The sequence below is a fragment of the Caldithrix sp. genome (genome assembly GCF_056497305.1).
Map to the genome: position 1 here is coordinate 1 of NZ_JBSMDE010000197.1, position 46,697 is coordinate 46,697.

Annotated in this window: 38 protein-coding genes; 26 read left to right on the top strand and 12 right to left on the bottom strand. The window is 43.8% G+C overall.

Annotated features, from left to right (window positions below; translation table 11 throughout):
• Positions 1-399: 399 nt before the first annotated feature.
• A complete protein-coding gene (gene uvrA, locus ACWB0I_RS16210; RefSeq protein WP_479389126.1) occupies positions 400-3,231 on the bottom strand; it encodes an excinuclease ABC subunit UvrA in 2,832 nt (943 codons plus the stop codon).
• A 308-nt stretch (positions 3,232-3,539) separates the two neighbouring features.
• The gene (locus tag ACWB0I_RS16215; RefSeq protein ID WP_479389127.1) at positions 3,540-4,442 is read right to left on the bottom strand and encodes a universal stress protein; all 903 of its coding nucleotides are present in this window, start codon (positions 4,440-4,442) and stop codon (positions 3,540-3,542) included.
• Between the two features lie 241 nt (positions 4,443-4,683).
• On the opposite strand from ACWB0I_RS16215, the gene ACWB0I_RS16220 reads away from it, so the two are divergent.
• The 4 genes from ACWB0I_RS16220 (at position 4,684) to ACWB0I_RS16235 (ending at position 9,943) form a co-directional block, all read left to right on the top strand.
• Complete coding sequence (locus ACWB0I_RS16220; protein WP_479389128.1) at positions 4,684-5,064, top strand: response regulator; 381 nt, start codon at positions 4,684-4,686, stop codon at positions 5,062-5,064.
• A 546-nt stretch (positions 5,065-5,610) separates the two neighbouring features.
• Positions 5,611-7,011, top strand: coding sequence for a chromosomal replication initiator protein DnaA (gene dnaA, locus ACWB0I_RS16225; protein ID WP_479389129.1), 1,401 nt, complete (start codon positions 5,611-5,613; stop codon positions 7,009-7,011).
• An 820-nt stretch (positions 7,012-7,831) separates the two neighbouring features.
• On the top strand, positions 7,832-8,596 hold the full coding sequence (locus tag ACWB0I_RS16230; RefSeq protein WP_479389130.1) for a PocR ligand-binding domain-containing protein: 765 nt from the start codon (positions 7,832-7,834) through the stop codon (positions 8,594-8,596).
• A 33-nt stretch (positions 8,597-8,629) separates the two neighbouring features.
• On the top strand, positions 8,630-9,943 hold the full coding sequence (locus ACWB0I_RS16235; protein WP_479389131.1) for an OmpP1/FadL family transporter: 1,314 nt from the start codon (positions 8,630-8,632) through the stop codon (positions 9,941-9,943).
• 63 nt (positions 9,944-10,006) lie between these two features.
• On the opposite strand, the gene ACWB0I_RS16240 is transcribed toward ACWB0I_RS16235, so the two are convergent.
• From ACWB0I_RS16240 to ACWB0I_RS16265, 6 genes are all read right to left on the bottom strand, one after another.
• Complete coding sequence (locus tag ACWB0I_RS16240; RefSeq protein ID WP_479389132.1) at positions 10,007-11,221, bottom strand: hypothetical protein; 1,215 nt, start codon at positions 11,219-11,221, stop codon at positions 10,007-10,009.
• Between the two features lie 36 nt (positions 11,222-11,257).
• Positions 11,258-11,962, bottom strand: a complete 705-nt coding sequence (locus tag ACWB0I_RS16245) for an ABC transporter ATP-binding protein (RefSeq protein WP_479389133.1) — start codon at positions 11,960-11,962, stop codon at positions 11,258-11,260.
• A gap of 25 nt (positions 11,963-11,987) precedes the next feature.
• Complete coding sequence (locus ACWB0I_RS16250; protein WP_479389134.1) at positions 11,988-13,199, bottom strand: ABC transporter permease; 1,212 nt, start codon at positions 13,197-13,199, stop codon at positions 11,988-11,990.
• A 12-nt stretch (positions 13,200-13,211) separates the two neighbouring features.
• A complete protein-coding gene (locus tag ACWB0I_RS16255; RefSeq protein ID WP_479389135.1) occupies positions 13,212-14,426 on the bottom strand; it encodes an ABC transporter permease in 1,215 nt (404 codons plus the stop codon).
• Positions 14,427-14,561: 135 nt separating this feature from the next.
• Positions 14,562-15,311, bottom strand: coding sequence for an outer membrane lipoprotein-sorting protein (locus tag ACWB0I_RS16260; protein ID WP_479389136.1), 750 nt, complete (start codon positions 15,309-15,311; stop codon positions 14,562-14,564).
• Between the two features lie 4 nt (positions 15,312-15,315).
• Entirely contained in the window at positions 15,316-15,927 is a 612-nt protein-coding gene (locus tag ACWB0I_RS16265; protein ID WP_479389137.1) for a TetR/AcrR family transcriptional regulator, read from the bottom strand.
• Positions 15,928-16,388: 461 nt separating this feature from the next.
• On the opposite strand from ACWB0I_RS16265, the gene ACWB0I_RS16270 reads away from it, so the two are divergent.
• The 10 genes from ACWB0I_RS16270 (at position 16,389) to ACWB0I_RS16315 (ending at position 26,029) form a co-directional block, all read left to right on the top strand.
• Positions 16,389-16,874, top strand: a complete 486-nt coding sequence (locus tag ACWB0I_RS16270) for an RrF2 family transcriptional regulator (RefSeq protein WP_479389138.1) — start codon at positions 16,389-16,391, stop codon at positions 16,872-16,874.
• Positions 16,875-16,906: 32 nt separating this feature from the next.
• Positions 16,907-18,349 carry a Fe-S cluster assembly protein SufB gene (gene sufB, locus ACWB0I_RS16275; protein ID WP_479389139.1) on the top strand — a complete coding sequence of 481 codons (1,443 nt, stop codon included), beginning with the start codon at positions 16,907-16,909 and terminating at the stop codon, positions 18,347-18,349.
• Between the two features lie 25 nt (positions 18,350-18,374).
• The gene (gene sufC, locus ACWB0I_RS16280; protein WP_479389140.1) at positions 18,375-19,112 is read left to right on the top strand and encodes a Fe-S cluster assembly ATPase SufC; all 738 of its coding nucleotides are present in this window, start codon (positions 18,375-18,377) and stop codon (positions 19,110-19,112) included.
• Positions 19,113-19,124: 12 nt separating this feature from the next.
• Positions 19,125-20,450, top strand: coding sequence for a Fe-S cluster assembly protein SufD (sufD, locus tag ACWB0I_RS16285; protein WP_479389141.1), 1,326 nt, complete (start codon positions 19,125-19,127; stop codon positions 20,448-20,450).
• Positions 20,451-20,468: 18 nt separating this feature from the next.
• Entirely contained in the window at positions 20,469-20,936 is a 468-nt protein-coding gene (gene sufU, locus ACWB0I_RS16290; protein WP_479389142.1) for a Fe-S cluster assembly sulfur transfer protein SufU, read from the top strand.
• The gene (locus ACWB0I_RS16295) at positions 20,933-21,247 is read left to right on the top strand and encodes an SUF system Fe-S cluster assembly protein (RefSeq protein WP_479389143.1); all 315 of its coding nucleotides are present in this window, start codon (positions 20,933-20,935) and stop codon (positions 21,245-21,247) included. The genes sufU and ACWB0I_RS16295 overlap by 4 nt, the downstream gene beginning before the upstream one ends.
• Before the next feature lie 155 nt (positions 21,248-21,402).
• A complete protein-coding gene (locus tag ACWB0I_RS16300) occupies positions 21,403-22,623 on the top strand; it encodes a cysteine desulfurase (protein WP_479389163.1) in 1,221 nt (406 codons plus the stop codon).
• A gap of 190 nt (positions 22,624-22,813) precedes the next feature.
• A complete protein-coding gene (locus ACWB0I_RS16305; protein ID WP_479389144.1) occupies positions 22,814-23,986 on the top strand; it encodes a Mur ligase family protein in 1,173 nt (390 codons plus the stop codon).
• 10 nt (positions 23,987-23,996) lie between these two features.
• The gene (locus tag ACWB0I_RS16310) at positions 23,997-25,406 is read left to right on the top strand and encodes an OmpA family protein (protein WP_479389145.1); all 1,410 of its coding nucleotides are present in this window, start codon (positions 23,997-23,999) and stop codon (positions 25,404-25,406) included.
• Between the two features lie 209 nt (positions 25,407-25,615).
• On the top strand, positions 25,616-26,029 hold the full coding sequence (locus ACWB0I_RS16315) for a hypothetical protein (RefSeq protein WP_479389146.1): 414 nt from the start codon (positions 25,616-25,618) through the stop codon (positions 26,027-26,029).
• Between the two features lie 45 nt (positions 26,030-26,074).
• On the opposite strand, the gene ACWB0I_RS16320 is transcribed toward ACWB0I_RS16315, so the two are convergent.
• Positions 26,075-28,777, bottom strand: coding sequence for a serine hydrolase (locus ACWB0I_RS16320; RefSeq protein WP_479389147.1), 2,703 nt, complete (start codon positions 28,775-28,777; stop codon positions 26,075-26,077).
• Positions 28,778-29,228: 451 nt separating this feature from the next.
• Between ACWB0I_RS16320 and glnA the strand changes: the two genes are divergently transcribed.
• The 6 genes from glnA (at position 29,229) to ACWB0I_RS16350 (ending at position 37,127) form a co-directional block, all read left to right on the top strand.
• Positions 29,229-30,605, top strand: a complete 1,377-nt coding sequence (glnA, locus tag ACWB0I_RS16325) for a type I glutamate--ammonia ligase (protein ID WP_479389148.1) — start codon at positions 29,229-29,231, stop codon at positions 30,603-30,605.
• Between the two features lie 107 nt (positions 30,606-30,712).
• Entirely contained in the window at positions 30,713-31,837 is a 1,125-nt protein-coding gene (locus ACWB0I_RS16330) for a tetratricopeptide repeat protein (protein WP_479389149.1), read from the top strand.
• A gap of 1,139 nt (positions 31,838-32,976) precedes the next feature.
• A complete protein-coding gene (locus ACWB0I_RS16335; protein ID WP_479389150.1) occupies positions 32,977-33,933 on the top strand; it encodes a malate dehydrogenase in 957 nt (318 codons plus the stop codon).
• Between the two features lie 75 nt (positions 33,934-34,008).
• On the top strand, positions 34,009-34,686 hold the full coding sequence (locus ACWB0I_RS16340; RefSeq protein WP_479389151.1) for a metal-dependent hydrolase: 678 nt from the start codon (positions 34,009-34,011) through the stop codon (positions 34,684-34,686).
• A gap of 258 nt (positions 34,687-34,944) precedes the next feature.
• Positions 34,945-36,222, top strand: a complete 1,278-nt coding sequence (locus tag ACWB0I_RS16345) for a tetratricopeptide repeat protein (RefSeq protein ID WP_479389152.1) — start codon at positions 34,945-34,947, stop codon at positions 36,220-36,222.
• 11 nt (positions 36,223-36,233) lie between these two features.
• Positions 36,234-37,127, top strand: a complete 894-nt coding sequence (locus tag ACWB0I_RS16350) for a TlpA family protein disulfide reductase (protein WP_479389153.1) — start codon at positions 36,234-36,236, stop codon at positions 37,125-37,127.
• Between the two features lie 12 nt (positions 37,128-37,139).
• On the opposite strand, the gene ACWB0I_RS16355 is transcribed toward ACWB0I_RS16350, so the two are convergent.
• Positions 37,140-37,403 (bottom strand): hypothetical protein, encoded by a 264-nt coding sequence (locus tag ACWB0I_RS16355; RefSeq protein WP_479389154.1) that lies wholly within the window; start codon positions 37,401-37,403, stop codon positions 37,140-37,142.
• Positions 37,390-37,983, bottom strand: coding sequence for an RNA polymerase sigma factor (locus ACWB0I_RS16360; protein ID WP_479389155.1), 594 nt, complete (start codon positions 37,981-37,983; stop codon positions 37,390-37,392). Before ACWB0I_RS16360 ends, ACWB0I_RS16355 begins: the two co-directional genes overlap by 14 nt.
• A gap of 694 nt (positions 37,984-38,677) precedes the next feature.
• Between ACWB0I_RS16360 and trxB the strand changes: the two genes are divergently transcribed.
• The 3 genes from trxB to ACWB0I_RS16375 all read left to right on the top strand — a co-directional run bounded on the left by trxB (position 38,678) and on the right by ACWB0I_RS16375 (position 41,011).
• Positions 38,678-39,610 (top strand): thioredoxin-disulfide reductase, encoded by a 933-nt coding sequence (gene trxB / locus ACWB0I_RS16365; RefSeq protein ID WP_479389156.1) that lies wholly within the window; start codon positions 38,678-38,680, stop codon positions 39,608-39,610.
• Between the two features lie 153 nt (positions 39,611-39,763).
• Positions 39,764-40,498, top strand: a complete 735-nt coding sequence (locus ACWB0I_RS16370) for a peptide arginase family protein (RefSeq protein WP_479389157.1) — start codon at positions 39,764-39,766, stop codon at positions 40,496-40,498.
• Positions 40,499-40,567: 69 nt separating this feature from the next.
• Positions 40,568-41,011 carry a DUF2147 domain-containing protein gene (locus ACWB0I_RS16375; RefSeq protein WP_479389158.1) on the top strand — a complete coding sequence of 148 codons (444 nt, stop codon included), beginning with the start codon at positions 40,568-40,570 and terminating at the stop codon, positions 41,009-41,011.
• Between the two features lie 548 nt (positions 41,012-41,559).
• On the opposite strand, the gene ACWB0I_RS16380 is transcribed toward ACWB0I_RS16375, so the two are convergent.
• Entirely contained in the window at positions 41,560-43,326 is a 1,767-nt protein-coding gene (locus tag ACWB0I_RS16380) for a putative bifunctional diguanylate cyclase/phosphodiesterase (RefSeq protein WP_479389159.1), read from the bottom strand.
• A 310-nt stretch (positions 43,327-43,636) separates the two neighbouring features.
• Between ACWB0I_RS16380 and ACWB0I_RS16385 the strand changes: the two genes are divergently transcribed.
• Genes ACWB0I_RS16385 through ACWB0I_RS16395 form a run of 3 tightly spaced genes read left to right on the top strand, consistent with a single transcriptional unit; the run spans position 43,637 to position 46,469 of the window.
• Positions 43,637-44,824: a serine hydrolase domain-containing protein gene (locus tag ACWB0I_RS16385; RefSeq protein WP_479389160.1), complete on the top strand. Its 1,188-nt coding sequence runs from the start codon at positions 43,637-43,639 to the stop codon at positions 44,822-44,824.
• A 13-nt stretch (positions 44,825-44,837) separates the two neighbouring features.
• Complete coding sequence (locus tag ACWB0I_RS16390; RefSeq protein ID WP_479389161.1) at positions 44,838-45,179, top strand: arsenate reductase family protein; 342 nt, start codon at positions 44,838-44,840, stop codon at positions 45,177-45,179.
• 15 nt (positions 45,180-45,194) lie between these two features.
• Positions 45,195-46,469 (top strand): glucose-1-phosphate adenylyltransferase, encoded by a 1,275-nt coding sequence (locus ACWB0I_RS16395; protein ID WP_479389162.1) that lies wholly within the window; start codon positions 45,195-45,197, stop codon positions 46,467-46,469.
• Positions 46,470-46,697: the final 228 nt, after the last annotated feature.

A 46,697-nucleotide genomic window follows, 5' to 3' on the forward strand; every position in this document is an offset into this window, starting at 1 on the left:
GGGCAACTTATGCCCAGGCGGTGAGGAACCGTGCCGGCATGTCATTCTGATCCCGCTTCAGCGGGAGAAGAATCCCCTCCACTGGAACACACGCAAACGCAACGTAACACGAGCTTCAGCTCGAGACTTTGTAAGGGCTAAGCATTTATGGCGAGCTTTTATTTTAAAACCCATCCCCCGCCCCCCTTCCCTTTAAAAAAAGGGAAGGGGGCCGGGGGGTTAGGATCTTCAGCTTAAAAATTTTCGCATCCCGCTAAGCGGGATTATAAGTTTTAAGGGAAGTGAGCTACAAACATTTCGTCCCTGCGGGACTTTAAATTTAAATTGTCAGCTAGGGCCGGAATTCGACAATCCCCCTGCTCGTTCAAAATGACAGCCAGGGAAAATAGGCTTTTCGTTTTACAGACTACCGTTCAATTCTCTTTTTAAAAACTGACCTGTGTAGGATTTTTTTACTCGAATGATCTCTTCAGGCGTACCTTCGGCAATTATGTAGCCGCCTTTTTCACCGCCTTCCGGTCCCAGGTCAATAATCCAGTCCGCCGTTTTAATCACATCCATATTGTGTTCAATAACTACCACAGTATTACCCTTATCCACCAGCCGGTTTAAAACATTCAGCAACATGCGGATGTCTTCAAAATGCAGGCCGGTGGTAGGCTCATCCAGGATGTAAAGGGTGTTGCCAGTTCCTACTTTACTCAGTTCCGTTGCCAGTTTTACACGCTGGGCCTCTCCGCCGGACAGCGTGGTAGCCGGCTGGCCCAATTTAATGTATCCCAATCCCACATCGTACAGGGTTTGTAAGCGTCGCCTGACAGGCGGAATGTTTTTCAAAAAGTCCAGCGCTTCTTCCACGGTCATATCCAGCACATCGGCAATGGATTTACCTTTGTATTTAATTTGCAAGGTTTCGCGATTGTAGCGTTTGCCTTTGCACACCTCGCATTGAACATACACGTCAGGTAAAAAATGCATTTCAATTTTTTTTATCCCGTCGCCTTCGCAATGTTCGCAGCGCCCGCCTTTCACATTAAAACTAAAGCGGCCGGGTTTGTAACCCCGAATTTTAGATTCGGGTAATTGGCTGAACAGGTCGCGAATGGGGGTAAAGAGTCCGGTGTAGGTAGCAGGATTGGAACGCGGCGTACGTCCAATTGGCGACTGATCCAGATCGATCACTTTGTCGATGTGTTCCAGGCCGTCGATGCCCTGATGGGCCAGAGGCGTTTTCTTCGCTTTGTAAAAATGGCGGGCCAGGGCCGCGTAAAGGGTTTCGTTAACCAGGGTGCTCTTTCCGGAGCCGGAAACTCCGGTTACGCAGATCAATTTTCCCAGAGGAAAACGGACATCGATCTTTTTTAAATTATTGCCCTGCGCTCCCCGCACCGTTAAAAATTTTCCGTTGCCTGGCCGACGTTCAGCCGGTATTTCAATCGTCTTCTGGTGCGAAAGATACAGGCCAGTTAAGCTCTTTTTGTTTCTGGCAATCTGTTCGGGTCGGCCGGTGGCCACTACAGCTCCGCCATGCAAACCGGCCCGCGGTCCCAGATCGATCACAAAATCCGCTTCTTCTATGGTTTCGCGATCGTGCTCCACCACTAGCACGGTGTTCCCCAGATTGCGCAATTCTTTTAAGGTATGGATTAATTTTTTGTTGTCTCGCTGATGCAGCCCAATGCTCGGTTCGTCTAAAATGTACAAAACACCAACCAGTTGCGAACCGATTTGCGTGGCCAGGCGAATGCGTTGCGCCTCTCCCCCGGAGAGCGTGCCTGCCGTACGGCTCAGCGTAAGGTAATCTAACCCAACGTTGATTAAAAACTGCAGCCGTTGCTGGATCTCCTTTAATATCTGATGGGCGATTTGCCTTTCCTGGTTAGTCAAGCGCAAATGAGAGAAAAATGCTTTGGCCTCGCTGATGGACATCTCCGTAACCTGATGGATATTCTTGCCATTAATGGTCACCGCCAGCGCTTCCTTGCGCAATCTTGTGCCCTGGCATTCATCGCAAATTAAATTATTCATAAAACCTTCGATCCAGCGCCGGACATGAGACGATGCGGTTTGCTTGTAACGGCGTAGAAGATTGTTTACGATGCCTTCGTAATTGGAATACCACTCCACATAGGCTTTGTCGCGTTTGTAAACAAATTTTACCTGCTCATCGCCCGTGCCGTACAGGATAATGTTGCGAATTTCTTGCGGTAAATCTTTCCAGGGCGTATCCAGACTAAAACCCAACTTGCGCGCTAAGCTGGCAATCATCTCGTACAACCAGCCTTCATGGCGCCCGCTAAGCACCGTAATGGCGCCCTGATTGATGGAAAGCGACTCATCCGGTACGATCAAGTTCGGATCGATTTGAGTCAGCACGCCCAGGCCGTCACATTTAGGGCAGGCCCCGTAGGGACTGTTAAAAGAGAAGGTACGTGGGGCTGGCTCTTCGAAAGACAGCTGGCAATGGGGACAGGCAAATTGCTCACTGAAAAGTACATCCTGATCTTCATCCGGCTTATTAATGTAAACCAGGCCCCCGCTCTGTTTGATGGCCAATTCCACGGAATCGGTTAACCGTTTCTGAATATCGCCGTTAATCACCAGGCGATCAACCACCAGTTCAATATTGTGTTTCTTATTCTTCTCCAGGCTGATCTCTTCATCCAGGAAGCGGATTTGTCCATCCACTCTTACGCGCACAAAGCCATCTTTGCGGAATTGATTAAAAACCTCCTTGTACTCCCCTTTTCTTCCCCGAACCACAGGCGCCAGCACCTGAAAGCGCGTGCCCTCAGGCCAGCTCAAAATCGTGTCAACGATTTGCTGTACCGTTTGTCTTTCCACCGGTCGACCACACTGGTAACAGTGCAATTTACCAATGCGGGCAAACAGCAAACGCAGATAGTCGTAAATCTCGGTGACCGTACCCACCGTGGAGCGGGGATTGCGACTGGTGGATTTTTGTTCAATGGAAATGGCAGGTGACAAGCCTTCGATGTAATCCACATCAGGCTTTTCCATCAACCCTAAAAACTGCCGGGCATAGGCGCTTAACGATTCTACATAGCGGCGCTGCCCTTCGGCATAGATGGTGTCAAAGGCCAAACTGGATTTTCCCGAACCCGATAGTCCGGTGATGACCACAAATTTGTCGCGTGGTATTTTGACATCTATGTTCTTAAGATTATGTTCTCTGGCCCCTTTAACCAATAAATAATTCTTCTTGCTCATCGTTACCTTTGTTCATGCATTGATCTTTAATGGATAAGTACCTGAAAAATAATAATATAAAATGACAAGGGCAACTCATACCCCATTGTTTTTTAAAAGAAACTTGTGCGCAAAATGGACGCCCACACCACCTGCATTTTTAAAACATGGGTTTTAATATTTTAATCGCAGAAAGTTCCGTTAAAAAGGCTCGTCCTGATTCAGGTCAATCTTCCAATCCCAATGCCCAGAGCAATTTGCCAATTAAAAAGAATAAAACGGCCACTTCCGGATTTGGACGGTCCACTCCGCCCTTACGGACTTTTTATTTAAATAAGACTCTTATGCTTAACGGTAAGAACAGGCACCTTAACAGCGCGGATAACGCGTTCTGTCGTACTACCCAACAAAAGGCGATCGAGTCCCACCATGCCATGGGTTCCAATGATGATTAGATCCAGTTTCTGTTCTTCAACATATCTGGCGATCGCTTTGTGCGGTTTTCCTTCTGTAACCACTTTGGTTATTTTCACTTTTTTTAGTTCAGGAATGTTGCCAATGGCTTCATCCATCCGCTTTTCCACTTTCTGTTTAATATCCGGAATCATATCCAGTACTGATTTCATGCCCCAGGCATACAGCGCGGGATGGACTTCCTGTTCCACAGCATACAATAGATGCAATTCACATTGCGCATCCTCCATCCAGGCTGCCGCTGTTTTCAGAGCTTCCATGGAGGGCTCGCTAAAATCCATGGGCACCAGTATCTTGGAAAACTTCTCTTTAACAAAATACGCGGTACGCACCGTTAACACAGGACAACGGGCATAACGCACGACTTTTTCGGCGACACTGCCAATTAAAAAATGCTCCAGCCCGGAACGGCCATGCGTCCCGATGACCACCAGATCAAAACTATTTTTATTGATGTAACCCAAAATAGCCGAAGGGGCAGAATAGCCACGAATGACCTCATGCCTGATCCTTAAGTGCTTGTGGTGTTGCGTCTTTTTACGCATCTTGTCTAAAAGTAATTGTTCTATTTCGTGCTCTTCTGCTTCAACCTCTTTTAATTTTTCTTCCATCTCAAGCGGATCATCTTCAAAAAGCAGTCTGGCATGCAATACGGTTAGCTCCGCATCAAATCTGGAAGTTAGAATAAGAGCCTGATCCAGAGCGGCTCTGGCTGTATCAGAGAAATCGGTTGGTACAAGGATTTTTTTTATTTCCATAACGCTCTCCTCATCTTATCGAACGAGTGCAATTTAAGCATTGAATTAAAATGAAACAAAAGTTAACGGTTAATAATTTCGCCGTCAATCCATTTGCTTTTCCAATTTCAAATGTATTGAAAGGATGCGCCTTTTAATTTTTCATTTACAATTTAAAAAATTTGAACGAATATAAATTGTGGAATCTGGTAGAACATTTGCTTAAATTATTTATCATGAATGAGGAGCATTGGAAAACGATATGAAAAAGATATTGATCGTAGACGATGATAACTTGATCCGTGATTTGTTGTTTGAAATCTTTGCTGATAAAGGATACAAAGTGTTTGAAGCAGAAAACGGCAATCGTGCGCTTCAGTTATTGAAGGGCGAATCCTTTGATTTAATCATTACAGATATCATCATGCCTGACAAAGAAGGCATTGAGACCATCATAGAGATCAAGAAAAAATTACCTGCTGCCAAAATCATTGCCATGTCCGGTGGAGGGCAATTAGACGCCAACAGCTATCTTTCGATTGCCAAAAAATTAGGGGTTCAACATACCATAAACAAACCATTTGATCCACAGGAATTAATAAGGATCGTAGAGCAAATGCTGGAGTCCGGATCACCAGCCTGATTGATGTTTTTCGTGAAACATGAATGGGCTCAGCTAAAAAGCACCGAATCATACGAAATGTAACAACTTCTTACGCTTGTCAACCGGATTTATTGTTGAAGTTGGGCGTATTGTGTTTTCAAGGTGGATACTTACATTTTGCTAATTTTTTTAATATTACAAAAAAAACGGTCAAGTAAATTTGTTTTTACTGGAATTAGTGAATGCGGTGCCGCGGGAGCATTCCTTTTACATATTTTTTCAAGCAATTCAGTCATCATTTTTTTAATAATTCGCTTGATTTTTATTGGTAAAATATTAAAATGTAAAAGGGCGACTGAGTGGTTGTGAATAAAATGTGGGTAACTTTCACTTTTCAACAACCCAAGAGTCTTTGACCGATAAAAACAAAAACAAAATTTTGCCTGGAATTTCTAAATTTTTGTTTTTTAACGGATTAGAGTTTTTACATTTATTATTTAAATATAAACAACAAAAGAAAATTTTTGTGAGTTTTATTATTTAGAAAACTTAAGTTGTGGATAACTATAAGGATAAGGGAAGGAAATGGAGTCAGATTTAGCACAGAAATTGAATCCTGCCGAGAGTGTATGGAAGCACATCCAACAAATTCTGCGTGAATACATTAATATTCGTAGTTACAACACCTGGTTTGCCCCTATTGAGGCTGTGGAATTGAATGACCAGTTCCTCGAATTGCGCGTACCCAATCGTTTTTTTTGTGAGTGGATTGACAATCACTACCGCAAAGTTTTAAACAATGCCATTGTTCAGGTTCTGGGGGAGCACAGAAAAGTTAAATATCACATCAAAAACACCACTCTGCCTGATTCGCCATATGTAGCGACAGATATTCAACCCACGCCATCGGAGTTGAACAAGGTTTCTTTAACGCCCTCGGTGGTAGATTCCCCTTTTTACACGCGCATTAATGAGCGCTACACCTTTGAAAATTTCGTAGTAGGCGATGGTAATAATTTTGCTTACGCTGCGGCCAGGGCCGTTGCCGATTCACCTGGGAGAACCAATTACAACCCTCTTATTGTTTACGGCGGTACGGGACTGGGCAAAACGCATTTAATTCAGGCCATCGGAAACTATGCCCTGTTTAAATATCCATCGACCAAAGTCTTTTACACATCCAGTGAGACATTTACTTCGCATTTTATCAACGCCATTCAGCAGAATCGAGTCTCTGAATTTTCCGCTTACTATCGTTCCTGTGATATTTTGCTTCTGGATGATATTCACTTTTTTAGCAACAAAGGCAAAACCCAGGAAGAATTTTTTCACACCTTCAACGATTTGCATCAGAATGGCAAGCAAATTGTTCTGACTTCGGACCGGCCAATTAATGAATTGATGGACCTGGAAGAGCGTTTGATCTCCCGTTTTAAATGGGGCTTGATTGTGGATGTTCAACCACCGGATTTTGAGACGAGACTGGCCATTTTGCGCAAAAAGTGCGATGAGAGCAATCTGGATATTCCCGGAGACGTACTGGAATATCTGGCAGCCAATTTGGTGGAAAATGTTCGCGAATTGGAAGGCGCTTTAACCAAGATCATGGCTCAGGTTACCTTTACAGCAGCTGAACCTACTCTGGACCTGGCCCGGCAGATCGTCAATGAAATTGCACCGCCGGATAAAAAGGTTTTGACCATCGAATCCATCGTGGAATACACAGCCAAAGTTTTTAATTTGTCATCCGATCATTTGCGCGCTAAAACCCGCAAAAAAGATATTGTACGCGCCAGACAGATCGCCATGTACCTGGCCAAACAGATGACCAACCACTCCTTAATCACCATTGGCCTACATTTTGGCGGGCGCGACCATTCAACCGTTATTCATGCCATCAACACCATTGAATCTTTGATTAAAAAAGACAGCAATCTGAAAAATCAGATTGAGGCCATGAAGAAACATCTGGTTTACCAAAAATAAGCGGGAAATGGACGACTAAGACCGGTAACTTTAACTTCTAAGGCAACAGAGCCGCAACCAAAATACATTTACACAGGAATTTAAGTAACCACATAGTGCACAGATAAGCATTTTTAAATTAAAAATTTAAAATTACGAATTACGAATTAATTTGCGAAGGGGCAACTTATGCCCAGGCGGTGAGGAACCGTGCCGGCATGTCATTCTGAGAATCCCTTACATTGGCAGACCATTCGAAAGAACAATGTAACTCGTGTTTCAATCCGCCACTTTGTGAGGGCGAAGCATTTATGGCCAGCTTTTGTTTTAAAACCCATCCCCCGCCCCCCTTCCCTTTATTAAAAGAAGGGAAGGGGGCCGGGGGGTTAGGATCTTCAGCATAAAAATTTTCGCATCCCGCTAAGCGGGATTATAAGTTTTGAAGGAAGTATTCTAAGCCAGCAGACCGTGAGCCAAAACAATTTAAGTAACCTCAGAGGGCACCCGTCTTGCAGACGCAGCCGGTTGGAGTCAAGCGGAAATCTCGATCTTCGGGGACAGGCAAAGAAGTAATTTTTAATTAAAACCGCCTTTTTGTGCATACGCGACTTTGCTGGCTTCGCTGTGGTCGATTTCTGATTGTAGCACTTTGTCTAGACAAATCCGCAAAATTTACATACATCCTGTTATGAGGTAAGCTCCGATTTACACAAATACTGCTTTGTATAGCCCCACTCGTACAAAAAGTAAAACGGAGACTTTGAGAAAAATTTCTTGACAGAATATCAGAAAATAGCTATTTTACTATTGCAAATTATAGCAAATGATAGCAAAGAATGGCATGGATGATCTTCTGACAGCCAGACAGGTACAGGAGCTATTAAAAGTTGATCGCACAACCGTTTACCGCATGTTGAAAGATGGGCGGTTAAGCGGCGTGAAAATTGGCAAAAACTGGCGTTTTCCGCGTAAAAATATTGAAGCTCTTCTGCAGAACAAATCCATTGACAGAAAAACCGCACATGACCAGACGATTATTTTCCCCAAACATTGTATTCAAGGTTTACAGGACATCTTTAGCGACGTGGCCGGGGTTAGCTGTGTGACGGTAGATGCCCGTGTGCAGTTCTTAACGGATGTGAGTAATCCCACTCCCTTCTGCCAGGCCGTCCAGAGTACGCCTCAAGGACTGGCCCTGTGTCGCCAAAGCTGGCAGGAAAGCATTGCCAACAGAAAACATCCGGATCAATTTCAGACCTGTCACGCCGGACTCAGTTATACCGTGGCCTGTATTCGTTCAAAAGATTTATTCGAGGCCTATATTCTTTGCGGACAATTCTGCCGAAATGCTAAACAGAAGGAACGCATCAAACAATCAATACCAGAACTGGCTAAACGAGTGCAAGTTTCAGAACAAGAATTGAAGCGCTCAGCCCAAGAAATTCAGGTTCTGAGCCCCAGAGTCAATGCCAGATTAAAGGAATGGCTGGAAAAGCTGGCGCAATCGCTGATCGATCTGACCAGCGAGCGTAACAATTTGATACAAAAATTACAGCAGATCAATCAGTTGAGCGCTGTTCAGGAAAAATCTCTCACAAACCAATAAATTACTCATATTTCACCAATCAAAGGAGTTGTTATGAAACGATTTAGTCTGGTTACGGTATTGATCGTGCTGTTACTGATGCCCCTGGCTGTTTGGTCCAATGGCTTAAGCCTGAATAGCATTGGGCCCAAGTCTCTGGGAATGGGCGGCGCTTTTGTGGGGCTGGCCGACGATTACACAGCCCTTTACTGGAATCCTGCGGGATTAATCCATTTACAGGGGGCATATGTGGGCCTTTTTGTCACAGATGTTGTTCCCATGGCCACCTACAAGTACGACATGGCTCAAATTGACACCAAGGCCAAAACCAATCACTATCTTTCTCCCAATTTAATGGCTTACTGGACCTGTAAATTAACCGACAAATTAAAAATGGGGTTTGGCGCTTATGTTCCAGCCGGTTTGGGCGTTGAATGGGAAGGCAAGGATTTGATTCCTTTTACCATGCTGGATAGCAATGGCGATGGTGTTCCTGACACGCCGATGGGGCCGTATGAATGGATGTCTAAAATTGGCGTGTTTAATTTCTCTCCTGCGGTTTCTTTTAAAGCCAATGATCAGCTCTCTTTCGGCCTGGCCGTGAATATTTTTTATGGTATGTTTGATATGAAACGCCCGGCAACCTTAAGAGATCCGATGACTGGAGCAGTGGCTGGATATGCTCAGTATTCCGAGAGTTCCAGTGGACTGGGCTATGGCGTTACGCTGGGCATGTTGTACAAATTTTCCGAACGATTCAGCTTTGGTTTAAGCTTTAGAACCAAAACCAATGTAACCATGAGTGGCGAGGCAAAAAATCCGGGTATGGCAGCAGCCGGCTATGCCACCAAAAGCGATTTTGATCGTGATGTGGCCTGGCCTTTGTGGCTTGCCGGTGGTTTGGCCTTTAAACCAACCGAGCAGTTAACGTTAACGGCCGATTTACAATGGAGTCAGTGGAAAGAGAGCGAAAAAAACTTTACCACTAAATTTAAAGATGCGGCCTGGAAAGCAGGCAGTGAAGCCACAGGTGAAAATATTTTCCATCTATACTGGGAAAATGCCTTACAAATTCGAGTAGGTGCAGAGTACAAATTGAACGAAGCCATGGCCCTGCGCGGCGGCTGGTACTACGATCCGGCTCCGGCTCCGGACAAAACCTACAATATTCTTTTCCCAAGCATTACCTACAATGGGGTAACCGTTGGCGGTTCCTACTCATTGGGCGCGTTGCGTTTCGATGGCGGTCTGGAGTATCTGTTTGGCAAAGAACGTGTAATCACCTCACCTGGCGCTTACGGCGCTGTACCCGGTACGCACAATATGAATATTTTTGCCTTTAGCGTTGGCGTAGGGTATCAGTTCTAAGGTAAGTTTTCTTAAATTCACTTTTTTTGATCATCCGGGAGGAGGACTCTTCTCCCGGATGTTTTAAAATGAATACTTCAATCTGCAGAACAATGCTTTGCCAATCCCGCCAAATTCTGACAAAGCACCTCCGTTACTGATAAAAGCGATGATGTAAACATCTACGTTGGTTAAAACCGACCAGGCAATCGAAGGGGCAATAACATGCGAATGATCATCCGGATTGATCAGGGCGAAAACGTCTGCTCGTACCAGGGGATGTACATCGTAAGCCAATTCCTGAAATAAGGACCAGCGAGAAACCGTTAATAGCCCGATTTTCTGGGCCTGTAGCTGATAGAGGCCGGCGTTTTGTGTCAGCCCGGTACGATTGTAAAGCGCTTCGCTGTGGATGTAGAAGGAATTGGGAAAAGCGTAATCGGCCGAAAGAACCATTTGCAGATTGTTCTTTTTGTTGTCGCTTAATGAAGGAAAAAAGGGGGCGGGGGAGGGCAGCTTACCACTTTTGTAAAGAGGTTCGCTCCAGCGTAATTCTCCGCGAAAGCCGGCATCCTTAATATACCCCGACCAGGCCAACCCCAGAGCTTTCCGCCTGTGATGGCTAGCGACCAAAAAATAAATATCATATTCCCCTGAGTGTGTGGCCCACAAAAAGGCCATGGTCTGCTTTTGCGCTGAGCGAGCGGGTTGGTAGGCCAGTTCCAGATGGGACAAGGTTCCGGTAAAATATTGAACGCGAATGGCATCCGAACCGGGGCGCTCTTCGTAATCGAAATCAAGAATGGAAAGCGGATTAAACAGATCGATGATGTTCCAGACCAGGCTGGTGCCCCAGGCGATTCGCTGGCGGCCTGCCGTAACCTGCCACTTTTCTGCCATAAAATCCAGGTAAAGCCGATCGAGTTCAATGTAGCTGAACCATTGATTGGAATCGATCAGTTTGCGGCCAAGGTCGATTAGAGGATAATGATGAATGATCTGTTTGCTAAAGTCTGGATATTTTTGCACAGTCTGACCGTAATAAGTTCTCCAGCGTGTTTCAGCGTAAACGGTTAACCGGGACGTCATGAAAAATTGGCTATTCAATCGACCGTGAATCAGGTGATCGTTCAATCGGCCATGGATTTGCGGCAGTTTTGAGTTGGAATAGAGATATTTGACGTAACCAGACAGTGCGTAGTCGAAGGGGAACGCGACGTCTGGCTTTAAAAAAGCGCTGAGCATCAGGAATACCATGCCCCAGAGACGGTTACGGTACACTTTGCAATCTGGCATCATAAAGTCCATTATTAATGTTTGAGCAAAGAATGTCGGTTACGTTTGTGTTTCCACATTCTCTTTTCCCGTGTCTTGTTCAATCCTTCCATCGTGAAGGGTAATGACCCTGCGGGCCCGGCGAATGACGCGTGCGTCATGGGTGGAAAAGATGAACGTCATGTTAAACGCTTTGTTCAATTGTTCCATTAAGTCCAGTAAATCGTCAGCGGATTGGGAATCCAGATTGGCCGTTGGTTCATCGGCTAAAACGAATTGCGGTCGGGAGGCCAGCGCCCTGGCTACCGCCACGCGTTGCTGCTGCCCACCGGAAAGCTGACCTGGCCGGTTGTGCATACGATCGGCCAGGCCCACAGCCTGCAGCAATTCCTTTGCCCGACGCTGACGTTCTTCTTTAGGCACGCCCTGTAAAAGCATGATGAATTCAACATTTTCCAGAGCCGTAAAAACAGGGATCAGATTGTAAGCCTGGAACACAAATCCAATGTGGTGCAGCCGGTACTCTACCAGTTTACTGCCTTTTAACTCGTTCAGCTTTATGCCATCCACCGTTATCTGGCCAGCGCTGGGTCGATCTAAACCGCCGATCATATTCAAAAAAGTGGTTTTGCCGGAACCGCTGGGCCCCACAATGGCCGTGAATTCGCCTTTTTCAAATTCAATGGTCACCTTGTTTAAGGCTTGCACCGGAACAGCCGTGGTGTTGTACACTTTACTCAGATTTTCTACTTTAATCAATGCCATGGTCATCTTCTCCTTGTTCCTCATTTTAAAGTGTGCGAATGGCTCTGGCCGGTTCCAGACGAATGGCCTTAATGGCCGGCATCACGGCCGCTGCGCTGGCGGTGAAAATGATCAGAACCGTCAGAAAGGCGTACAATTCGGCCGGCAATGTAGGGTAGAGAATAGAACCGGTGCCGTACAATTCAAGACTGGCCTGAAATATCGATAGATTAATGCCCGAGTGATTGGTCAGGTAAATGGTCAGTCCTCCGATGATGACGCCCACAATCCCACCGGTAATGGAGAGCATGATGCTTTCCAGCAGGATCATGGTAAAAACACGTATTCTCTTCATGCCGATGGCCATCAGCATGCCCAGTTCACGGATGCGATCCACCACCGACATGAGCATGGTGTTGGTGATGCCAAACAGCACGGCAAAGAGAATAAAGACCAGAAAGAAATAGGTGTAAAGAATCATCAGATCAGCAATGAAAGCGGTTTCTGGAGAACGCTCTTTCCATGATTCTACCAGGAGCCCGGGAAACCAGCTTTTGAGCATGCTTGTCTTCTCCTTCAATTGACTGGCATCGCTTAAACGGATGGCGATCTCATGAACGACCGGGCGCCCGATATTGTCCGCCAAAAATGATTGTTTCAAAAAGACCGTTCGTTCGTCAAAGGGGGAAGATTCTGTTTTGAATATGCCCACGACGCGGCAAGCGATATTGACCAGCTCGCCGTTCAGCCCTTCAAAACCGAGCACCAGTTTGGAGTGAAGGCGCAAATTTAAACGTCGGGCCAGCTTTTGACCGATGACAATGGAATTTTCTCTGGGAGAATTAAAATAGCCGCCCTGCACGATTCTCTGGTTAATGGTCGTTACCTGCGCTTCATCGTTGGGATTAATGCCGAAAATTTCCACCGGGTAGGAGGAGGTGGCAGAGGAAGCCATGCCCAGGAACCGGGTACGGGCCGAAATACCCGTTAGCCCTTCGCTTGATTTTAATTTTTGAATGATTTCATTGGAGTTGGGAATGAAGCGTCGCACGCTCTTATTTTCATCGAATTTGGGATGGTGAATTTGAATGTGCGCCAGATCGCGATCAATGGCCGATTTGACCATCGAATCGCCCATGGCGACCATCAATCCCCCGGAAAATAGGCCGCCCCATAGTCCAAAGGCGATGGCCAGGATGACAATTAAACTGCGGGTTTTATTGCGCCAGACGTTTTTCCAGGCCAGGGCCAGTAACATAGTCACCTCCTCTCAGGCATGTAATGCATTGTGTGGTTCCAGTCGTTTAATGAAAAAGAGCGGATAAATGAAGGTGGCAAGGGCCAGTAAAAAGACCACCAGGGCCTGGTTGAAAAAGATGGTCGGATCGGAACTGAAGCTGAAGATCGGTTCCACGCCGAACAATTCAAACGATTTGGCCGCTTCACCTGTAAAGTGGATGGGATGATGGGTGTAGTACAAAACGATGGGAAAGGCTCCTGCAATGCCGCTTAAAGCCCCGGCTAAAGAGATAAAGATGATTTCTCCCAGGGTGACCAGCAATAGTCGGCTCTGTTTCATGCCCACGGCGATCAAAATGCCAAATTCCCTTCTCCGTTCATTAATCATCATTACAATCGTGCCAAAGAGGCCAAAAGCAATGACCACGTACAAAATGGCCAACATCAACATGCCAGAAATATTGTCTAACTGAATGCTCTGGTACAATTCGGGTAGCATGGTTTGCCAATCCAGCAAGCGGTAATGAGGGGGAATGTGTTTTAAAAGCTGACTTTTAGCCTGACTCAAATGGCGGTTTCCTTCTAACAGGATGGCCACTGAGGTCAGACGCCCGGGCATTAAAAAGATGTCCTGCGCTGCCTTGAGCGGGAGATAAACCATGGTGTTGTTCAATTCTCTGACCGGGTATTTGATAATGCCTTTTACCGGTAAAAGAGCGGCAGCAATTTGTCCATGATAAGCCTGACCATAAAGCACCAGACTGTCGCCAGGGGAAAGACCGAGCATCCGGGCCAGCCCCTTACTGATCAGTACCGCATAGTCATCTTCCTGTAAAAAGGCGCCCTCCACCAATCGCGTTTGCAGGCCCGTGGTCTGGTTTTCGCGTTGAGGATCGATGCCAATCACCTGGCCTACACGCGTGGTTGTTCCAAACGAGAGTAGGGCAAAGGCCTCCAGACGCGGGGCAACGCCCGTTACGTGAGGAAGATTGGCTAAGCGGTCGAAATCGAGGCTGTCCTGGAGCAAAGCGTTTTCCAGAGAGCGTTTTTCCCAATAGAGTGGATTCTGGATCTGCAGATATCCGGAGTAAAAGCGGGCCGTAGAGTGGATCATGTAGTCATACGAACCCAATTGCATGGAGCGCGTGTTGATGGCGGTAATGACGGCAAAGAACACAGAAGCCACGGCAATCAGGGTTCTCCGCTTATTACGCCAGATATTTCGCCAGCTTAGGTGAATGTACATGATTACCTTTCTAACAGTAATTTGTTTTTAAACCATTTATGGTTGAAGGCAGTTTGAAGTGAACGCTCCCAACATGCTGCCCCGGGATTTGTAAAGATTTCCTGTATCATTCCATTATTCACTTCCTCATCCTTTTTAGCGTACGCGTTTCATGTTTTGCTGCGAAAAGAATGAAGGATCAATTTTGATGTCAAAGTCTATTTTGTGATATTCCAGAATTGTTTTTTGGCCCGGTTTATTATTGGGAATCAATTCAAGGTAGGTGGGGATAATCCGGTCGTCCATCTTTTTGATTTTGCTGGCCAACATGGTTTTGACCAGCGGTCCATCTTCATCATAGTATTCCGATTTTAAAAAGAGATAATCTTTTTTGGAAATCCAGGAGATGATTTTTCCCCAGACTACGTTGGCCTGCGGTTTGGGATGCGATTGGATGAGGTAACAGTCGTAACCGGCAAATGATTCCTGACGAATGATTTTATGAAAATAATCCTCAACCACAGAAGATTCGCGAACCAGGTCGTCGTTGGTAAAATCGGACCCCATCCAGGATTGCATCATCATGGAGGGCGGGATTTTAATCATGCGTCGAATCGAAGGAATCCAGTTCCAGACCTCGCGTTTCCGTTTCAGAGTAACCGTCCCTTTGTCGCGGGCCGGACTGGTGATTAAGATCAGGGCATAGTCTGGTTCCAGGGCCCAGATTTTCATGGAAAGGGCACGGGACCACTTTGGTTTCACAACCGTTAAGGTGGCCTCGGCGTAAGAGGTCTTACCTCTGAATTTGTCATTGGCCTTTTTAACGATCGCCCTGGCCTGATCGTCCGCGTAAAGCGTAAAGGTTGACAGTAAAATTAAAATCAAGCTGATGTGCAGAATTTTCATCGTATCATTCCTTACTGTTTAATTTCAGGCTTGTTAAAAACATATCTTCAATGCTTGCTGCCATGGCTTGCAGATCAAAAACCTGGTTGTCCAGAAAGAGTTGCAGAAACAGGCCATCCAGCAAGGCTAAAAGCATGGCCGCGTAATGTTCGGTATTGTGAGCCCGAAAAATCTGTTTATCAATTCCTTCCCCTAAGATGGCGCCAATCTGATGGCGATAATTACGATACAGAGCCAGAAGACTGAAATTTTGCGTCTGGTTGTTGCGAGCGCTGGCCATCCAGTAGTCCATCATGATTTGCATGAAATCAAAATTGTTCTGGCTGAATTCAACGAAATAGGTTTGCACAAGCAACCTGATTTTTTCAACCGGATCGCTGATAAGTTCTAATCTCTGCTGAAAGGTTTTATCGTATTGCTCAAACAGATAAAAAAATGTTTTAAAGAAGATATCTTCTTTGCTGGAAAAGTATTCGTAAAGCGTGCCTTTGCCGATGCCGGCTTTGCGGGCAATGTCGTTCATCCGTGTGGCAGAAAAGCCTTTTTGGGCAAAGACGCTGAGCGCAGCTTGCAGAATTTGTTCCTGCTTTTGTTGTTTGTCGATTCGCCTGGGCATCAGATTCCCTGATTTTTATTTGACCGACCGGTCGGTCAAATATAATAAGGCAATCAAAGCGATGCAAATGGAAATTTTTGTTCTGCCTGAGGAAGAAAAACCGTTGAATTGTTGATTTGTTGAATGGTTGAATGAGCATCGGGCTGACATTCGGAATTCCCATTGATCGTGAATGGGGCCATGAAAGAAAATCTTCAACACAGGTGGTAAGCCTTCCCCCTCTCCCAGATTTTCATTCTGGGAGAGGGGGATCGAGGGGGTGAGGGCTAATAATTTCTTTGCGCCCTTTGCGGTTTTTTAAAGGTTGCGACTGTGCTGCCTCAGTTTGTTTTTAAAAGAAAAAGCCATCCTGAAATAAAATTTGACAGGGAATAATCGCTGTGTTAAATTTCGTTTTTCTAAATGCGACAAAAAAAGTCGCATTTTTTGAAAAGTTAAATCAGACTGAAAAAGTCGTATTTATGATGAAGTTTAGCAAAAGAGTGGAATATGCGTTGATCGCCATGGTTGAGATGGCCCAGCACAAAGAGCTGGATCATCTGGTAACGGCCAGACGGCTGTCCCGTGAATATCGCATTCCACAGGAAATTTTGAGCAAGGTTTTGCAAAAACTAACCAGGATCGGGTTGCTGCAGTCGGTGCAGGGCGTGAAGGGCGGGTACACCTTAGCGCGCAAGATAGAGCAGATCAATATGCTGGAGGTGGTGGAATCAATCGATGGGCCTATCCGCCTGGTTTCCTGTCATACCGGTCGGCCCTGCGACTGTGATCAGTTTTTGTTTTGCAATATTCAAACGCCCATGCAGTACGTGCAGGAGGAGTTTGTGCAATTGTTAAAAAATATCAGCTTAAAAGATTTATTAACACGCATGAAAGGCGATTTTTCGTGGATTTACCGCAATCAGGCTGAGCAGGAACAAATCCAATTGGTAAAGCAAAAAATTTAAAAGAGTTTTAAATTAATAAATAGAGGTGAACAATGAGTGATGAGAAAAAACGTATTGAAGAGATCACCAGGAAAGAATATAAATATGGCTTTGTAACCGAGATTGAAGCCGATGAACTACCATTAGGCTTAAACGAGGATATCATTCGCGCCATTTCTCAAAAGAAAAATGAGCCGCCGTTTATGACCGAGTGGCGCCTAAAGGCCTATCGTCATTGGTTAAAAATGGAAGAGCCGCATTGGCCCAAGGTAAAATATTCTCCCATCGATTATCAGGCCATTCGCTACTATTCTGCACCCAAAAATACGCCCAAATACAAAAGTCTGGATGAGGTGGATCCCGAACTACTGAAGACCTATGAGAAACTGGGCATTCCGCTGGAAGAGCAGAAAATGTTGGCCGGTGTGGCCGTAGATGCCGTGTTCGACAGCGTTTCGGTGGCTACCACGTTCAAAGAAAAATTGAACGAGATGGGCATCATCTTCTGCTCCATGTCCGAAGCCATTCAAGAACATCCGCATCTGGTTCAAAAGTATCTGGGTTCTGTTGTACCCTACACGGACAACTTTTTTGCTGCCCTGAATTCTGCTGTTTTCAGCGACGGTTCATTTGTCTATGTGCCCAAAGGCGTGCGTTGTCCCATGGAGCTTTCCACCTATTTCCGCATCAACGCAGCTCAGACCGGCCAGTTTGAGCGTACGCTGATTGTAGCCGACGAGGGAGCCTATGTCAGTTATCTGGAAGGCTGTACGGCGCCCATGCGCGATGAAAATCAATTGCACGCTGCGGTTGTGGAACTGGTAGCGTTAAAGGATGCCGAAATAAAATATTCTACGGTGCAAAACTGGTACCCGGGGGATGAAGAGGGCAAAGGCGGTATCTACAATTTTGTCACCAAACGCGGTATTTGTTACAATAATGCCAAAATTTCCTGGACACAGGTCGAGACGGGATCGGCCATCACCTGGAAATATCCCAGTGTCATTTTAAAGGGCGATCATTCGATTGGCGAATTTTACTCCGTGGCTTTAACTAACAATTACCAGCAGGCCGACACCGGTACAAAGATGATTCATCTGGGTAAGAACACCAGAAGCACTATTGTATCCAAGGGTATTTCTGCCGGTAAAAGCGACAATTCCTACCGCGGTCTGGTGAAGGTGGGCAGAAAAGCCACCAATGCCCGTAATTTTTCACAGTGCGATTCCCTGTTGATCGGAGACAAGTGCGGGGCGCACACCTTTCCATACATCGAAGTGCAAAATACCACGGCCAAGGTAGAGCACGAGGCCACCACTTCAAAAATTGGCGAGGACCAGATTTTTTACCTCAATCAGCGCGGCATTTCCACAGAAGACGCCATTTCGATGATCGTTAATGGCTATTGCCGCGAGGTGTTTAAGGAGTTGCCCATGGAATTTGCGGTTGAAGCGCAGAACCTGTTGAGCATCAGCTTAGAAGGTAGTGTAGGATAAAATTTTTAGAAAGGAAATGATAGAAATGTTAGAGATTCGCAATCTGCATGCCAATGTAGAAGGAAAAGAGATTTTAAAAGGAATAGATTTGACCGTTCATGCCGGTGAAATTCACGCCATTATGGGGCCCAACGGATCCGGCAAAAGTACGCTGGCCAATGTTCTGGCCGGACGCGATTTGTACGAGGTGACCGAAGGTGAAGTTTTGTTTGAAGGAAAAAATCTGCTGGAGATGGCTCCCGAAGAACGGGCGCGCGAAGGAATTTTTCTGGCCTTTCAGTACCCGGTGGAGATCCCGGGTGTGAGCAATACCTATTTTTTAAAAACGGCCCTGAACGAAAAACGTAAGCATTTAGGTTTGCCGGAAATTGATGCCGCCGATTTTCTGGCCATTGTCAAGGAGAAAATGAACATTGTAGAGATGGATCAGAGTTTATTGAACCGACCGGTCAATGAGGGCTTTTCTGGCGGCGAGAAAAAGCGCAACGAAATTTTTCAGATGGCGGTGCTGGAACCCAGGCTGGCCATTCTGGACGAAACCGATTCCGGTCTGGATATTGATGCCTTACGCGCTGTTGCCGATGGCGTGAATCGTTTGCGTAACGAGCAAAACGCTTTTCTGGTCATTACTCATTACCAACGTTTGCTACAGTACATTGTGCCTGATTTTGTGCACGTTCTGTACAATGGAAAAATCGTAAAATCTGGTGGCCGCGAGCTGGCCCTGGAACTGGAAGAAAAAGGCTACGACTGGTTAAAATAAAAGGAAGAGATAATGTTAACCATAGATTTAATAAAGAAACAGTTTGAACAATTGGAAGCGCGATTGAATGGCCAGAAGGAACACCCTCTGCATCAGGTACGTAGGTCGGCTTTGCACTATGTGAGCAAGAGCGGATTGCCTACCGCCCGTGATGAAGAATGGCGTTTTACCAATCCGGCACCGCTATTCGAAAGCGAATTCCATCTGGCTGAAAAACCATCGGAGATTTCCTGGTCGATGGAGCAGGTTCGTCCTTTTTTGTACAAAAACTTTGAGGGCATTAACCTGGTTTTTGTCAATGGCTATTTTATGCCCCATCTCTCCAGTAAAATAGAATCCGATGGTAAAGTGTTGATCAATTCTCTTAATCATCAGCTCCAGCAAAAAGAGGACGTGCTTTCGGAATTAAAAGAGCAAAGCGTTAATGAATTCAATATTTTCAGCGCTTTAAATGCCGCCTTTTTCAGCGATGGCATCGTTATTGAAGTGCCTGCACACACGGTGTTGCAAACTCCGGTAAATGTGGTGAACATTGCCGTAGGACATGGAAAAAGAGTCAACAATGTGCTGCGCAATATCATTAAGGTAGGCGATCATTCCTTTTTGCGCCTTATTGAAACCTATCTGTCCTTTGCCGATGAGCCTCATTTTACCAATGCGCTTACGATGGTTTCGGTTGGGGAAAAAGGCAGGCTGATTCACACCAAAGTACAAAACGAAAATGAAGCGGCCTACCATGTGGGCAACATTGTGGTGCAGCAGAAAGCCAGCAGCCGCTATGTGTCCAACAACATCACCCTTGGGGGGAAACTGGTGCGTAACAATTTAAAAATTACCCTCCAGGAAGAATGGGCCGATGCGGTTCTGAATGGGCTGTACATGGGCCACAACAACCAGCATCACGATAACCACACACTCATCGAACATGCCAGCCCGAATTGTACCAGCAACGAACTGTACCAGGGCATTTTAACCGACAAAGCCAGCGCTGTGTTTGCCGGAAAGATTCTGGTTGAACCAGGCGCTCAAAAAACGGATGCCATTCAGTCCAATAACTGCCTGCTGCTTTCGGATGAGGCTAAAATCGACACCATGCCCCAGCTGGAAATTTACGCCGATGATGTGAAGTGTACGCACGGAGCCACCGTAGGTCAGCTGGATGAAGATGCGGTCTTCTATTTGCGATCCCGTGGAATTTCTGAACAAAGGGCTAAAAATTTGTTGATTTATTCCTTTGCTGAACGTATTATCGAGCAGATCAAAGTGGAAGCGGTCCGGGAATATGTGGATCAAAATATTTTGCAGCGTTTTAAAGAAAATATGAATTTTGTTAAATAAGAAAGACGAACAAGAAAAATGGACGACCAATTCCGGGAGTTGTATCAGGAAATCATTTTAGACCACAACCGGTCGCCACGCAATTTTGGCTCCTTAAAAGATGCGACGCACAAGCTGGAAGGGCACAATCCGTTGTGTGGCGATCACTATGTGATCTATTTAAAAATCAAAGATGGTCGGGTGGAAGATGTGCGTTTTGAGGGCAAAGGATGCGCCATTTCAAAATCTTCTGCCTCGGTGATGAGCGAATTTATTAAAGGCAAAAAGATTTCGGAAATCGATCAATATGTAGAGCTTTTTCAAAAGATCGTGCGAGGCGAACTGGACCCGGCGGAATACATGGACAAATTGGGCAAACTGGCTGTCTTTGCGGGGGTGTCGGAATTCCCCATGCGCGTCAAATGTGCCACCCTGCCATGGCACACCCTGCACAATGCACTCCATAATAAACAGAATGTCAATGGTTCAGAGGAGAGTAAAAAATGAGTAAGAATCCGATCTTCAGAGATGATATTGTTAAAGTGCTAAAAACCGTTTACGATCCGGAAATTCCGGTGGACATCTATGAATTGGGGCTGATCTACGATATTTCGATTGATGACGAGAATAACGTAAAGATTGCCATGACCTTAACAGCTCCGAACTGCCCGGCTGCTCAGTCCCTGCCATTACAGGTCAAGGAACGTATCCAGCAAATGGCCGGCGTTGGTGATGTTCAGGTAGAAGTCGTCTGGGACCCACCATGGCATCCGAGCATGATGTCAGAAGTGGCTAAATTGCAGTTGGGTTACATGTAAAGGTTCACCATGTGCTCCGCAGGTAAAAAAGGGGCTACAGCGGTCTGATTACGAGCTGTAATCGGGCCATTCAGCAGTTAATACTTCAATAAAACATTCGAGAATAAATAAAGGGAGTTGTTTTGCAAACATCAAATACAACACAAGCATCTGTAATGTTTGATCCTCATGTGTATCGCAAAGACTTTCCGATTCTGGAGACCGTGGTACATGGCAAGCCATTGGTCTATTTTGATAATGCAGCCACCACACAAAAGCCAGAGGCTGTGCTGCAAACCATAGTTGATTATTACCAGGGAATGAATGCCAATGTGCATCGCGCCATCCACTATTTAGGGGAGCGGGCAACCATGGCATTTGAAGAAGCCCGCCAAAAAGTAGCCCGTTTCATCAATGCGCCCAGCGCCCGGCAAATTGTGTTTACGCGCGGTACGACTGAAGCCATCAATCTGGTGGCCACGGCCTGGGGCGAAAAATTCATTGGCGCGGGCGATGAAATTATTTTAAGTGAAATGGAGCACCACAGCAATCTCATTCCCTGGCAGATTCTGGCCCAAAAGGTCGGCGCAAAATTGCGTTTTATTCCCTTTAACAGCGAGGGCGTACTGGATTTTGATGCTTTCGAAAGAATTTTGAGCAACAAAACCCGACTGGTTTCTTTAACTTACATGTCCAATGTGTTTGGCACCATTAACCCCATTAAGCGCATCATCCGTATGGCCAAAGATCGAGGCATTCCGGTTTTGTTAGACGGCGCGCAGAGCGTGCCCCATTTGCCCACCGATGTGCAGTTTTTAGATTGCGACTTTTTAGCCTTTTCCGGACATAAGATGCTGGGGCCTACAGGGATTGGCGTATTGTACGCTAAAATCAATCACCTGGAAAATATGAATCCTTACCAGGGCGGGGGAGAGATGATACAGTCTGTCTGGCTGGATCGTGCCACCTGGAATGAGATTCCTTACAAATTTGAAGCCGGAACACCCAATATCGCCGGGGCCATTGCCCTGGGTGCAGCCATCGACTATTTGCAGGCTATTGGTATGGAGAAGATCACACTGTACGAGCAGGAACTCACCACCTATGCCCTGGGCAAATTGGGCCAACTGGACGAGCTTGTGATCTACGGCAATGCGCCGGAGAGGGGTGGGGTCATCTCTTTTAATTTAGGCAATGTGCATCCCCACGATCTGTCCCATTTCTTAGACCAGCAGGGTATCGCCGTCAGGGCCGGTCATCATTGCGCGCAGCCTATCATGCGTAAGCTGGATATTGCCGCCACCACCAGAGCCAGTTTTTATTTTTACAATACCATCGAAGAGATCGATTATTTTGTCGAGCAATTGAAGGCGGCTATTGAATTTTTTAATCCCTGAAAAATTTTTCTGGTCATTTTCCAATCTGCGTCACTTATCTTTAACCTTTGCTTGACGATATTAAAAGCATCATAATTTACCAAGATTTTTGTTGCTTTCTGATCTCAAAATAAGATTGGGATTGTTTTTAGTGTTCATTGAATTCGACCGGCCTTAAGGCCTAAAACGCTTACCTTCGGGGGATTCAAGATTGTTCGGCAAACCGGGTTTTAAAGAAGATTTTATTTCAGAAAACGAGAAAAAAGAAATCCTTGGAAAACGGCAGGCTTTCACCAATCCAATCATCGCTGTGACCGGCAATTTAGGCAAAACCTCTACCAACTCCATGATCGAGGCCATTCTCTCCACACGCGGCAAAGTATTACGGCATCCTAACGGATGCGGAAATCTGCAAAATAACTTTAATACCTTAAAAAAACTGAACAAAAGTTACGATTTTGGGTTGTTTGAACTCAATCATCAAAAAGGCAGAGAATTTATTGAACTGATGCATCTAATCCGACCCAACATTGGCATTGTGACCAATCTGGGAGATGCCCATTTGAACTATCTGGATCGCATGATCCGTTACGCCATTGAAAAGACTTCGCTGTTAAAATATCTGGATCAGGATGGGATTGCCATTTTGAATAAAGACGATGAACTCAGTTACAACATCATGAAACAGATTAAAAATTTAAACGTCATTCAGTTTGGGCTCAATCCCCATGCCGATTTTTTCGCGACCAACATCGAACAATTTGGGCCGGGCGGCATGCGTTTTAAATTGAATGATCGATTTGAAATCCAGTTACCCATTTTTTCCATTCAAGATCTTTACAATTTTCTGGCTGCTGTGGCTGCTGTAGTGCATGTGGGCATTAGTTTAACCGAAGTCGTAGAAATTCTTAATTCCAGGTTTTCCCTGCCCGAAGGCCGGGGGAAAGTCCTGCGTTTTGGTTCAACCTATGTGATCGATGAAAGCTACATCAGTTCGCCCCGATCTGTAAGCAAGGCTGCCCGTGTGTTGACTACTTTTGAGCAATATTCCGAACAATTGGTTTTCATTGTGGGCGATATGGCCAATGCAGGCATCAATGTGGAACAGCAACACCTGAACATGGGCTACTTCCTGTCTGCTCTGCCAATCGATGTATTGATTACGGTGGGAGAATATGCGAAGTTTATTGGACGCGGTTTCGAGGTCATCAAATCTCCCAAAAAGCATGTGTTTTCAGTCAATTCCTTAAACGAAGTGCTACAAATTTTAGACATTCATTTAAAAAAGAACAGTACCATTGCCATTAAAGGATTAGGAAAGGTTGCCATGCATCGATTTCAGTCGTATTTTAAAGCACAGCAACCGATAAGTACAATCAATTGATGGCAATACCATGAAACTGTTCAAATCTTTTTTGATCGCTCTTTTTACACTGGGCTGGACGATGGCCCTGCACGCTCAGCAGCCCTCCAAAACCACCATCTTCGAAAAATACGACCGACTGATTAAGCAACTGCAAGAATCCAATGCCATGGTTTATGCGCCTGATAGTTACGAGAAGGCCATGGAATATTACAAAGAAGCTTCCGAAGATTTTGACGATCGTGAGGACCTGGAAAAAATCAAAGACAAACTGCTTCGCGTTCAGACCTATGCCCTGGAAAGCCTGAAGAACGTCGAAATTGTAGAGAGTTTGTTGGGCCAGACGATCTCTGCCAGAGATCGGGCTCTGGATGTGGGCGCTCCGCAATTTGCAGAAGAGTTGTGGGAACGCGCCGAGAAAATTTTCAGAAAGGCCGTTGAAAATGTGGAAGATCAGGACCAGGATGATGCCCTTAAATACGGTGAAGAAGCGCGCCTGACTTATGAGAAAGCCATTCGCCTGGCTCTGGTTAACAGTCTGCTGCAAGAGCCCCGAAGCCTGATTAAGCAGGCGAAAGAGGCCGGCGCCGATGAACTGTGTTACCAGACCTATCTGGTGGCTTTAAATGCCCTGAAAGAGGCCGAAGACCTGATCAATCAAAATCCGGATTCTTTAGGTCAGGCCAAAATAAAAGCCGATTTAGCAACCTATCAGGCGCGCCACGCGCTCTATCTGGCCAGAATGATCCGTGAATTAAAGAAGAAAGATTCGAACTGGGAATTGTTGATCTTAAAATTTGAAGATTTATTACGCAATATTGCCCTGCCTTTCAATTACAAGCCGGAATTTGACAAAGGCTTTGATAAGCCGGTGCAGACCATCATCGAATATATTGCCAATCTAAAGAATGAAAATAAGCGTTTGATCAAAGAGAACGGTGATCTACAAAAGGAGTTGAAACAGCTTAAAGAAAAGGAATCCAATCTCTCTGTAGAACTGCAAAAACGTCGAGAACTGGAAGAAAAAATCAAGAAAATCCAATCGCTGTTTGAGCCGGGAGAAGCAGAAGTTTTAGTGCAGAATGATAATTTATTAATCCGCTTATTTGGTTTAAAATTCCAGCCGGGCCGCGCCATTATTCAACCTGAGTACTTCTCTTTACTAACCAAAGTTCAACGTGCCATTTATGAATTTCCGGATAGCTACATCATGGTCGAGGGCCATACGGACGCTACTGGAAGCGCCTATAAAAACAAAATCCTTTCACAGCAAAGGGCTAAAGCAGTCAAGGAATATCTGCTGGCCAACCTCAATTTAAAAGATTCGCAAATCGAAGCCATTGGCAAGGGCGACCAGGAACCCATTGCCAGTAATAAAACACCCGAAGGTCGTGCCAAGAACCGAAGAATTGATATTCTGATCGCTCTGCCTACGGATTGATTTTCTCAAAATTAAGAAAATACAAAAAAAATATTTGAAGCATGGGAATGCCTGTTGTTGAGATTATTAATATGACAGGCATTTTTTATTTCTTGTAATCTTATGAATTTTAATAAATTAGTTAGACTGCTATTTTGCCTCTCTATGCTCAAGAGTGTACGATATTTTTGAAACATTTAGCTGGCACTGGTTTTGCAATTAATTTTTTTATGCAAGGCAATGAAAATCTAAACAAAGGCAATGTGTTGGTGATCGATCCCGATCATGAATTTTGTAAAAATGTCGGGATGTTTTTAGAAGATAGCTTCAATGTTTACATCCGGAATGATGTGGATTTTTTGGATTACACCATTCTACTGAATCAAATTCAGTTAATGCTGGTCAACGTCGATAACGCGGACGAAGCATTTTTAAATGAACTGATCAACATTAAGAAAAATCATCCGGAAGTGAAGATCATATTTATGTACACCATGATGCCCGACAGGGCAGATGTCCGCTTGAAGTTAAAAAAGCTGTCCGATGCCTTAATTGCCAAGCCCTTCGATGTTGAACTCCTCAAAATTAAGATGGAGTGTCTGTTAAAAGAAGCGCATTCCAGAAGAGAAATGGATTTTTTGTAATCCAGACCCACCGTTTGTAGATTCTGTGAAAAGATTTTATTCTGATTATTGTTTCAACGGGCTTGTTGAAATGTTTGATTTTTTCTTTGGTTTAATCCACTGAGCTGCGAAGCGATGGACCTGGTCCAGTTCGTAGCCGGTTACAAATTGCGTGAGATAGCCTTTGTTGCGCTGCTTTTCCCACTCTGTTTGATATTGATTGGCGGACAGGCCGTGGCGGGTGACAAAGGTCTCCTTGGGGCTGGAGTACCAGATGGCTGAAAAGTATACCTTGCCTTTGTGCCGCCAGGCATTAAGGTAGGTCAACCTCATACCTTTTTCCAGATATGTTTCAAATGTTTTTTGAAAATCACTTTCCGGTATTTTGCTCAGGGCTACAAAGGACTTGCACTGTTTCTTTTCGTAAAGTGCGGTAATTTGTATTTTCCCTTGAGCTGAAGCGACAGAAATATTCACAGGGCAATAGCCCTGGGCAGTTAGAGAATTGAATAATTGCTGGTGTTTTTCGGGCGATGTACCATGATAAGTTTTCCAGGCCGGCCCGTTTTTCTTAATGAATATGGCGGCATAACGAATGGCATTATCATCCACATAACTTTCAACCTGTTGCAAGCGGTAGCCCTCTTTGCTCCACTTGTTGAATAGTGCTTGATACTGGGAGGCGGAAAGACCATGGCGAGCCACCCAGGGAATGTTATTTTCCGGCCGGAAGAGCACATTAAAGAATGTTTTTCCTTTTACGTTGTAGCCATCGATCCATATGGGGCGATACCCCAGCTCAAAAATATATGGAAAAAAGTGTTCCGGAACGGCATGTCTGGCCCATTCAGGGAAACCACCCCAGATGTTGTAGCCAGTAGGCACATCGGACTCCGGAACAGCCAGGGCAATTCTGGAAGCCAATGATTCTAAGGCGGAAATGGCTCTGGTTTGCGCTTTGTTATCGCCTACATTGAGTGGACGTGTGTTGCTGGCCAGAGCAACGTGTACATTACTGAGATCCCGGCCGTCTCCTGAGGTGTAGCCTTCAGGGAACATGACCACATAGGCGATTCCACCTCCGGTAACGCCGTTGTGGTGCAGTTTTTCGTGATGTTTTTGAGGGTTGCCTTTTGGTTGCCAGCCCATGTCTTTTAGTTCATCCACTGTGTAGTTACGAGACAGATAGCGGGTAATCCACAAAAGGCTCTGGGCAGAGGCCGTCCAACCGCCAGCGGACCGCTCTTCGCCAGCTACTTTGAAATCCAGTAAATACAGTTTCTCCTCATCAGGATCGTAATTGTATGGCATGGCATCCAGCTGATCAGGTTTGTCTGTTTTTAAGCGAACCTGTAATTCAAGTTCTAAAGGCGCCAAAAACTTTTCTTTTGCCCAATAGTCATAACTTTGCCCATCAGCCAGGCGGGGGAAGATCAGAGACCATAGCGCAAAGCCCACATTCGAATAGGACCATTTACTGCCTGGTTCCCATCGTAAGGGACGCGTGCGTAAAAAGTGCATTAAACGGAAATTTAGAGGAATTACATCCTTATCCTTCAAGCTATTGGGAAACATCGCTTTTACTGCGCCGGAATGATCAAAGTCCCGTTCAAAACCTGATTGGTGGGTTAGAATGTGATTTAGAGTGATTTTTTGATGCCATGAATATGGATTGGTGTTGTCCACAGAACCGGGAATTGAGTAACCATAGGGAGCTTTATTTTTTTCGAGATTCTTAGATGTTCCGATCGATACTTTGCCATTGCTGTACCAGGCAAAAACCCGGTCATCATGAGCAATGCCGATGCCTCGAATGTCATAGCGGGACATCTTCCCCATTTCTTCTGTAGGAGTGACAAAAGATTTTCCGGAAAAATATTTTTTAAAGTTCATAGAACGTCCTGAACTTACTGTACCATCATCGTACCAGACGTAAACGTGATCATTGGATTTGGCAATGGCAATGGCCAGCACATTCCAGATGTTCTTGCCTTCTGGAAATTCCACTAGTTCGTCAGGCTCAGGCTTGTCTTTTGAGTCCAAATCATCAGCTCTGCCAATGCTCCTGCGCCCATCTCTGTACCATACGTACACACGGTTTTTCCTGGAAATAGCAATGGCGCGGATATCGGTTGGCTGGTAACCTTTCGGAAGTGAAAAAGGTTGTGGGGATTGGTATCTGTCCAGATCCTTACTGGAACCAACGCTGTAGAGTCCATTTACATACCAGGTAAAAACTTTATCATCTGGAGAAATGGCCATAGCTGCAATAGGCCTGAAACGCCTGGAACCCACTTCGATATCGAAATTATAGGCAAAACGGAAGACGCCTGTATTGCCAAAAAGAGTTTTGGTAAATGGATTGATCTTCTTTTCTTGAAATAATTTGTAAGCGGTCGGAGCGGTGACAACGACTTTGGAGACTGAGCCAATGCGTGTTCGCGCTTTGCGACTCATTTTTACGATGCTCAGCGCAGTTCCCTTACTGAATCCAGCCAGGCCATAACCTTTGCTTAGTAAAAGCCGCCCGTCTTTACTGACGGCCACGGTCATACCCAAGATATGGTGTGTTTTCATTACATCAAGCACCAGATCATCAATTTTGTCTGCCAGTTTAGGCCAGGCCAGACCCTGAGAGTTTTGTGTAAATCCAGCGGTTGAAAAGAAGCAGAAAATTGAGAAGATGAGGATGATTGAAAATCGGAAGGGGGTAGGGTAGAGGATTAAGCGTCTTAGTGATAACGCTGATTGAAAATTTTTTCTGGTCATTCGTTGCTCCTTTCAAAGTTTGCTGGAAGGCGAACGATTTTTTAAAGGCGGAATATTCTCTGGAAAAATTGAGACAACATTTCAGGGAAATTTTCCAATGTATTTGTTTTTCTAAACGATCTTAACGATCGACTACCGATAACTTGTTTGGATGCATGGAGAGCCCTTTTCAGAATCCGGAACTATCAGTGCGGACAATCATATCAAAAAACCGCTCTAAATTTTTAACGTTTTCCAAAATATGTTTATTCCATGCCTTGGGTTAATCCATTTTTACCTGACAGGAAAGCTGTAGATTTAGCAAAAGACAATAGAGCTATTTAAGCCATTTTTAGGTAAATTGCTCTGGTCTTTCCATGCTTTTTTTAAGAGACTGTAAAATTTAAATGCAATTGTTTATTAAAATTTTTAAATTATGTCAATATTGAAGGGATTTGACAGGAAAGGAAACATGATGGAATACCCAAAAAAGGTTAAACAGCTTTTGCAAAATGAAACGATTGAATTTATTGATCTCAAAGTTTGTGACTTGCAGGGCCGGTTGCACCATCTTACCTTACCCTTTTCAGAAACTGTTTTACAAAAATTAATGACCGAAGGGGTCGGGTTTGACGGTTCCAGTTATGGCTTCAGAAGGGTAGAGAACAGCGATATGATCATGAAACCAGACCTGGAAACCTGCATGATCGATCCGTTTCGCCAGGCTAAAACGTTAAGCTGTTTTACGCGCATATTCAATACCGATGAACAAAATACACCCTACCAGTATGATTTAAGAAATATGGCTCTGGAAGCAGAAGGTCTTCTGCAAAAATACGGAATTGCCCATAAGTCAATGTGGGGCCCCGAGTTTGAATTTTACATATTAAAAGCAGTTGAATTTAAAGCCAATGGCAGTGAATCATTCATTCGCATTGAATCCGATGAACAATTTGGTTTTAATGGCTATCATATAGCCAATCCCTATGATTTGTATGACGATTTTCGTGACGAAGCCACCAAGCTGTTGATGCAGGCTGGAATCAATGTAAAATATCATCATCATGAGGTAGGTAATAAAGGTCAGCAGGAAATTGAAATTTACTTTGATGATTTACTTAGCAGCGCAGATCATATCATTTTGACGAAATACATTTTACACAATTTGTCAGCCCAAAAGGATTTACGATTAACGTTTATGCCCAAGCCCATGTACAAACAAGCGGGCAGCGGAATGCATTTGCACCATTTTTTAGTAGACCAATATTTAAAGAATGTTTTTTACAAAAAAGAGGGATATGCCCATTTAAACCAGACGGCTCTTTACTATATTGGCGGCGTTTTAAAGCATGCTCCGGCTCTTTGTGCCTTTACCAATCCCACAACCAATTCCTACAAGCGATTGGTTCCTGGAGTAGAGGCGCCGACAGCCATCAATTTTGGTCAGGCAAACCGCGCTTCATGCGTGCGTATTCCTCGATACGTTAAAAATGCCCAGGAAGCCCGGTTTGAATATCGACCGCCGGACGCCACAGCCAATCCCTATCTGGCTCTGAGCGCCATACTGTTGGCCGGTCTTGATGGCGTATTGAATAAAATTGATCCGGTGAAAGAGGGATTTGGACCTTATGAGGCCGAAGATTTTGACCCCAAAATAATTATGCGCTATTTGCCATTCAGTTTGAATGCAGCGCTGGATGCGCTGCAAAGAGATTATCAGTTTCTACTAAGAGACGGGATTTTTGATATTAATTTAATTGAGCACTGGATTGACATAAAAAATAAGGAGTTTAACGAAGTGTCCAATTGGCCGAGTCCTGTAGAATACCATTTGTACTTTGACCTTTAAATGGTTCTTACAGAATAAAGAATAAACAGGGGAAATTTGAATCAGAAAGACAATTATCTTAAATTGCACTAACGAATTTCAGGGAGGATTGGGGGGATTTGAAATCCATGAAACTAAATGAAGAATTGCAGGTAGCCGATCATCGATTTCAAATTGTAACGCAGGTTGAAGAAACGAAAGTGCAATCGGCCATTTTAGAACAGGGAAAACTGTTGTATCAAAAAGAGTACCCGTTAAAGTCTGAACTGTTTAAAGATGCCGATCAGTATTGGCAGGATCAGGCTCTGGAATCTCATGAACAGATCATTGACGAACTGCAAACGCTCTTTAATATCAAAGAACGTATTGCAACAGTTACCCAGCCATTTTATCGCTTTCGGTTTGGTCGTGTGCTGTTTTCCTTTAATTTTATTCAGGAAGCCATCGAAGAGTTCAAAACTGCCATTGAATTAAAGCCCGATTTCATTAAAGCCTATCGCAGGCTGGCCGCCTGTCATTTAAAAAATCACGACTACCATTTAGCTGTTGAAATACTGTTACAGGCCCTGGAAATTTCTGAGCCTTTTCCGGATCTGTTAAACGACCTGGGAGTGGCTTACACTTTTATTAACGCCTACGACAAGGCCAGAGATTGCTTTTTAAAGGCCCAGGAACTCAAACCGGATTTTCTGGAGGTTAATTTTAACTTAGGCTTGTTGCTTCTGTTTTCCAGTTTTAAAGAGGAAGCCGAGCAGAAGCTGGTCATCCCGGTTCGCCTGATTCGTTCGCTAAAAGCTTTAAGAGATGCCCAATACATCAAAGATGCCTTATGGAAACAGCGTGTGGAATTTATTCTTGATAAAATTAACGAAAATAATCTGGAAGGGCTCATTGCTAATCTTACCGATTTACAGATTAAGTTGGTAACGCGTGGTGATCCGGTAACCACGAAATTTGATCTGTTCTTTTTAAAATTTATGTACGGTAGAAAGAAGATGGATGATGCTTCCATCGAATTTTACCAGTCCTGGCTGATGGAGAACATTCAACATTTTAAATATGCCGACTACTGGAACGATATGGGCGTCATCCATTTGATACAGTGTCGCAATTATTTTTTAAATGCCTTAGAGGAAATAGAAAAAGCCCACCAGTTGAACCCAAAGTTTGTAGATGCCACGGAGAATCTGGAAAAAATAAAACGCATCAAGAATGGCTTTTTGATTTTGTTGCGTGCTTTGCTTAAAAATTAGGATGGGTTGTGGTTAAAATTAGGAACAAAGTTAGTTTTTAAATATCTAAGGCAGCATAGCCGCAACGTAACTAGAGCTTCAGCTCGAGACTTTGGTAAGAGCGAAGCATTCACAAAGTTCGCAAAGATTGTAACTAGAAAATGGCAAAATATCTAAACATATCAGAGTAGAACTCAGCAAAGCGGCACGATTCGCTCCCCCTTCCCTTCTTTTAATAAAGGGACGGGGGGCGGGGGGTTAGGATTTTTAGCACAAAAATTTTCGCACGCTAATGGGCAATATCTTACAAAGGAAGTATTCTAAAAAAACACGTAAGCACGCTGGCCTAACACAGCCGAATAGCTGCATGTTTCAGCATCCCACGTTAAAGTCCCGTAGGGACGAAATGTTTGTAGCCCACCGCGTCAGCGGTGGGTAAAACAAAAACACAAAAAATATGGATCGTCCTGTAAGGACGAAATAGGAAACCGTTTCAACGGTTTACACTTCTCAATTTCCTCGGTGTTTGTTTTAAACATTCCTTAAATTGCTATCCCGCTGACATTTGTTTGAATCCAAATCTAAGGCAGCACAGCCACAACCAAAAAATTTCTTTAAAAAATAACAGGCAGGTTCCCTGGAACCCTTTAACTCTTACACTCTTATGCTCTTAACTCTTCCCATCCAACAGTCGAAGTCATTTCACAAATTAACCCCGCCCCCTCAATCCCCCACTCCCAGAATAAAAATCTGGGAGAGGGGGAAGACCTGTGTGGGTAATTTTCCTACCTATGTTGGAAATACAATTCACGACCAATGGGAATTCGCTATGTCAGCCCGATGCTCATTCAACCATTCAACAAATCAACAATTCAACAGTTTTGCTTCTGCACACTGCATAAAAATTTTCGCACGCTAAAGAGCTAGATCGTTTGTAGGAATGGCATGGGGCGTTAAACAAAAGGAGACTGTTTTAACTTAATTTGTTTGCAAAGGGCAAACTGTTGCTGAGGAACCGAGCAGCCCGGATGTTCTTTCTTATTTTTTACCGATTTCTATGGCAAAGCTAAAAAATTTCATCCCAAGCATTTGTTTTGAATTTAGTATGTGCTTAAATTCATAAATGTATTGTGTAAAAAGTCAAATGAAAGGAGCATCAAATGTTAAACAAAATGGCCGTAATAGGTGGGGGAAATATTGGAGGCGTTTTAGTTCAGGAAATTGTTAAGCGCCGTTTGGCCAGAGAGGTGGCTCTGGTTGATGTAAAGGAGCCAGACCTGGCCAAAGGAAAATGTCTTGACATTGCCGAAGGTACTCCGGTTATTAAATCCGATATTCGGGCGATTGGGGCAAAAACCTACGATGTCATTCAAGACGCCGAACTTGTGATTAATACAGCCGGCGTTCCGCGCACAGTTCGTCCGGATGGAACGATTCCCTCGCGGGAAGAATTATTAACCACCAACCTTAAGATTACTGATCTGGTGAGCGAAGGCATTCAGAAATACTGTCCTGGAGCGATGGTTATCTCTATTGCCAACCCGCTTGATGCCATTGTTTACCGGCTGTACATGAATTTAAATCCACCGCGTGAAAAATTGGTTGGCATGGCCGGGGTGTTGGATTCCAGCCGTTACCGTTATTTTGTTGCAGAAGCAGCCGGTGTGAGTGTGGAAAATGTTGAGGCCCTCGTTTTGGGTGGGCATGGCGACTCTATGGTGCCCATTCGGTCGGCCTGCCGCATTGCCGGGATGCCGGTTGAAAAGTTTATTTCTGCAGAAAAGTTGGAAGCCATTGAAGCCCGTACACGTAAAGCAGGCGGCGAAGTGGTAAATCTCTTGGGAACCGGTTCTGCTTTTGTGTCGCCTGCCTGGAGCGCCCTGGAAATGGCAGAAGCGATTATCTTTGACAAGAAGAAGATCATGGCGGCCAGCGCGTTGTTGCAAGGCGAATATGGGGTTGACGGTTTATTTGTGGGTGTACCTGTTATCCTGGGTAAAGGCGGCGTTGAAAAAGTTATTGAAATTGATATGACCGATGCCGAGCGCGAAGCCTTTAATAAATCTGTGGAAGCCGTTCGCAAAACGACCAATGAGGTTATTGAACGAACCAAATAAAAAACTTTAGCCTCCGGTTTTTAACAGGAGCCGGAGGCTTTTTTCAATTTATGTTTGATAAAATTGGAGGAAGCCATGGGTAAGTTAAAATATTTAAGTCATTCGGCATGGCTCATCGAATCTGGCGCGCACACCATTGCCATCGATCCCTTTTTAGAAGGCAATCCCAAAGCCCCTTTAAAACCATCCGATGTTAAAGCCGATTTTATCATTGTTACCCATGCTCACGGCGATCATTTAGGGGATGCTGTACCCATTGCCAAGGCTACGGGAGGAACCATAATTTCCAATTTCGAAATTTACAATTACGTAACCAATCAGGGAGCCAATGCGCATCCCATGCACATTGGCGGTTCGCACACATTTCCCTTTGGCAAAGTAAAATTGGTGCCAGCCTGGCACGGCTCTTCCTTCCCTGATGGCAGCTATGGGGGCACGCCAGCTGGTGTGGTGTTAACCGTAGAAGGAAAAAATATTTACCACACCGGCGATACCGGGCTCTTTTTAGACATGCAGTTGATCGGCGAAATGACGCCCATTGACATCTTTTTGGTCAACATTGGCGATAATTTTACCATGGGCATCGACGATGCTGTAAAAGCGGTAGAACTGGTTAAGCCAAAACTTACAATTCCTATGCACTACCAGACATTTGATGTGATCGACGTGGATCCCATGGAATTCGTCAATAAGGTCAAAGCCAAAGGGTTTGAGGTGCAGCTTCTGGATTTTGGACAGGAAATGGAATTTTAAATCACCGCTTCCGGGATGAATGGCCCGGAAGCTTTTAAACATTCCCCTCGTGTGATTAAATGAAAAATACCAGGCAAAAAGTTTTTACGCAGAGGAATCATATTCCCTTAAATTGGTCTATTGTGCCTGCAAACTGATTCTCCACACGCATTGGGGAAAAATCTGTCAGCGAGGAGGGATGTTTTTTTACATTTTTTTCAAACTTTCCATTTTTTAGGTTGAATGTATCGTTTTACCTTATTCTCATGGAGATTTACAATGCGTCTGGCCATTCTTTCTCTCGTATTATTTTTTATTGGAACTGCCTCTGTAAAAGCTCAGGATTTGCAGCAGATTATTGAGCTCATAACGCAAAACCAATTTTCCAGAGCAGAAAAAATGTTAACCCAACACCTTAAGCAGCAGCCGGACGATTTAGACGCTCTGCGCTGGTTAAGCCTGATTTACCTGAATAATCAAGATTTTACACAAGCCGTTAATGTGTTAGAGCGCTGCCAGAAAATAGCCCCGGATGATCCTTCAATTACCCTGGAGTTAGGAAAGGCCCTTAAACGCGCCGGACAATGGAAAGAGGCCGAAAAGCAGTTGAAAAAGGCGTACTCAAATACAACGCTTCAGACTTCGGCTGGCATAATCCTGGCCGATTTGTACTATGAACAAAATCGCTTCAGAAAGGCTCTAGAACTTTACAAAGTGTTGATTTTAAATCGGCCACAGAACAGTTTTTTTTATCGGCAGGCAGGACGATGTGCGTTAAAATTAAACGATTACAGGCAGGCCGAATCTTTTTTGCAAAAAGCGCTGCAACTGAATAGTCGGGATATTGAATCCTACACCTTACTATTCAATGTTTTGAAAAAAAAGGAACGGTGGAGCGAGGCTTTACAGACCGTACAACAAGGTTTGTTACATTTTTCAACTAATCCTTCCTTATTGCTGGCAGCTGCCGATTGCCAGTTTGCACTTAAGCGCTATCCTGAAGCAATCGGGCATTATCAGGCAGCTCTGGCCAACGGCGACTCTTCGGCCTACCTGTACAAAAAATTAGGAGCTGCTTATTACTATGCCAACAACTACGCCAGCGCTTTGCTGGCCTTGAAAAAATCTATTCAAAAGGATAAAAAAGATCCCATAAGCTATTATTTTTTGGGGCTGGTACAAAAAGCGCTCAATCTGGAGCAAAAGGCCATCGCTTCTTTACAAAAGGCTATTGACTTAAGTTTACCCGCGTTTTTACCGGATATCTATTTTCAGATGGCTGAAGCCTGGCAGAGACAAAAGAAATATTCCAGGGCCATTGCCTTTTACAAAAAGGTTTTAGAGGCGGACACCGCACGTGTTATGCCCCTCTTTTACATGGCAACCATTTACGACGAGGTGTACAAGGACCGACAAACACCCTTACGCTATTATCAGAAATTTTTGGATCGCGCTGACGAATCCATTCCCCATCGCTACAAAAATTACGCCCTGGAAAGGATGAAGGCTATCCGTGAACAACTTCATTTTCAAAAAGGACGTAAAAATAAAAAATAGAGGGCGGTAAGATGAAGTATTCTGTTTTAGGGATTATCTTTGTACTTTGCTCCTGGAGTTTTGCTCAGAATTGGTTACAGCAAACCAATGCCCAAATTGCACAGTGCAGTAATTTAAACCAGGTGGATAGCCTGGTGACCGTTACAGAGCAACAGTTACAAAACGAACCTCACAAATTGTTACGTTTTTATCGCAATGTATTTCCACATTGCTACAAAGTACGTGAACGGCAGTTGAAAAAGGCCCTCTCAGAAAAGGATCAAGAGCAGCAAATAAAAATCGGCAGGGCCATTGAACAACAGTTTATGGCGCTGATGGATCGGATCACACAAAATGCTGCCGAATTGTGTGAAAAAGTGGACCAGAGTGTCCTTGACGATGATCTGCGAGCTTATTGTAAAACCTTTAAGATGATGGAGGCTTACCGTCGCTTTGAGCAGGGATTAAAAAGCAAACCACGACCCGATTTCCAGTTTACCGATCTTTACGGTAAAGTCTATCATCTTTACGATTTTAAAGGGAAGTACGTTTTGCTGAACTTCTGGAATATGCACAGTACGCCCTGTGTGGAGGAACTACCCTTTTTACGCCAGGCTTTTGAAAAATACGCGTCTAAAGGTTTGGTTCTTATCAATTTCCATTTAAAGGTTGGGCATATCGATGAAAAATGGGAAAGCGATGTGCTGAAAAATCTCATCCAGGAGACCGAGATGCCGGGTATTCAGGTAGCAGGAGCTCAGGCCTTACGCGTGAAAGAACAATATTTTGTTCGAAATTTCCCCACACTCTTTTTGTTAAATCCACAGGGATTTGTCATTAAACCTTCAGGTAATCGTACGGGCTTTAAAGATGAATTACGCGGGGCAAAATTATTACAGACTTTGCAGGAGGTCTTCGGTCAATAAAAGACAAGCGTTTTACGGATTGTTTTTGGGAGCATTCTTTTGTTCGATGTCTTCCAGGTGTAAAACTTGAAGGAGCCTTTTGTTAACATCTTCAGGTAGTTCTTCAGGGCAATCCAGATCCCGGCAGAGTAAAACCGTCTTTTTTACGGTGTCGTAATAAACTTTACAGGTTGGGCAATTGTTGATATGATCCAGAATTTCCTGGCAGGACGGATGATCTAAATCTTCACCCATCAATTCACAAATCTGCCTGATTTTCTCTTTAGGATGAAGCATTACTCTCCCTCAATCTTTCTTCAAAATAATCCGACAAATAATTTCTTAAAAATTGTCTGGCTCTGCGTAAACGAATCTTAACGTTTTCTTCAGTAATTCCTAAAATTTCGCTTGTTTCTTTAATGCTTAATCCCTCAATATCCCTCAGAACAAAAACACTTCGGTAAATGTCAGATAGCTTATTAATGGCTTCGTTTAATTTTTGTTTTACCTCTTCATCAAATACGTTAATGGAGGGATCCTGACTCCAATCTACAAACACCCGACTTTCAATGCTTTCCTGGAATTCCGGATCATCGTTCAATTCCTGAAACACCACCTTCTTTTTCCGCAGGCGCATCAAGGCCGCATTGGTGGCAATGCGATAAATCCAGGTGAAAAAAGATGACCGCCCGTCAAATGTGTTCAGTTTTTCAATGACCGTCAGAAACGTTTCCTGCAAAACATCCTCAGCATCTTCCTTCCGGCGTAAAATACGCAAAGCCAGATTGTAGATCCGGTCACTGTATTTATTGACCAATTGGGCTAAAGCCGCCCGGTCGCCATTTTTTGCTCTCTGAACTAACTCCTGCTCGTTCAAATGTTCTTCTTTCCTATTATGATGTTAAAAATCTTTTTATGATACAATATTACCCCATCATATTATGGAGTAAATACCATTAAATATGAATTTAAAAAAAGATTAAAAGCGCAACAAATCTATTTATTTAAGATGCTAATGCAGCGGAGCCGCAACCAAAAAACTTATTTAGAAAATGACAGACTGATGTCCGGGAACCCTTTAACTCTTACACTCTTAATTCTTCCCTTCCAACAGAGGAAGTTATTTCACGAATTAGCACTCACCCCCTCGGTCCCCCTCTCCCAGAATAAAAATCTGGGAGAGGGGGAAGGCTTGCGGGGGAAATTTTTGCACCTGTGTTGGAGATTTCCTAACATGGCCCTATTCATGATCAATGGGAATTCAGTAAGTCAGCCCCATGCTCATTCAACCATTCAACAAATCAACAATTCAACAGTTTTTATTTCCTCACACAGCACAAAAATTTTCACACGCTAAAGTAATAGATCTTTTGAGGGAAGTATTTTAATCTACGGCCAGCATAGCGCGGATAAGTTAAAACAACTGGGATTAAAATTGAGAGCTTTGGTTTTTCTGGCATTGCAATGGATAAAAGAGTAACTTTGTAACCTGGAACGGATGCTTTGCATCAAACACTAAGTTATTTTAAATCGAAGCATCGAATCAAACATAAGTGAAATAGGAGATAGAGATGGCAGAGAATAAACATTATCCGGTTATTGTTATTGGATCCGGTCCTGCTGGTTTAACAGCAGCCATTTACACGTCGCGTGCTGAATTGAAAACCCTTGTTCTGGAAGGTAATCAACCTGGTGGTCAGTTAACCATCACGACGGAGGTTGAGAATTTCCCCGGTTTTCCTCAGGGCATTCAGGGCCCGCAATTAATGCAGGACATGCGTGAGCAGGCCAATCGTTTTGGAGCGGAAACGGTATTTGAAATGGCTCAAGAAGTTGATTTTAGCAAACGCCCTTTTATGGTTAAAGCCGATAGCGGCACCTATACGGCAGATGCCGTTATCATTGCCACCGGCGCTTCGGCCCGCTGGTTAGGTCTGGAATCGGAACAGCGATTGATGGGCAAAGGGGTGTCCGCCTGCGCCACCTGTGATGGATTTTTCTACAAAGACAAGGAAGTGATCGTGGTTGGCGGCGGAGATTCTGCCATGGAAGAAGCCACCTTTTTAACCAAGTTTGCTAAAAAAGTGTACATCGTTCATCGCCGCGATGAATTTCGGGCTTCCAAAATTATGATTAAACGTGCCCAGGAGAATCCCAAAATTGAATTCATTATGAATCATGTCATTACAGAAATTTTGGGAGACGATTTTGTAACCGGCGTACGACTGAAGAATACCAAGACCGGCGAAGAACATGAGATGGCAATTGATGGGGTGTTCATGGCCATCGGTCATATTCCCAATACCTCGATTTTTAAGGGGCAGATAGATATGGACGAGCAGGGCTACATCCTGACCCAGCCCGATTCTACCAAAACCAATGTGCAGGGCGTATTTGCCTGCGGTGATGTTCAAGATAAAATTTACCGCCAGGCTGTAACCGCAGCCGGTAGCGGTTGTATGGCTGCTCTGGATGCCGAAAAATTTTTAGGGGAGAACGAATAGGCCGCCAGATGACCATAGCTATTTTTTAATGAATAACCGTTTGGGTAAGTAAGGAGCTGGCTTGTTGGGTTTAGGCTCCATTTCAAAGTAATTTAACAAGTAAGCGCAGATCATTTTCTAAATTTTCTGCGCTTTTTTGTTTGGAGTTTTACAATGGATAATGACTTACTACAACAGGCCAAAGAATTGTACTGCGGTTTTTACATTGAACGTCCGGTAGGGAACAATGCATTCTCCTATGAATTGCGCAAACGAAAACGAATTTTTGTACCTCCATTGAAGGAAGGGACGGTGCATGAAGTACAATTGGGTTCCAGAATTGTCTTTGTGGAGGTGGAAGAAGAAAAAGAACAGGCCCGAAAAGGATTAAAACATTTTGTGTATGAGCAATGGAATGAGAAACCGGTCTTTATCTTCGATAATCACAACCATGCCTTCTTTTTCTGGCTCTTAGCCTATCAGGCCCGATTGTTAAATCGAGGGGCCTTTTTGTTACATGTAGATCAACACACCGATATGTGGAAGGCGCCCTATCCTCCTACTTTTAGTTTAAAACGACCGCTGGACTTAAAGAATGTATTTTACTACACCAATTACGTGCTTAATGTGGGCAACTTTATTAAACCGGCCATCGAGCTGGGACTCTTTTCAGAAACCATTATCATTAATACCTTCCTGGATTTTGAGAAGACCTTCCGTCGGCCACTCATTCTCGATCTGGATCTGGATATTTTTGCCCCTGAGTTACACCATCCGGACCGACCTTTCAAAATCGGAAAAATTCAACAATGGATGGAACAGGCAACCTTAATAACCATTGCCACCAGTCCCTTTTATATTGAACAACCCCTGGCTTTAACGCTTTTAAAAGAAATTTTTAGCGCCTGAAAAAATATTTGCATTTTTATGCAACAATTCATTGATTAGTAATGCATCGTACAAAATTAGGAGGAGTGTATGAGACGAGTGCTTTTTGTTTTTCTGTATGCTTTGGTTTTTTCTTTAGTCCCCCAATTGTTCGCCCAACAAGATCCCATCATCGGTAAATGGAAAACCATTGACGATGAGACCGGTGAACCTAAATCGATTGTTGAGATCTACATGCGTAATGGAAAATTTTACGGTCGAGTAGATTCTTTATTTCGTAAACCTGGGGAAGATCCCAATCCTAAATGTGACAAATGTCCGGAAGATGATCCCCGCTACAATAAACCGGTGTTAGGCATGGAAATCATCAAAGACATGGAGAAGGATGGCGACGAATACACCGGGGGTACCATTCTCGATCCCAAAAAAGGGAAAATTTATCGCTGTAAGTTATGGATTGAAGACGGCAAATTAAAAGTACGTGGTTATCTGGCCTTCTTTTACAGAACGCAGACCTGGTACCGCGTAAAATAATTTCTTTTTTGATTTTTATCCGTGTTAATCCTAAATAAGATTTTGTTAGGATTAACACGGATTGCATGAATTACGTATGACTATAAAGTGAAAGATAAGTTGTTTTTCATATAACAAAGAATTTTTTATGTGGCATTCATGAATCTACTCAAAGGCATCCGAGCAGCAACCTAAAACATTACCGCAGGGATTTAAGCGACCACAGAGGGCCCCCGTCTGGCCACCGGTTGGAGCGTAGCGGAAATCCCGATTTTCGGGTACAGGCCCGCCCGTCTGTACGGTGTACAGACGGACAGGCCATTCAACAATTAAACAATTCAACAAATCAACTTTTTTACTTCCTCACACAGCACAAAAATTTTCGCATCCCGCTAAGCGGGATTATAAGTTTTGAAGGAAGTATTCTAAGAGCTTCATGAGGTCGTTCGCTGTTTGCAGGAGAGATGGTTAGAAAGCGAAATAATGCCTGATGAGGATATGATTACCATCATTTGATGGATTCCATCAGAGCACAATGGGGGCTAACGCATCTTATGGAGCTCTGACGATCAGGGAAGGGTAATTTCCATATTATGTTTACTGAAGATATCGATCAAACTGTCAACATCCACCGGTTTACTAAACAGGTAACCCTGGTATTGTTTACAATTGTTCTGCCTTAAAAATTCCAGATGTTCCTGTTTTTCCACGCCTTCTGCCACCAGATTTTTGTTCAGGCTTTTGCCCATGGCAATGATGGCTCTGATCATGTCCTTATGTTTCACTTCAGAGTTAATTTGGGAAACATAACTGCGATCGATTTTAATGGTTTTAGCTGGAATATTTTGCAAATAGTTGATAGAAGCATAGCCCGTTCCAAAATCATCGATGGCTAACTCTACCCCCATACCTTTTAAGGCAGAAATATTCTTGTAAATCGATTGGCTCTCTTCCATTAAGCTGGTTTCGGTAATTTCCAGTTGGAGATATTTGGGATTTATATGGTTCTTTAACAGAGCGTTTTGCAGATTTCGCGTAAAGGCTTCGCTTTTTAAACCTTGAGGAGAAACATTAATGGCCAGGTAAAGCCCATTGTTGTGAAATTTTGCAATCTCATTAAAATCTTTAAAAGAGCGTTCAATGATCCAGTCATTAAATTGATTTAGAAGATGGCTTTCTTCGGCAATGGGAATGAATTCAGCGGGCGACACATTGCCCAAAACCGGGCTGTTCCAGCGAATTAAGGCTTCTATCCCAATGATCTTGAAATTGTTAATTTTACCATTGGTGGACAATATCGGCTGATAATGCATCTTAAATTGATTGTCAAAGGCATTCTTTTCAATAACCGATTTTAATTCATTTACAATTTGTAACCTTCTCAAGGAATTTTCAGTCATTTCTGGGGCAAAAAACTTATAGCCGCTCTTACCGGATTTTTTGACCTCGTACATGGCGACGTCGGCATTTTTAATCAAAGTTTCCACTTTAAGGCCATCTCTTGGTACCAGAGCAATTCCAATACTGGGTGAAATAGAAGTAATGACTTCATCTTTCACCTGATACGGTTTAGAAAGAATACGTACTAATTTTTCAGCCACCAGACCAGCATCAACTTCCCGTTTTACACTACGTAAAATGGCTACAAATTCATCTCCTCCCAGGCGAAAGACCTGATCGCTTTTACGCAATGTTTTTACCATGCGTTTAGCCGCTTCCCGTAGTACCTGATCGCCGTAATCATGACCCAGCGTGTCATTGATCAGTTTAAAATTATCGAGGTCTAAAAACAAAATAGCGCTAAACAAATCAGGATTTCGGGCAGACTCTCTAACAACAATCTGAATCTGCTCATAAAATGCATCGCGGTTTCTCAATCCTGTTAGCCGATCATGGTAGGCCAGGTACTTAAGTTCTTTTTGTGAAAGAACCAGATGCGTTAAGTTATTGCCAAACAAGACAATGGCAATCATTTTTTCGTTTTTGGCGTCGAAAAGGGGCAAATAAATTCTCTTGTAATAAAAGGTCCTGTTTTTTTCAGTGAAATAGAGTTTTTCTGTAAAGCGCATTAATTGTCGATTTTTAATTGCCCGCTCAAAATATTTTTGGCGCAGCTTTAACGCCCCAGGATCAATTTTCAGACGATAAAAATAGTATTCTTCATTCTTGTTCAAGAACTCCCTGTTCTCGATCCCGTTTGTAAAATAGTAATCGTTCATAAAAATAATGCGCCCTTGTAAATCGTAGGCTGCGATTTCCATAGGGATTTTTTTTAAAATTTCAAAATATTCTTTTAAAGATTTGAACTTCTTGTTTTTACTGATTAGGGGTATCATTTTGGCCTCATTCCATTTAGAGCGTTTCATTGGTCAAAAAAACAATTATCTGTTCTTCCATGAACAGTTAATCTTTTTCTCGTCAAAATTTTTTAAATCTTAAAAATTAATAAATAACTTTTCAAATTCTTGTTGTGACACAGATAAAGAAAAGCGTTCCAAAATAGTGAAATTCGCCTGATCTGCTTTTTGTCTGCCTGTTTCAAGAAATCTTGTCCATTCCTGGTCAAAAGGCCAACATATTATTCTTTTAATTTTTTAGGAAGATTTATTATATTTGTTAGAGCAAACAAATATTGAGGGGTCTTCAATGAAAAAAACATTTGCCTTCCTGGTGTTTCTATTACTGTTTAACCATCTCCTGGCCCAGGCTTTGCCACAGGTTTCACCACAGGAAGTCGGTCTGGATGGAGACATACTATCCAGAGCTGATAGTGTAATTAACAAAGCCATAGAAGATAGCATAATTCCCGGAGCTGTTTTTCTGGTGGCTCGATTTAATAAAATCGCCTACCACAAGGCGTATGGTTACAGAGAGATTGTTCCACAGAAAAAACCAACGGAACTGAACACCATTTTCGACCTGGCTTCCATAACCAAACCTGTAGCCACAGCCACATCCATTATGATTTTGCTCGAAAGAGGGATGCTCCGGCTTTATGATCCGGTTGCGCTCTATGTTCCGGATTTTAAGCAATACCACGGTCCATTTGCGGGCAAACCCATCCGCCTTATCCATCTACTTACACACACGTCCGGGCTTCCTCCTTATGTCCCTGTGCAGGAATTAAAGAAACGATTTCATGGCCCGCAGCCAGATTCTCTGATCCATTATATTGCCACGGTTGAACGGCATCATGCTCCAGGCACCTATTTTAAATATAGTTGTCTGAATTTTATTACTTTACAACGCGTTATTAAAAACCTTACCGGTCAGTCGATCAAACAATTTGCCGAGCAAAATATTTTTAAAAAACTGGGAATGAATCATACCTTTTACACACCGACCGCCAAGGAGGTACCATATTGTGCAGCTACTGAGGAGTTAGCTCCCGGAGATGTTTTGATTGGCCGGGTACATGATCCTTTGGCTCGTGAAATCAATGGCTGCATTTCTGGAAATGCCGGGTTGTTCTCTACGGCCTCAGATCTGGCAATTTACAGTGCGATGCTCTTAAATGGCGGGAGCTGGAATGGTACACGCCTTTTAAGCCCTTTAACAGTAAAAAAGATGACTTCTGTTCCCCGTGGTTTTGAACAATTTGGACGGGCTTTGGGCTGGGACCTCTATTCACCATTTAATTCCAATCTGGGAGATCTGTTCAGCGCTAAAGCCTATGGCCATACCGGTTACACCGGAACTTCCATCACCATCGATCCAACACATCAAATTGTGGTGATTCTATTAACCAATCGCGTCCATCCACATGACAAAGGAAGCGTTGTACGTTTGCGCGCAATCATTGCCAATTTGGTTGCTTCTTCTATTAAACAATGAAAAGGAGGTGTTTATGGTTACTTTATACGGTGTTCCAACCTGTCAGAAAATTCGAAAAACCAAAGCCCTGTTAGATCGGTTGAATGTGTCCTATCAGTTCGTAAATGTAAAAAAGACGCCTATTCCTGAAGATGAGTTACGCCAGATCGTGGCCCAGCTCGGTTTAGAGAAAGTGGTCAATTCCACAGGCCCCACCTATCGCAAGCTGGGCTTGAAGAACAAAAATTTAAATGATGAACAGTTGTTCCAAATTCTGTTAAAAGAACAGGGCATGATTACCCGGCCTTTAATCAAGAAAGGGGATCAGTACTGGATTGGCTTTGATGAAGAGCAAATAGAAAAATTCGTTTCATAACTCTGAGGAATGCCCATGAAATTAACAGCGGTCATTTTAGGTGGGGGCAGAGGAACAAGACTGTATCCCTTAACCAAATTACGAGCCAAGCCGGCGGTGCCTATTGGCGGGAAATTCCGCTTAATTGATATTCCGATTAGTAATTGTTTGCATTCAGATGTAAGAAAAATATTTGTTTTAACGCAGTTTAATACCGAATCATTACACAGGCACATTACTCGTACCTATCAATTTGATAATTTTAGCGCAGGCTTTGTTCGCATTCTGGCCGCTCAACAAACGGAGGAAATCGAGGAATGGTATCAGGGTACGGCAGATGCCGTTCGAAAAAATTTACGCTATTTACGCAATACAGATGATCACATTATTATTTTGTCTGGTGATCATCTGTACCGGATGGATTATCGTAAATTTTTTGATTACCATCTAAGCATGGATGCCGATGTCTCCATAGCCGTTAAACCGATCACAAAACAGAGGGCAAAGGGTCTTGGTATTCTCAAAGCGAATTCAAAGGGCTGGATTACAGAGTTTGTGGAAAAACCGGAGGATGAAAGGATTTTAGAACAATTTGTTGCAGATCCAGAATTCTTTAAATTATTCGATGTCAAGCAGGGAGAAAGAACCCATCTGGCCTCCATGGGAATCTACATTTTTAAAAAACAGGTACTGTTTGATGTTCTCAATTCCAATGACTATCAAGATTTTGGACGCGAAATCATACCTGAATATATCCATAAATTAAAAGTGGCGGCGTATATTTTTGATGGCTATTGGGCAGACATTGGAACCATAAAGGCTTTTTTTGAAGCGCACCTGGAATTGATTAAACCGGTTCCGGAATTCGATTTCTACGATGAAGAACATCCTTTTTACACCCACCCACGCTATTTGCCCCCATCCAAGGTGTACAATTGCCAGATCCATCGGTCCCTGGTAGCAGAAGGGTCCATCTTATTAGGCTCTATTATCGAAAACTCGATTATTGGAATTCGTTCCTTTATTTCAGAAAATACACTGGTTCAACAGTCCATAATTATGGGTAATACCCGCTATGAAACAATCCGAACCAAAAAAGAGAATGAAGAGCAGAAAATCCCTAATTTAGGAATCGGTCACCATTGCATCATCCGTAGAGCCATCATTGATCTGGATTGCCGAATTGGCAACAATGTACAACTGATTAATAAAGACAAAAAAGAAAATGAAGACGGAGAATTTTACACGATTCGCGATGGCATAATTATCATTCCAAAAGGGACGCTCATACCGGACAACACAGTTATCTAAGGCAGCACAGCCGCAACCCAAAATCGACCAGTAGAGTAGAAAAGGGAATGTAAAGAACAAGAGTCTTTACATCCGCCTTAACCCTCCTCAAACCGGACGTGCGGCTTTCCCGTAGAATTTCATCACAAGCATTCACAAGTCACTAATTCGAGTAAATGCCTTCATAGATAGATCAAGCCAAGATCTTTAAGGTGTTGATACATACTCACACCTTTTGGAGGACCATAT

What these genes read in the sequence shown, in the direction of transcription:
- uvrA (WP_479389126.1), bottom strand. Translation starts at nt 3,231, where the DNA reads ATGAGCAAGAAGAATTATTTATTGGTTAAAGGGGCCAGAGAACATAAT.
- ACWB0I_RS16215 (WP_479389127.1), bottom strand. Translation starts at nt 4,442, where the DNA reads ATGGAAATAAAAAAAATCCTTGTACCAACCGATTTCTCTGATACAGCC.
- ACWB0I_RS16220 (WP_479389128.1), top strand. Translation starts at nt 4,684, where the DNA reads ATGAAAAAGATATTGATCGTAGACGATGATAACTTGATCCGTGATTTG.
- dnaA (WP_479389129.1), top strand. Translation starts at nt 5,611, where the DNA reads ATGGAGTCAGATTTAGCACAGAAATTGAATCCTGCCGAGAGTGTATGG.
- ACWB0I_RS16230 (WP_479389130.1), top strand. Translation starts at nt 7,832, where the DNA reads ATGGATGATCTTCTGACAGCCAGACAGGTACAGGAGCTATTAAAAGTT.
- ACWB0I_RS16235 (WP_479389131.1), top strand. Translation starts at nt 8,630, where the DNA reads ATGAAACGATTTAGTCTGGTTACGGTATTGATCGTGCTGTTACTGATG.
- ACWB0I_RS16240 (WP_479389132.1), bottom strand. Translation starts at nt 11,221, where the DNA reads ATGATGCCAGATTGCAAAGTGTACCGTAACCGTCTCTGGGGCATGGTA.
- ACWB0I_RS16245 (WP_479389133.1), bottom strand. Translation starts at nt 11,962, where the DNA reads ATGGCATTGATTAAAGTAGAAAATCTGAGTAAAGTGTACAACACCACG.
- ACWB0I_RS16250 (WP_479389134.1), bottom strand. Translation starts at nt 13,199, where the DNA reads ATGTTACTGGCCCTGGCCTGGAAAAACGTCTGGCGCAATAAAACCCGC.
- ACWB0I_RS16255 (WP_479389135.1), bottom strand. Translation starts at nt 14,426, where the DNA reads ATGTACATTCACCTAAGCTGGCGAAATATCTGGCGTAATAAGCGGAGA.
- ACWB0I_RS16260 (WP_479389136.1), bottom strand. Translation starts at nt 15,311, where the DNA reads ATGAAAATTCTGCACATCAGCTTGATTTTAATTTTACTGTCAACCTTT.
- ACWB0I_RS16265 (WP_479389137.1), bottom strand. Translation starts at nt 15,927, where the DNA reads ATGCCCAGGCGAATCGACAAACAACAAAAGCAGGAACAAATTCTGCAA.
- ACWB0I_RS16270 (WP_479389138.1), top strand. Translation starts at nt 16,389, where the DNA reads ATGATGAAGTTTAGCAAAAGAGTGGAATATGCGTTGATCGCCATGGTT.
- sufB (WP_479389139.1), top strand. Translation starts at nt 16,907, where the DNA reads ATGAGTGATGAGAAAAAACGTATTGAAGAGATCACCAGGAAAGAATAT.
- sufC (WP_479389140.1), top strand. Translation starts at nt 18,375, where the DNA reads ATGTTAGAGATTCGCAATCTGCATGCCAATGTAGAAGGAAAAGAGATT.
- sufD (WP_479389141.1), top strand. Translation starts at nt 19,125, where the DNA reads ATGTTAACCATAGATTTAATAAAGAAACAGTTTGAACAATTGGAAGCG.
- sufU (WP_479389142.1), top strand. Translation starts at nt 20,469, where the DNA reads ATGGACGACCAATTCCGGGAGTTGTATCAGGAAATCATTTTAGACCAC.
- ACWB0I_RS16295 (WP_479389143.1), top strand. Translation starts at nt 20,933, where the DNA reads ATGAGTAAGAATCCGATCTTCAGAGATGATATTGTTAAAGTGCTAAAA.
- ACWB0I_RS16300 (WP_479389163.1), top strand. Translation starts at nt 21,403, where the DNA reads ATGTTTGATCCTCATGTGTATCGCAAAGACTTTCCGATTCTGGAGACC.
- ACWB0I_RS16310 (WP_479389145.1), top strand. Translation starts at nt 23,997, where the DNA reads ATGAAACTGTTCAAATCTTTTTTGATCGCTCTTTTTACACTGGGCTGG.
- ACWB0I_RS16315 (WP_479389146.1), top strand. Translation starts at nt 25,616, where the DNA reads ATGCAAGGCAATGAAAATCTAAACAAAGGCAATGTGTTGGTGATCGAT.
- ACWB0I_RS16320 (WP_479389147.1), bottom strand. Translation starts at nt 28,777, where the DNA reads ATGACCAGAAAAAATTTTCAATCAGCGTTATCACTAAGACGCTTAATC.
- glnA (WP_479389148.1), top strand. Translation starts at nt 29,229, where the DNA reads ATGATGGAATACCCAAAAAAGGTTAAACAGCTTTTGCAAAATGAAACG.
- ACWB0I_RS16330 (WP_479389149.1), top strand. Translation starts at nt 30,713, where the DNA reads ATGAAACTAAATGAAGAATTGCAGGTAGCCGATCATCGATTTCAAATT.
- ACWB0I_RS16335 (WP_479389150.1), top strand. Translation starts at nt 32,977, where the DNA reads ATGTTAAACAAAATGGCCGTAATAGGTGGGGGAAATATTGGAGGCGTT.
- ACWB0I_RS16340 (WP_479389151.1), top strand. Translation starts at nt 34,009, where the DNA reads ATGGGTAAGTTAAAATATTTAAGTCATTCGGCATGGCTCATCGAATCT.
- ACWB0I_RS16345 (WP_479389152.1), top strand. Translation starts at nt 34,945, where the DNA reads ATGCGTCTGGCCATTCTTTCTCTCGTATTATTTTTTATTGGAACTGCC.
- ACWB0I_RS16350 (WP_479389153.1), top strand. Translation starts at nt 36,234, where the DNA reads ATGAAGTATTCTGTTTTAGGGATTATCTTTGTACTTTGCTCCTGGAGT.
- ACWB0I_RS16355 (WP_479389154.1), bottom strand. Translation starts at nt 37,403, where the DNA reads ATGCTTCATCCTAAAGAGAAAATCAGGCAGATTTGTGAATTGATGGGT.
- trxB (WP_479389156.1), top strand. Translation starts at nt 38,678, where the DNA reads ATGGCAGAGAATAAACATTATCCGGTTATTGTTATTGGATCCGGTCCT.
- ACWB0I_RS16370 (WP_479389157.1), top strand. Translation starts at nt 39,764, where the DNA reads ATGGATAATGACTTACTACAACAGGCCAAAGAATTGTACTGCGGTTTT.
- ACWB0I_RS16375 (WP_479389158.1), top strand. Translation starts at nt 40,568, where the DNA reads ATGAGACGAGTGCTTTTTGTTTTTCTGTATGCTTTGGTTTTTTCTTTA.
- ACWB0I_RS16380 (WP_479389159.1), bottom strand. Translation starts at nt 43,326, where the DNA reads ATGATACCCCTAATCAGTAAAAACAAGAAGTTCAAATCTTTAAAAGAA.
- ACWB0I_RS16385 (WP_479389160.1), top strand. Translation starts at nt 43,637, where the DNA reads ATGAAAAAAACATTTGCCTTCCTGGTGTTTCTATTACTGTTTAACCAT.
- ACWB0I_RS16390 (WP_479389161.1), top strand. Translation starts at nt 44,838, where the DNA reads ATGGTTACTTTATACGGTGTTCCAACCTGTCAGAAAATTCGAAAAACC.
- ACWB0I_RS16395 (WP_479389162.1), top strand. Translation starts at nt 45,195, where the DNA reads ATGAAATTAACAGCGGTCATTTTAGGTGGGGGCAGAGGAACAAGACTG.